This is a genomic window from Streptomyces sp. CA189 (assembly GCF_056428985.1).
This window is the reverse complement of sequence record NZ_JBWJVM010000052.1, coordinates 1-57,671: the sequence shown is the minus strand read 5'-3', so window position 1 is coordinate 57,671 and position 57,671 is coordinate 1. Positions and strand designations below refer to the sequence as shown.

General features: G+C 73.2%; 44 protein-coding genes (1 of these 44 running past the window's edge). 27 read left to right on the top strand and 17 right to left on the bottom strand.

The genetic code is table 11. The features are described from left to right. The 6 genes from AC061S_RS30205 to AC061S_RS30180 form a co-directional block, all read left to right on the top strand. Positions 1-804, top strand: the 3' portion of a protein-coding gene (locus tag AC061S_RS30205; RefSeq protein ID WP_478689063.1) for a serine/threonine-protein kinase. 1,782 nt of this gene lie to the left of the window's left edge; the window shows 804 of its 2,586 coding nt (coding positions 1,783-2,586); the start codon falls outside the window, past its left edge; the stop codon is at positions 802-804. Positions 805-921: 117 nt separating this feature from the next. Beyond that, positions 922-4,326: a protein kinase gene (locus AC061S_RS30200; protein ID WP_478689062.1), complete on the top strand. Its 3,405-nt coding sequence runs from the start codon at positions 922-924 to the stop codon at positions 4,324-4,326. Positions 4,327-4,443: 117 nt separating this feature from the next. Beyond that, complete coding sequence (locus AC061S_RS30195; RefSeq protein WP_478689061.1) at positions 4,444-6,135, top strand: serine/threonine-protein kinase; 1,692 nt, start codon at positions 4,444-4,446, stop codon at positions 6,133-6,135. A 163-nt stretch (positions 6,136-6,298) separates the two neighbouring features. Continuing rightward, complete coding sequence (locus AC061S_RS30190) at positions 6,299-7,927, top strand: succinic semialdehyde dehydrogenase (protein WP_478689060.1); 1,629 nt, start codon at positions 6,299-6,301, stop codon at positions 7,925-7,927. A 31-nt stretch (positions 7,928-7,958) separates the two neighbouring features. Then, positions 7,959-9,764, top strand: a complete 1,806-nt coding sequence (locus AC061S_RS30185; protein ID WP_478689059.1) for a GMC oxidoreductase — start codon at positions 7,959-7,961, stop codon at positions 9,762-9,764. Positions 9,765-9,981: 217 nt separating this feature from the next. Next, positions 9,982-11,643 (top strand): COG1361 family protein, encoded by a 1,662-nt coding sequence (locus AC061S_RS30180; protein ID WP_478689058.1) that lies wholly within the window; start codon positions 9,982-9,984, stop codon positions 11,641-11,643. Between the two features lie 309 nt (positions 11,644-11,952). Here the strand turns inward: AC061S_RS30180 and AC061S_RS30175 are convergent, their stop codons facing one another. Continuing rightward, positions 11,953-12,240, bottom strand: a complete 288-nt coding sequence (locus AC061S_RS30175) for a chorismate mutase (protein ID WP_478689057.1) — start codon at positions 12,238-12,240, stop codon at positions 11,953-11,955. A gap of 295 nt (positions 12,241-12,535) precedes the next feature. Here AC061S_RS30175 and guaA point away from each other — a divergent pair, with 295 nt between their 5' ends. The 4 genes from guaA (at position 12,536) to AC061S_RS30155 (ending at position 16,984) form a co-directional block, all read left to right on the top strand. Continuing rightward, complete coding sequence (gene guaA, locus AC061S_RS30170; RefSeq protein ID WP_478689056.1) at positions 12,536-14,122, top strand: glutamine-hydrolyzing GMP synthase; 1,587 nt, start codon at positions 12,536-12,538, stop codon at positions 14,120-14,122. Positions 14,123-14,266: 144 nt separating this feature from the next. Continuing rightward, positions 14,267-15,085 carry a class II aldolase/adducin family protein gene (locus AC061S_RS30165; RefSeq protein ID WP_478689055.1) on the top strand — a complete coding sequence of 273 codons (819 nt, stop codon included), beginning with the start codon at positions 14,267-14,269 and terminating at the stop codon, positions 15,083-15,085. 102 nt (positions 15,086-15,187) lie between these two features. Continuing rightward, positions 15,188-16,444 (top strand): hypothetical protein, encoded by a 1,257-nt coding sequence (locus AC061S_RS30160; protein WP_478689054.1) that lies wholly within the window; start codon positions 15,188-15,190, stop codon positions 16,442-16,444. A gap of 18 nt (positions 16,445-16,462) precedes the next feature. After that, a complete protein-coding gene (locus AC061S_RS30155) occupies positions 16,463-16,984 on the top strand; it encodes a DoxX family protein (protein WP_478689053.1) in 522 nt (173 codons plus the stop codon). On the opposite strand, the gene AC061S_RS30150 is transcribed toward AC061S_RS30155, so the two are convergent. From AC061S_RS30150 to AC061S_RS30135, 4 genes are all read right to left on the bottom strand, one after another. Then, a complete protein-coding gene (locus AC061S_RS30150) occupies positions 16,930-17,154 on the bottom strand; it encodes a hypothetical protein (RefSeq protein WP_266905352.1) in 225 nt (74 codons plus the stop codon). The two genes, AC061S_RS30155 and AC061S_RS30150, sit on opposite strands and share 55 nt — an antisense overlap. After that, positions 17,141-18,541 carry a PspC domain-containing protein gene (locus tag AC061S_RS30145; RefSeq protein ID WP_478689052.1) on the bottom strand — a complete coding sequence of 467 codons (1,401 nt, stop codon included), beginning with the start codon at positions 18,539-18,541 and terminating at the stop codon, positions 17,141-17,143. Before AC061S_RS30145 ends, AC061S_RS30150 begins: the two co-directional genes overlap by 14 nt. Before the next feature lie 132 nt (positions 18,542-18,673). Beyond that, positions 18,674-20,119: an IS607 family element RNA-guided endonuclease TnpB gene (gene tnpB / locus AC061S_RS30140; RefSeq protein ID WP_478689051.1), complete on the bottom strand. Its 1,446-nt coding sequence runs from the start codon at positions 20,117-20,119 to the stop codon at positions 18,674-18,676. Continuing rightward, positions 20,116-20,691: an IS607 family transposase gene (locus AC061S_RS30135; RefSeq protein ID WP_478689050.1), complete on the bottom strand. Its 576-nt coding sequence runs from the start codon at positions 20,689-20,691 to the stop codon at positions 20,116-20,118. The genes tnpB and AC061S_RS30135 overlap by 4 nt, the downstream gene beginning before the upstream one ends. A 128-nt stretch (positions 20,692-20,819) precedes the next feature. On the opposite strand from AC061S_RS30135, the gene AC061S_RS30130 reads away from it, so the two are divergent. Further along, the gene (locus AC061S_RS30130; protein WP_478689049.1) at positions 20,820-22,115 is read left to right on the top strand and encodes a PspC domain-containing protein; all 1,296 of its coding nucleotides are present in this window, start codon (positions 20,820-20,822) and stop codon (positions 22,113-22,115) included. Beyond that, positions 22,112-22,807, top strand: a complete 696-nt coding sequence (locus tag AC061S_RS30125; protein ID WP_243333471.1) for a LuxR C-terminal-related transcriptional regulator — start codon at positions 22,112-22,114, stop codon at positions 22,805-22,807. The genes AC061S_RS30130 and AC061S_RS30125 overlap by 4 nt, the downstream gene beginning before the upstream one ends. 56 nt (positions 22,808-22,863) lie before the next feature. Here AC061S_RS30125 and AC061S_RS30120 read toward each other — a convergent pair whose 3' ends face one another. The 5 genes from AC061S_RS30120 to AC061S_RS30100 all read right to left on the bottom strand — a co-directional run bounded on the left by AC061S_RS30120 (position 22,864) and on the right by AC061S_RS30100 (position 27,191). Continuing rightward, positions 22,864-23,943 (bottom strand): C40 family peptidase, encoded by a 1,080-nt coding sequence (locus AC061S_RS30120; RefSeq protein WP_478689048.1) that lies wholly within the window; start codon positions 23,941-23,943, stop codon positions 22,864-22,866. Positions 23,944-24,083: 140 nt separating this feature from the next. Continuing rightward, the gene (locus AC061S_RS30115; RefSeq protein ID WP_478689047.1) at positions 24,084-24,437 is read right to left on the bottom strand and encodes a hypothetical protein; all 354 of its coding nucleotides are present in this window, start codon (positions 24,435-24,437) and stop codon (positions 24,084-24,086) included. A gap of 21 nt (positions 24,438-24,458) precedes the next feature. Then, the gene (locus AC061S_RS30110; RefSeq protein ID WP_478689046.1) at positions 24,459-25,118 is read right to left on the bottom strand and encodes a class F sortase; all 660 of its coding nucleotides are present in this window, start codon (positions 25,116-25,118) and stop codon (positions 24,459-24,461) included. A gap of 98 nt (positions 25,119-25,216) precedes the next feature. After that, entirely contained in the window at positions 25,217-25,750 is a 534-nt protein-coding gene (locus AC061S_RS30105; protein ID WP_478689045.1) for a hypothetical protein, read from the bottom strand. A 376-nt stretch (positions 25,751-26,126) separates the two neighbouring features. Next, a complete protein-coding gene (locus AC061S_RS30100; protein WP_478689044.1) occupies positions 26,127-27,191 on the bottom strand; it encodes a C40 family peptidase in 1,065 nt (354 codons plus the stop codon). Between the two features lie 148 nt (positions 27,192-27,339). Between AC061S_RS30100 and pcrA the strand changes: the two genes are divergently transcribed. Then, entirely contained in the window at positions 27,340-29,883 is a 2,544-nt protein-coding gene (pcrA, locus tag AC061S_RS30095; RefSeq protein ID WP_478689043.1) for a DNA helicase PcrA, read from the top strand. Between the two features lie 63 nt (positions 29,884-29,946). Here pcrA and AC061S_RS30090 read toward each other — a convergent pair whose 3' ends face one another. Together AC061S_RS30090 and AC061S_RS30085 are read right to left on the bottom strand one after the other, a co-directional pair. Then, complete coding sequence (locus AC061S_RS30090) at positions 29,947-31,530, bottom strand: M23 family metallopeptidase (RefSeq protein ID WP_478689042.1); 1,584 nt, start codon at positions 31,528-31,530, stop codon at positions 29,947-29,949. 276 nt (positions 31,531-31,806) lie between these two features. After that, the gene (locus tag AC061S_RS30085; RefSeq protein ID WP_478689041.1) at positions 31,807-32,556 is read right to left on the bottom strand and encodes an esterase/lipase family protein; all 750 of its coding nucleotides are present in this window, start codon (positions 32,554-32,556) and stop codon (positions 31,807-31,809) included. Positions 32,557-32,742: 186 nt separating this feature from the next. Between AC061S_RS30085 and AC061S_RS30080 the strand changes: the two genes are divergently transcribed. Beyond that, positions 32,743-33,150, top strand: a complete 408-nt coding sequence (locus AC061S_RS30080; RefSeq protein ID WP_266905332.1) for a coenzyme B12-dependent isobutyryl CoA mutase small subunit — start codon at positions 32,743-32,745, stop codon at positions 33,148-33,150. A gap of 724 nt (positions 33,151-33,874) precedes the next feature. Here AC061S_RS30080 and AC061S_RS30075 read toward each other — a convergent pair. Together AC061S_RS30075 and AC061S_RS30070 are read right to left on the bottom strand one after the other, a co-directional pair. After that, positions 33,875-35,449 (bottom strand): DUF5691 domain-containing protein, encoded by a 1,575-nt coding sequence (locus tag AC061S_RS30075; protein ID WP_478689040.1) that lies wholly within the window; start codon positions 35,447-35,449, stop codon positions 33,875-33,877. 169 nt (positions 35,450-35,618) lie between these two features. Beyond that, positions 35,619-37,055, bottom strand: a complete 1,437-nt coding sequence (locus tag AC061S_RS30070) for an SWIM zinc finger family protein (protein WP_478689039.1) — start codon at positions 37,053-37,055, stop codon at positions 35,619-35,621. A gap of 134 nt (positions 37,056-37,189) precedes the next feature. Between AC061S_RS30070 and AC061S_RS30065 the strand changes: the two genes are divergently transcribed. The 5 genes from AC061S_RS30065 (at position 37,190) to sucD (ending at position 44,542) form a co-directional block, all read left to right on the top strand. Continuing rightward, on the top strand, positions 37,190-38,296 hold the full coding sequence (locus AC061S_RS30065; protein ID WP_478689038.1) for an ATP-binding protein: 1,107 nt from the start codon (positions 37,190-37,192) through the stop codon (positions 38,294-38,296). Further along, positions 38,293-40,698, top strand: coding sequence for a DUF5682 family protein (locus AC061S_RS30060; RefSeq protein ID WP_478689037.1), 2,406 nt, complete (start codon positions 38,293-38,295; stop codon positions 40,696-40,698). The genes AC061S_RS30065 and AC061S_RS30060 overlap by 4 nt, the downstream gene beginning before the upstream one ends. A gap of 297 nt (positions 40,699-40,995) precedes the next feature. Beyond that, positions 40,996-42,159 carry a VWA domain-containing protein gene (locus AC061S_RS30055; RefSeq protein ID WP_478689036.1) on the top strand — a complete coding sequence of 388 codons (1,164 nt, stop codon included), beginning with the start codon at positions 40,996-40,998 and terminating at the stop codon, positions 42,157-42,159. A 277-nt stretch (positions 42,160-42,436) separates the two neighbouring features. Continuing rightward, on the top strand, positions 42,437-43,630 hold the full coding sequence (gene sucC / locus AC061S_RS30050) for an ADP-forming succinate--CoA ligase subunit beta (protein WP_478689035.1): 1,194 nt from the start codon (positions 42,437-42,439) through the stop codon (positions 43,628-43,630). 21 nt (positions 43,631-43,651) lie between these two features. Then, positions 43,652-44,542: a succinate--CoA ligase subunit alpha gene (gene sucD / locus AC061S_RS30045; RefSeq protein WP_478689034.1), complete on the top strand. Its 891-nt coding sequence runs from the start codon at positions 43,652-43,654 to the stop codon at positions 44,540-44,542. Between the two features lie 100 nt (positions 44,543-44,642). On the opposite strand, the gene AC061S_RS30040 is transcribed toward sucD, so the two are convergent. After that, positions 44,643-46,610, bottom strand: a complete 1,968-nt coding sequence (locus AC061S_RS30040) for a helix-turn-helix domain-containing protein (RefSeq protein WP_478689033.1) — start codon at positions 46,608-46,610, stop codon at positions 44,643-44,645. Between the two features lie 119 nt (positions 46,611-46,729). Here AC061S_RS30040 and AC061S_RS30035 point away from each other — a divergent pair, with 119 nt between their 5' ends. Further along, entirely contained in the window at positions 46,730-48,457 is a 1,728-nt protein-coding gene (locus tag AC061S_RS30035; protein ID WP_478689032.1) for a cell division protein PerM, read from the top strand. On the opposite strand, the gene AC061S_RS30030 is transcribed toward AC061S_RS30035, so the two are convergent. Further along, on the bottom strand, positions 48,458-49,153 hold the full coding sequence (locus AC061S_RS30030; RefSeq protein ID WP_478689031.1) for a hypothetical protein: 696 nt from the start codon (positions 49,151-49,153) through the stop codon (positions 48,458-48,460). 262 nt (positions 49,154-49,415) lie between these two features. On the opposite strand from AC061S_RS30030, the gene purN reads away from it, so the two are divergent. Together purN and purH are read left to right on the top strand one after the other, a co-directional pair. Continuing rightward, entirely contained in the window at positions 49,416-50,039 is a 624-nt protein-coding gene (gene purN / locus AC061S_RS30025; RefSeq protein WP_478689030.1) for a phosphoribosylglycinamide formyltransferase, read from the top strand. Between the two features lie 32 nt (positions 50,040-50,071). Further along, entirely contained in the window at positions 50,072-51,667 is a 1,596-nt protein-coding gene (gene purH / locus AC061S_RS30020) for a bifunctional phosphoribosylaminoimidazolecarboxamide formyltransferase/IMP cyclohydrolase (RefSeq protein WP_478689065.1), read from the top strand. Positions 51,668-51,793: 126 nt separating this feature from the next. On the opposite strand, the gene AC061S_RS30015 is transcribed toward purH, so the two are convergent. Continuing rightward, positions 51,794-52,510, bottom strand: a complete 717-nt coding sequence (locus AC061S_RS30015; RefSeq protein WP_478689029.1) for an RDD family protein — start codon at positions 52,508-52,510, stop codon at positions 51,794-51,796. Between the two features lie 259 nt (positions 52,511-52,769). Between AC061S_RS30015 and AC061S_RS30010 the strand changes: the two genes are divergently transcribed. The 5 genes from AC061S_RS30010 (at position 52,770) to AC061S_RS29990 (ending at position 57,650) form a co-directional block, all read left to right on the top strand. After that, entirely contained in the window at positions 52,770-53,633 is an 864-nt protein-coding gene (locus AC061S_RS30010; protein WP_478689028.1) for a bifunctional methylenetetrahydrofolate dehydrogenase/methenyltetrahydrofolate cyclohydrolase, read from the top strand. Further along, positions 53,623-54,198 (top strand): DUF3017 domain-containing protein, encoded by a 576-nt coding sequence (locus AC061S_RS30005; protein WP_478689027.1) that lies wholly within the window; start codon positions 53,623-53,625, stop codon positions 54,196-54,198. Before AC061S_RS30010 ends, AC061S_RS30005 begins: the two co-directional genes overlap by 11 nt. A 218-nt stretch (positions 54,199-54,416) precedes the next feature. Further along, a complete protein-coding gene (locus AC061S_RS30000; protein ID WP_478689026.1) occupies positions 54,417-55,406 on the top strand; it encodes a malate dehydrogenase in 990 nt (329 codons plus the stop codon). A 137-nt stretch (positions 55,407-55,543) separates the two neighbouring features. After that, a complete protein-coding gene (locus AC061S_RS29995; RefSeq protein ID WP_478689025.1) occupies positions 55,544-57,250 on the top strand; it encodes a hypothetical protein in 1,707 nt (568 codons plus the stop codon). Next, the gene (locus tag AC061S_RS29990; RefSeq protein ID WP_478689024.1) at positions 57,240-57,650 is read left to right on the top strand and encodes a hypothetical protein; all 411 of its coding nucleotides are present in this window, start codon (positions 57,240-57,242) and stop codon (positions 57,648-57,650) included. Before AC061S_RS29995 ends, AC061S_RS29990 begins: the two co-directional genes overlap by 11 nt. Positions 57,651-57,671: the final 21 nt, after the last annotated feature.

Sequence of the window (57,671 nt, the reverse complement as noted above, 5' to 3'; positions counted from 1 at the left end):
GTCGCCGCCCCGCTCACCGACGTCGTGCCGCGCCGCACCATCGCGCTCGCGATAGCCGGCGTGGTCGTCGCGCTCGCCGTCATCGGCTCGCTCGTCGCATACGCCATCAGCGGCGATGACGACAACGGAGGTTCCCCGAAGGACGGCAAGGGCGGCAGCTCCGCCGCCGCGTCGAGCCCCGCGGCCGGTTCCGCGACGCCGCCCCCGGCTTCGTCCGCCCCCTCGCCCCCGCCGAAGTCCGGTGCGCCGTCCGGCGGAGGCTCCGGTTCGCCGGCCCCGGGCCAGTCGCCGGGCTCCGGTACCAACCCCGGCCAGGGAGCCACGCCCGGGGGATCCCTACCCGGGATCCCGCCGGGGTTCGCCCAGGTCGACGACCCCGGGTTCCACTTCGCGATGGTCATGCCCGAGGGCTTCAAGCAGACCGGCGTGATAGGGAACAACGACGGCGTCATCTACAGCCGCGACGGCGGTTTCCCGCGCATCCAGATCGACTTCAACAGCTCGCCGAAGGAAGACGCCCGCGCCGCCTGGCTGGCGCTGGCCCCGAGTGTGGCGAGCAGCAGCACCAACTACAAACTGCTGCGCCTCGAACCGGTCGAGTACCGCGGGTACCCGACCGTCGCGGACTGGGAGTTCGAGCGGGACCAGAAGGGCGTGCGGGTCCGGGTGCTCGACCGTGGATTCCGGATCGACGCGACGCACGGCTACGCCATCATGATCACCTGCCTCGCCGACCAGTGGGGCGCGGACGAGTGCACGAAGCTGCGCACCACGGCGTTCGACACCTTCCAGCCACGCGGCTGATACCCGCCCCGAGCGGGCTCGGGTCAGCCTCGCCAGGGCCGGGACGCGGGCGCCTCGGGCGTCGTATCGTGTCAGCGGGGTTTGGGGGACGGGCCCGCAGCTCTCGGGGGAGGCGATGTGGAGGACTACGCGGGCCGGATCCTGGCCGAGCGCTACCGTCTGCCGCTGCCGCCGTCCGACGCTTACGAACTGATCGAGACCCGGGCCTTCGACACGCGCAGCGGCCAGGAAGTCCTCGTACGGCAGGTGCCGTTGCCGGAGGTCGTCGACGCGGAGCTGCTGGACGGCCCGCGGGGCGGGCCGCCCGCGGCCGGGGGCCGGCGCGTCCCGCACGGTGAACTGCCCGCCGTGCGCAGGGCGATCGAGGCGGCGCAGGCGGCGGCGTCCGTGCCGGACCATCCGCGGCTGGACCAGGTCTTCGACGTGTTCGCGGAGGGTGGGTCGCTGTGGATCGTGAGCGAACTCGTCCCGGCCAGACCGCTGGCGGCGCTGATAGCCGACGAACCGCTGAGCCCGTACCGGGCGGCGGAGGTGGCGGCGGACGTGCTGACCGCTCTGCGGGTGCTGCACGCGCACGGGTGGACGCACCGGAACATCACCATGCGGACGGTGCTGATCTGCGAGGACGGACGGGTCGTCCTGACGGGGCTGGCGGCGGGGGCGGCGGAGGACGCCCTGTGCGGGTACGACCCGGTTCCCCCGCGGGACGGTACGGACCACTCCGGTGCGGGGTCGGCCGGGTGGGCGGTTCCGGGAGGTGCGGCTAGTGGTGGTGCGGGTGCCGTGGGGCCCGGGTTCGGCGCTGGTTCCGGTACGGGCGCCGGGTACGGCGGTGCGGATGCCGGGTACGGGTACGGGGATGGGCAGGGGTCTGGCTCCGGGGCCGGTGCGGACGGCGGGCAGGGCGGCGGGCGGTACGGCGCCGAGTACGGGGGCGGATCCGCGGATGCGGCCGGTTGGGATGCCGGGGTCGCCGGGGCCGGTGCGGGAACGGCCCCGCAGGGGGCCGGGAGTGCGGCGGAGTACGCGCCGCTGGTGGCTCCGGGGTACGACACCGGGCCGCGTTACCGGGACCACATAAGCCCCGGCACGCCCGGAACGGCGACTGCTTCTGACCCTCTCGGAGCCTCCGGCGCTCCCGGAACTCCCGGCGCTCCTGGAACCCACGGAAGCTCCGGTGCCCCGGGTGCCCCGGGTGCCCCGGGTGCCCCGGGTGCCCCAGGGGCACCCGGAGCCCCCGGCAGCTCCGGTTCCACCGCAGACCGGCCCGACCTGAAGGCCGCCGCGCGGGCCGGGGCCATCGCCGCGTACCGGGCCGGGGCCCAGGCCGCCGCGCGGATCACCGAGCAGCGGAAGACCGGGTCGGAGCCCGCGCCGGAGCAGGAGCCGGGGCCGGCGGCGGAGCCCAGGCCCGAGGGGTCGAAGCTGCCGCAGGGGTACTCGTACCCGTACGGCGGCCCGGACAGCGGCGCGGCCTGGCACGGCGCCACTCCGCGCCGCAAGGCCCTGCCCCCGGCCGAAGCGGAGCCGCAGGCCCGCGCCGCGCTGCCGGCGCAACTCGCCCTCCCCCAGGGCTACCACCAGGCGGACACCCCGGGCGGCGGCACGCCCCGGACCTCCGACGACGGCCAAGGCGCCGCCACCGCCCCGCAGCGGCCCGGGGCGCCGGGAGCTGCCGGTGCACCCAGTGGGACACAGGCACCCTCAGGCGACGGCGGCTACGGCTACGACCAGGGCGCCGGGCAGCCGACGCCGCCGGGCGGCCGGGTGCATCCGCAGGACGGCGCGGAGCGCCGGGCGGTCGCAGGACCGGGGTACGGGCCCGGCCACGGTCAGCCCTCGCCGGGACCGGGCCGCCCGGATCCGGCGGGCTCCGAGCAGGCCGGCCCGAGCAGCGGCGCCGGGTACGAGGCGGCTCCCGAGGCCGGCGGGCACGGGCAGGGCGGCGGGTACGGGCAGGGCGGCCGGCAGAGCGATCCGCAGGGCGGCGCCCGGTACCCGGCGGATACCGGGGCCCGGGAGTACGGCCAGGCCGGCCCGCAGGCCGGCCCGCAGGGCGGCGCCGGATACGAGGCGGCTCCTGAAGCCGTCGGATACGGGCAGGGTGACCCGCAGGGCGGCGCCGGGTACCCGGTGGTTCCAGGAGCCCGCGGACCCGGCCGGGCCGGCCCGCAGAGCGGCCCGGGGGCCGGTGCCGGATACGCGGCGGCTCCCGGGGCCGATGGTTACGGCCTGGCCGGTCCGCAGGGCGGCGGGTACGGCCAGGCCGGTCCGCGGGGCGGCGCCGGGTGGGGGAGCGGTCCGCGGAGCGGGCTGGACGCCGAGCGGGCTCGGCAGACGCGGATGGCCGTGGTCGGGGCCGTTACCGAGCGGTGGGCTCCCGAGCAGGCGCAGGCCGTGCACGGGCCGTGGCAGTTGGCCGCGCCGGTCGGGCCGGCCACCGACCTGTGGGGGCTCGGAGCGCTGCTGTACCGGGCCGTACAGGGCCATGCCCCGTACCCCGAGGACAGCGTCGCCGAGCTCGTGGAGATGGTCTGCGCCGAGCCGCCCGCCTTCGCCGAGGAGTGCGGCCCGCTGCGCCCGGTCGTGGAGTCCCTGCTGCGCCAGGACCCGACCGAGCGGCCCGACTTCGAGGAGCTCCGCGGCTGGCTGCGCTCCCTCGTGCGGTCCGCCCCGGAGCCCGACGGCGGCTTCGCCATGCTGCCGCCGGTGGCGGAGGATCCGGCCAGGCTGCCCGTCGTACGGCGGCGGGCCGATCTGCACGGCCGGCACCGCAGCGCCGAACACCCCCGAAAGCCGCGCTCGCTGGGGCGTTCCCTGGTGCTCGGGATCCTCGTCCTGCTCTCGGGAGCCGTGGCCTACGCCCTGTTCTTCATGCCCCGAGCCGCCGATCCGCAGGGCGGCGGGCAGAAGGCCGCCGGAATGAGGCCGCCCGCCGCGACCCAGTCGCAGAGCCCGGGCCGCAGCCCCGGCCAGAGCCCGAGCCCGAAGCCGAGCGGGTCCGGCCAGGCCCCGAGCCCTTCCGCGAACCCGCCCGAGTCCCGGCCGGCGCCGCAGACCAACGCCCCCGCTCCGCCCGGGTACACCGCCCAGCAGGACGCGGAGCACTTCTCGATCAACGTCCCGAACGGCTGGGAGCGTCGCGGAATGAACGAGTCCGGGCAGGTCCGCTACACGGAGGGGGACTTCGTCCTGACCGTCGTCCCCGGCCGGGACAAGGTCGAGGGCAACCCCGACCCGGCCACCTACCAGAAGGACAAGGAGCCCGAACTGGCTCCGTACCGCTCCTCCACCTGGTCCAGCGTCAGCGACATCAAGTCCACCAAGGTCGGCAACCAGCTCCGCGTCACCGGGCGGTACACCTGGATCGACGGCAACGGCCGTTCCGTCGTGGCCCGCAACTTCGTGGTCGCGCTCGGAGGTTCCTACCACGTGGTCATGGTGACCGGCCCGCAGGACCAGGAGGGCAAGGTCACCGAGACCTTCGAGCAGGCGACGGCCAGCTACAAGAGCGGCGGCTGACGAGGTATCAGTACGGCGATTGCGTCACAGTGCGGCCCAACCGCCTCCGAGTGGTTCCGCCGCCGCCCGCGATCTCCGTAGTCTGACCGGAAGTGCACAGAGCGGCGGCGGGGATTCGTGGAACAGCAGACAGGTGCGGGTGCGGTGCTCGCGGGCCGGTACCGGCTCGTGGAGCCCATCGGCAGGGGCGGCATGGGCAAGGTGTGGCGCGCACACGATGAGCTGCTGCACAGGACGGTCGCCGTCAAGGAACTGACGGCTGGGCTGTACGTGGCCCAGGCCGACCGGGACGTCCTGCACGCCCGGACGCAGAAGGAGGCCCGGGCCGCGGCCCGGATCCAGCATCCGGCGGTCGTCACCGTCCACGACGTACTGGAACACGACGACCGGCCCTGGATCGTCATGGAGTACATCGACGGCCCCTCACTCGCGGACGCGGCGAAGACGGCCGGCCGGATCGAGCCCCGCGAGGCGGCCCGGATCGGGCTGCACGTGCTCGGTGCGCTGCGCGCCGCGCACGCGGTCGGCGTATTGCACCGGGACGTGAAACCGGGCAACGTGATGCTCGCCAAGGACGGCCGGGTGATGCTCGCCGACTTCGGCATCGCCGCGATCGAGGGCGACTCCTCCATCACGCGCACCGGCGAACTCGTCGGCTCCATCGACTACCTGGCCCCCGAACGGGTCACCGGCGGGGCCCCGGACCCGGCCTCCGACCTGTGGTCGCTCGGCGCGACGCTGTACACGGCCGTCGAGGCCCGCTCACCGTTCCGCCGCACCTCGCCCATCTCCAGCCTCCAGGCCGTGGTGAACGAAGAGCCGTCCGCCCCGACCCACGCGGGCGCGCTGGCCCCGGTCATCACGGCGCTGCTGCGCAAGGACCCGGCGCAGCGGCCGTCGGCCGACGAGGCCGAGCAGATGCTGCTGCAGGCGATGGAGGGCCGGGAGCCGAAGGCGGCGCAGGCGTACGTACCCACGCGCGCGATGGGCTCCGAGGAGCTGGGCGCAGCCCGGAACGAGCCGGCGGACACGGCCGCGCTGCCCGCGGAAGAGGGGCGGGGCGCCGGGGTGGAGCCGGGTTCGGGCCCGGAGCCGGCGCTCGTCGCGCGGTCCGAGGCCGGACCGGCCGGACCGGGTCGCCGGGACACCGGAGCCGTCGGCCGGATCAGGCGCGCGGCGGTCGTCGCCGTGGTGGCGGCGCTGGTCGGCGGCGGCGGGGTGTTCTGGATCCTGAAGTACACCAGCGACACGAACGCGCACGGCGGGGTTCAGGGCCGGACGTCCGCTGCGCCGGAGTCGCCCGGCGCCTCGCCCGGCGCCGGGGATGCCAAGGGGCAGGCGGAGGAGGCTCCGCCGGCGGGCTGGGCGAAGGTGGTCGACAAGGCGGGCTTCTCGCTCTTCGTCCCGGACGGCTGGAAGCGCCGGGAGGACGGGTCGCAGATCGACTACACCGGGGACGGCGGCAAGCACTTCATCCGGATCGCGATGGACCGCAAGCCGACGTTCAAGGACCCGTACGCGCATCTGCTGGACCTGGAGAAGCAGGTCGCGATGCGCTCCGACTACGTGCAGCAGACCCTGCACCCGAACACCTTCCGGGGGCAGGTCAAGGCCGCCCTGTGGGAGTTCACCTGGACGGAGAAGTCCGGGGCGTTCACCGGGCCCCGGCGGGCCATCGAGCAGATGTACTACGCGCCGGACGGCACCGAGTACGCGGTGTACATGTCGGGTCCGGTCGCGGACTGGGACACGACCCGGGCGCAGTTCGACATCGTGCTCAGCGGCTGGCAGCCGGCCCCGGCCCGCTGAAACCCCGGCCCGCCGGACCGCGGCCTGCCGTGGCCCCGGCTCGCTGAAACCCGGCCCCCGGTGCCCGGATTCCGCCATCCTGCCAGCGATCACTGGCGGAAATGGCAAAATCCGGTTACCGGCGGGTACCCAAAGCACCCCCGGGCGCAATACGCTCACGGCCATGACGGACACGCAGGCCCCGGCCCCCCTCCACAGCGCCCCGCAGCCCACCAATCCCGTCGCCCCCGCCCCGGCCGGCGCCCGGCGCGCCGCCGACGTGGTGACCCCCGAACTGGTCGCCCGGCTGACCCGCGGAGTGGCCGGCTCCGGCCGCACGGCCAACCACACCCCCTTCACCGGGGACCGGCTCGCGGAGCTCCCCGAGGCCACCCCCGAGGACGTGGCGAACGCCTTCGCCGCGGCCCGCGCCGCGCAGCCCGCCTGGGCCGCCGTGCCCGTCCGCGCGCGGGCCGCCGTACTGCTGCGCTTCCACGACCTGGTCCTGGACCGGCAGGCCGAGGTGCTCGACCTGATCCAGCTGGAGACCGGCAAGGCCCGCCTGCACGCCCACGAGGAGGTCCAGGCCGTCTCGATCGCCGCCCGGCACTACGGGCGCAAGGCGCCCTCGTACCTGCGCCCCAAGGGCCACACGGGCGCCATGCCCACCCTCACCAAGGTCACCGAGCTGCGCCAGCCGCGCGGGGTCATCGGCCAGATCGCCCCCTGGAACTACCCCCTCGAACTGTCCATCGGCGACGCCCTGCCCGCCTTCGTCGCGGGCAACGCCGTCGTGATGAAGCCCGACACCGAGACCGCGCTCACCGCGCTGTGGGCCCGCGACCTGATGATCGAGGCGGGCCTGCCGGCCGAGGTGTTCCAGATCGTCCTCGGCGAGGGCCCGGTCGTCGGCCCCGAGGTGGTCCGGCACGCCGACTACGTCTCGTTCACCGGCTCCACGCGCACCGGCCGCGAGGTGGCCCAGGGCGCGGCCGCCCGCCTGGTCGGGGCCTCACTCGAACTCGGCGGCAAGAACGCCATGCTCGTCCTGCGCGACGCCGACGTGGAGAAGGCCGCCGCCGGCGCCGTCCGCGCCTGCTTCTCCTCCGCGGGCCAGCTCTGCATCTCCATCGAGCGGCTGTACGTCCACGCCTCGATCGCCGACGAGTTCGTCGACCGGTTCGCCGCCCGGACGAAGGCCATGCGCCTCGGCTCCTCCCTCGCCTACGGCGCAGACATGGGCTCGCTGGCCGGCGAACGCCAGCTCGAGGCCGTGCAGCGGCACGTGGACGACGCCGTGGCCAAGGGCGCCACGCTCGTCACCGGCGGCGTCGCCCGCCCCGACATCGGCCCGCTCTTCTACGAGCCGACCATCCTCGACGGCGTCGAGGCCGCGATGGCGGTGTGCGGGGAGGAGACCTTCGGCCCGGTCGTCTCCATCTACCGCTTCACCGACGAGGACGAGGTCATCAAAGAGGCCAACGGCACCTCGTACGGCCTGAACTCCAGCGTGTGGACGAAGGACGCCCGCCGCGGCCACGCCGTCTCGGCCCGCCTGCGCACCGGCACCGTCAACATCAACGAGGGGTACGCCCCGGCCTACGGCAGCGCCCAGGCGCCCATGGGCGGCATGAAGGAATCCGGCCTCGGCCGCCGCCACGGCTCCGAGGGCATCCTCAAGTACACCGAGGCCCAGACCGTCGCCCACCAGCGGCTGCTGCCGATGGCGCCCTCGTTCGGGATGGACGACGAGAAGTACGCGGCGTTCATGACCCGCAGCCTCAAGGTCATGAAGGCGTTCCGGCTCCGCTAGTCCGTTCAGTTCCGTTCGGGGAGGCACCGCAGTGTCGTACGACTACGACGTCATCGTCATCGGATCGGGTTTCGGGGGGGCGGTCTCGGCACTGCGGCTCACCGAGAAGGGGTACCGGGTCGGCGTCCTGGAGGCAGGACGCCGGTTCACCCGGGAGACCCTGCCGAAGAACAGCTGGGACCTGCGCGGCTACCTGTGGGCCCCGGCCCTGGGGCTGTACGGGATCCAGCGCATCCACCTCCTCGGCAACGTGATGGTCCTCGCGGGCGCCGGGGTCGGCGGCGGCTCGCTCAACTACGCCAACACCCTCTACGTGCCGCCCACCGCGTTCTTCGAGGACCGGCAGTGGGCGTCCATCACGGACTGGCAGGACGAGCTCGCCCCCTACTACGACCAGGCCAAGCGGATGCTGGGGGTCCGGCTCAACCCGACCACGACCCCCTCCGACGTCCACCTCAAGGCGGCCGCCGCCAAGATGGGCGTCGCCGACTCCTTCCACATGGCCCCGGTCGGCGTCTTCTTCGGGGACGGCGACGATGCCCCGGGCCAGGGCAAGGTGCGCCCCGGTGACGAGGTCGCGGACCCGTACTTCGGCGGCGCCGGCCCCTCCCGCAAGGCCTGCACCGAGTGCGGCGAGTGCATGACCGGCTGCCGGCACGGCGCGAAGAACACCCTCAACGAGAACTACCTGCACCTCGCGGAGCGGGCCGGCGCCGTCATCCACGCCATGACCACGGTCACCGCCCTCGCCGAGCACCCCGACGGCGGCTACCGCGTCCGCACCGTCCCCACCGAGGGCCGCCGCCGCGCCGAGCCCACGGTGCTGCGCGCCCGCCACGTGGTCGTCGCGGCGGGCACGTACGGCACCCAGACCCTCCTGCACACGATGAAGGACCTCGGCGAGCTGCCCCGCCTCTCGGACCGGCTCGGGGAGCTGACCCGGACCAACTCCGAAGGCCTCGTAGGAGCGCAGACCGATGACCGCCGCTACCGCAAGCGGCACGGCAAGGACAAGCGGGCCGACTTCACGCGGGGCGTGGCCATCACCTCTTCGGTGCACCCCAACGCCGACACGCACATCGAGCCGGTGCGCTACGGCAAGGGCTCCAACGCGATGGGGTTCATGACGATCCTCCAGGTGCCGTACTCCGGCCACCGGGTCCGCGCCTGGTTCGGGCGCACCGCCCGGCACCCCGTGCAGCTGCTGCGCTCGCTGTCCAACCGGCGCTGGTCGGAGCGGACCATCATCGGCCTGGTCATGCAGTCCCTCGACAACTCCCTGACCACCTACCGCAAGCCCGGCGGCGTGGGGAAGGGCCTGCTCACCGCCCGCCAGGGCCACGGGGCGCCCAACCCCGTACAGATCGCCGAGGCCACGCGGGCGGCGACCCTGCTGGCCGAGGAGATCAACGGGTTCCCGGGCAGCAACATCGGCGAGCTGATGGGCACCCCGCTGACGGCGCACTTCCTCGGCGGCTGCCCCATCGGAGCCTCGCCCGAGGAGGGCGTGGTCGACCCGTACCACCGGCTCTACGGGTACCCGGGCATCTCGGTGGTGGACGGCTCGGCGGTCTCCGCGAACCTCGGGGTCAACCCGTCGCTGACGATCACCGCGCAAGCGGAACGGGCGATGTCCTACTGGCCGAACAACGGCGAGCACGACCCGCGCCCGGAGCAGGGAGCGGCGTACACCCGCCTGGCGGCCGTGGAACCGGCCCGCCCGGCGGTGCCGAAGGAGGCCTTCGGGGCGCTGCGCCTGCCGTTCCTGGCGGTACCGGAGGTCCCGCCGCGCTCGGCGTCCCCCGCCGAACCGCCGAGCAGCCGAGCAGCCGGATAGTCGCGCAGCCGGATAGCCGGGCAGCCGGATGGTCTAACAGCCGCCGAAATGACTTCGGCGGGCACCGCACTCCCCCTCCGAGCGCGGTACCCGCCGAACTACATGGAAGACAGCTGCTCGGCCCCGATGGTTGTAGCCGAATCCGGCGACGGAGGTGTGGTGTCCGTCACAAGGCGGGGAGGGCAACCGGGGAGGTCCTTCGCGGGTCAGGACCGGCATGAGAAAGCGCATCTCCCTGCTGGCGGCAGCCGGCCTGGTGGCCGTGGGTCTGGCCGCCACCCCCGCGAACGCCGCTGATCCGGTGTTCACGCTGACCAGCCCGTCGGAGATCGGTCTGCACCCGCACCCCGGGCGGGACGGCCGGCCGCAGACGGCCACGCTCGACTTCCGCGTCGAGAACGGGACCGGGAAGCCCTTCGACCGGCCGACCACCTACACGATCGACCTGAGCCCCCTCAAGGGCGTCGCCGACGTGGCGCTCACCGAGGAGCGGTCCTCCGGCTGCACCCTCGCCGCGACGACGGTCACCTGCAAGGACTGGGCGGTCTGGACGCACGGAAGCGGCGTGGTGTCCCTGGACCTCGCCGCCGCCGAGGGCAGCAAGACCGGCGCGGCCGCCGACCTGACGGTGACCGGCACGGCGGAGGGCGCCACCTTCGAGCCCGCCACCACGAAGGTCAGGATCGGCGGCCCGGACCTGGTGATGGAGAAGGCCGCCCTCAAGGCGAAGCTGTCCCCGGGGCAGGAGCAGCCGCTCCCGATCGTCTTCGGCAACACGGGCACCGAGTCCGTCGACGGCGTGGCGCTGGAACTGAACACCACGCACGGCATGGGCCTGGTCGAGCAGTACGACAACTGCTCCTACAGCGAGGACGACAGCGCCGGCCAGCCCTGGAACGTGGGCTGGGCCACGACGGTCTGCACCTTCGACAACGTGGTCAAGCCGGGCGAGGTCTACGAGATCGCGGGCGCGCTGACGCTCAAGGCCGCTCCGCACGCCTTCATCGAGGGCCTGCTCTACGGGGTGCACCAGGCGGGCTCCGAGCCGAAGTCCACGCAGAAGTTCAACACGCCCCGCACGGGCAAGAAGCTGGGCATCAAGGTCCGCTCGGCCAAGGCCGCACCGCGCGCGGCGGACCTGGACCCGTGGAACAACCGGCACGAGTTCGACTTCTCGGTGAAGAACACCGCAGACCTGGTGGCCGCCGCCACCTCCCTGACGGGCAAGGCGGGCGAGACGGTCAAGGCCGAGCTCGGCTTCCGCAACGACGGCCCGGCGTGGATCGCCCACCTCCGCTCGGGCGAGGACGTGGCCATGGCGGACATCGTGATCCCGGCCGGTGCGAAGGTCACCAAGGTGCCCGAGCCCTGCCAGGCCGTCACGGCCTCGGGGGACTACCGCGAGGAGCAGTTGGGCGCCCCGCGCTACCTCTGCCCGACCTCGCACGTCATCGGGGAGAAGGAGGCGTTCGGCTTCCCGTTCGAGCTGAAGATCGAGAAGGCGGTCGCTGACGCCACGGGCTCCGTGACGGTCGGCGGCTGGTCCCCCGTGGGCGCGGTGCCGCCGAGCTGGGACCCGAACCAGGCCAACAACAAGGCCGCCTTCGTGATCAACGGCAAGGGCACCGGCCCCGCGCCGACCACGGCCCCGACCACCGCCGGCCCGACGCCGACGGCTCCCACGACCCCGGGGGCCACACCGGGTACGAGCACCACTCCGAGCCCGGGGACCAGTACCGGTACGGGCAAGACGCCGAACGGCGGCCTCGCCGACACGGGCTCCGCCGCCGGGCCGGTCCTGATGGCCGGTGCGGCACTCGTGGCCGCCGGTGGCGCGGTGTTCCTGGCGCTCCGCCGACGGGACACCGGCCGCGCGTGACGGCGTAAACGGGGGGACAGCAGGGGAACCGACGGGGGAAGCAGAAGAACGGCCGGTCCGGGGCGTCCCCCGGGCCGGCCGTCCTTGTGTGGTGACCGGGCTGCTGTCCCCTGCCGTCCGGTCACATGAAGGAGCGAGGTCCCACGACGCACGCCCCGCAGGGGGTGCGTCTCATCGCTCCAGCGGAGCCACGCGTGGTGCTGCGGTCCCGCACCTGGCTGGCACGGTCATCCGCATCAACGAAGGGCCGTGGGGGCGGTCACGGTCCGGACGGGTGACGAACAGGCGTCACGGGCGTCGCCGCCGGTCTCACACCCGGCCCCGGCACAGCTCCAGCAAGGTCATCGCGAGCGTGGTGCCGGGCTTGCCGAGGGCGTCGCTCCAGTGGGTCAGGACCTCCATCTCCCGCGAAAGGTGTACCCGGCGCCCGCCCGAGCGGATCCGGGCCTCCTGGATCACGGTCGAGACGGCCATCCGCTCCTGGATCAGGCCGATGATCCGGTCGTCGAGGGCGTCGATCCGCTCGCGGGATCCGGCGATCAGCTGCTCGGGGGTGGTCGTGATCGCGGTCGTGGTCGTGCTCATGGTCGTGCTCATGGTCGTTCTCCTGTCGGTGGGGTCCGACCGGAGCGGGAACGCCAGAGCGCCCCGGTCCTGTCGGACCGGGGCGCTCTGGGAAGTCAGTGGCTCAAGCGAGCATCACGATGACCCATGGCGACCGGACCGGCCGGTGCCATAGGTAAAGAGGAAGCTCAGCTGCTTGCGCATGGAGGGATTATGACCCTCTGTACCGCTCCGCGCCAAGCCGGTTCGGACACTGAGACGAAGAGGGGTATCCGTCCCCCGTTAGAATCGACAAAACAACCCCCTCTTCCGCCGGAAGGCCTGCCCCGTGCCAGAAGCCACCTTCGCCACCCACGACAGCGCCCCGGACACGGTTCTCGTCGTCGACTTCGGCGCCCAGTACGCGCAGCTGATCGCCCGCCGCGTCCGCGAGGCACGGGTCTACTCCGAGGTCGTGCCCAGCACGATGCCCGTGGCCGAGATGCTCGCCAAGAACCCGAAGGCGATCATCCTGTCCGGCGGCCCGTCCTCCGTGTACGAGGAGGGCGCCCCCCAGCTCGACGGCGCGATCTTCGAGGCCGGCGTCCCCGTCTTCGGCATGTGCTACGGCTTCCAGCTCATGGCGGTCACCCTCGGCGGCACCGTCGACAACACCGGCTCGCGCGAGTACGGCCGTACCCCGCTGGCCGTCTCCAAGGCCGGATCCACCCTCTTCGAGGGCACCCCCGAGAGCCAGTCGGTGTGGATGTCCCACGGCGATGCCTGCTCCGCCGCTCCCGAGGGCTTCACCGTCACCGCGTCGACCGACGTCGTCCCGGTCGCGGCCTTCGAGAACGACGAGAAGAAGCTCTACGGCGTGCAGTACCACCCCGAGGTGATGCACTCCACGCACGGCCAGCAGATCCTGGAGCACTTCCTCTACCGCGGCGCCGGCCTGAAGCCCACCTGGACCCCCGGCAACATCGTCGAGGAGCAGGTCGCCCTCATCCGCGAGCAGGTCGGCGACAAGCGCGCCATCTGCGGCCTGTCCGGCGGCGTGGACTCCGCGGTCGCCGCGGCCCTCGTGCAGAAGGCCATCGGCTCCCAGCTCACCTGCGTGTACGTGGACCACGGTCTGATGCGCAAGGGCGAGACCGAGCAGGTCGAGAAGGACTTCGTCGCCGCCACCGGCGTGCAGCTGAAGGTCGTCGACGCGCAGGAGCGCTTCCTGAACGCGCTGGCCGGGGTCTCCGACCCGGAGACCAAGCGCAAGATCATCGGCCGCGAGTTCATCCGCGTCTTCGAGCAGGCCCAGCTGGAGATCCTCCAGGAGGACGGCCCGGCGGTGGCCTTCCTGGTCCAGGGCACCCTGTACCCGGACGTCGTCGAGTCCGGCGGCGGCACCGGCACCGCCAACATCAAGTCCCACCACAACGTGGGCGGGCTCCCCGAGGACATCGAGTTCGAGCTCGTCGAGCCGCTGCGCCAGCTGTTCAAGGACGAGGTCCGGATGGTCGGCCAGGAGCTCGGCCTGCCCGCCGAGATCGTCCAGCGCCAGCCGTTCCCCGGCCCCGGCCTCGGCATCCGCATCGTCGGCGAGGTCACCAAGGAGCGCCTGGACCTGCTCCGCGAGGCCGACGCCATCGCCCGCCACGAGCTCACGGCGGCCGGCCTGGACCGCGAGATCTGGCAGTGCCCGGTCGTCCTGCTGGCCGATGTCCGCAGCGTCGGCGTCCAGGGTGACGGCCGCACGTACGGCCACCCGATCGTGCTGCGCCCCGTCTCCTCCGAGGACGCGATGACCGCGGACTGGACGCGCATGCCGTACGAGGTGCTCGCGCGGATCTCCACCCGCATCACCAACGAGGTGCCGGACGTCAACCGCGTGGTCCTGGACTGCACGAGCAAGCCCCCGGGCACCATCGAGTGGGAGTAGTCCCCGCCCGCCCACCGGGTCGCAGTCGTACGTGACGAGGCCGCCGCTCCCACCCGGGAGCGGCGGCCTCGCCGCGTGTATGGCCTCTTCGGCCGGTCGCCGGTACTTTGCGCCGCGACCTTGCGCGACCTTGAAGGAGGGGCCATGACTGAGCGACCCGCACGCGCGCTCGCACCCGCACCCGTGCCCGTCGAGCGGCTGGGCTTCGAGATGCCGCCGGTGTTCGCCACCGCCGGGGAGGAGCGGGCGCACCGCAAGGAACGGCTCGCCGGGGTGCTGCGGCTGCTGGGGCGGCTCGGGTACGAGGACGGGGTGGGCGGGCACGTCACCGCCCGGGACCCGGAGTTCGAGGACTGCTACTGGGTGAACCCCTTCGGCCGGGCCTTCGCCGCGATCGGCCCCGACGACCTGCTGCTGGTCGACGGGGAGGGGCGGGTCCGCCAGGGGGAGCGCAGGGTCAACCAGCTGGCCTTCGCCGTGCACGCGGCCGTCCACCGGGCCCGGCCCGCCGTGGTGGCCGTCGTCCGCACGCAGGCCCCGTACGGCAGGGCGCTCGCCGCGCTCGGCGAACTGCTCGCCCCCGTCACCCAGGAGGCCTGCGCCTTCTACGAGGACCACGCGCTGCTCGACGAGTTTTTGGGCGGCGGGGCCTTGGGCGGCGGGGCCGCGGGCGACGGGGACGCCGAGCGGATCGCGAGTGCGCTGGGCCCCTACAAGGCGCTGGTCCTGCGGAACCTGGGGCTGCTGACGGTCGGTGATTCGGTGGAGGCCGCCGCCTGGTGGTTCATCGCGGCGGAACGGGCCGCGCAGGTGCAGCTGATCGCGCGGGCGGCCGGGAAGGCGGTGCTCATCAGCCACCACGGCGCGCTCGCGACCCGGGAGCGGTTCGGGTCCGATCTGGCGGCCTGGGTGAACTGCCAGCCGCTGCTGGAGGCCGCGGATGCGGGTGCGTCAACATCATGAACGGTTAATCACCTGCTCTGACATCGTGCGCAATCCGGAACACTGCCCCAGTGGTGCACAATTCGCTGGCATCGCACCGGAGTTCAGAGAGGCGGCACGTTCGTGGCTGTCCAAGAGATGTCCAGAAGCACCCATACCGCGGCCTGCGCCTGCGAGGACTGCACACGAGAGGGGCACCGCCGCGCGGTCGCAGCGTTCCTGGAGAAGCGCGACGAGTTCGCCTCGGGGCAGGGGGTCCCGGCCGCCGTGGCCCACTCCCTCGGAGCCTCCCGACAGTGGGTTTCCGACGAGCTGACCCTGTCGGCCCGGACGGTCGCCGACCGGGGCCGGGAGGCGGGGAACTCCTGGCTCTACCTGTTCTCCCGGCGGGCGGTCCTCGCCGTGTGGATCGCCGCGGGGGTGCTGCTCCTGGTCCAGGTCGGCACCGCGCTGGGCACCGGCTGGTCCACGGCGCGCACCGCCGGGCTGCTGGCCGCGCTCGTGCTGGCCGCCCTGCTGACGGTGGCGGCCCGCGCGCAGACGCTCCGGGGCGGACTGCTGGCCCCGCTGGTCGGCGAGGACAACCGGCTGTCCACCTCGAAGGCGGTGCCGAGCGCCTGGCTGGTGCTCACCGCCTTCGCGACACTGCTGCCCGCGCTGCGGCTCGCGGCCTCCTCGCCGGGACCTGAGCGCCAGGCGCTGTACGAGGGGTTCGCGCTCGACCGGGCGCTGCCGCTGCTGGCGGTGCTCGGACTGACCTCGGGGGTCGCGGTGCTGGTGCGCCGGGTGGTCTCCGTACGGATCATGGGGCAGCGGCTGCAGAAGCTGCCGGCGGACCGCCCGACCGGGGCGGACCTGCTGACGGACGACGCGGGCCGGGGCTCCTTCCCGGACGCCCAGTACGTGCTGGTCTCCACGGTGGTGCTGGCCTTCGCGGCGGTCTCGCTGGCCCGGTTCCCGGACCGGCTGCCGGCGCTGCCGTGGGCGCTGGCGCTGCTGGTGGCGCTGTCGGCGGCCGTGTACCTGGCGGCGAAGTACGCGGAGGGCAGCCGCCCGCTGGTCCTGTCGGTGGTGCGCAGACGCGAGCCCGGGGATCTGGACGCGGCCATCCGCCCCGGGGACGACATCGAGATCCGCGGAGTGGGCTTCGTCCCGCCGGGGGCGCAGACGCCGGAGATGCTGGCCCGGCTGGTGGTCCGGGTGGGTGCGGTCCATGTGCACGTACCGCTGGTCCCGGTGGCGGGCGGCTTCACCAACCCCTCGGACGCCGTACTGACCGTGCCCGTCCCGGCGGAAGTGGAGCCGGGGCGGATCGAGATCCAGGTCGTCACCGCCGCGGGGGTGGAATCCAACCGGTGCACCATCGACGTGGCGGAGTGAAGCGGGTACACATAGCGCGTGACCCGAACTGACGTCCCCTCCGGCGCCCCTGACGCTCCTACCGGACCGAGCGGCCTGCGCGAGCTCGCCGCCCGCCACGCGCTCCTGCCCCTGCGCATCTTCCTCGGCGTGACCTTCGTCTACGCCGGCCTGGACAAGCTGACCGACTCCGCGTTCCTGTCCGCCACGGGCAGCGGCTCCATCGGCGAGCTGATGCGCGGGGTGCGCGACACCTCGGCGGTCCCGGCCCTGGTGGACCTGGCCCTGAAGGCGCCCGTCGGCTTCGCCGTCGCCCTGGCCATCGGCGAAATCCTGGTCGGCCTGGGGGTCCTGGCCGGCCTGCTGACCCGGATCGCCTCCGTCGGCGGCGCCCTGATCTCGCTCAGCCTGTGGCTCACCGTGTCCTGGGCGGTGACCCCGTACTACTACGGCAACGACCTGATCTACCTGATGGCCTGGACCCCGCTGGTCCTCGCCGGGGCCCCCTACCTCTCGCTGGACTCGCTGATCCGCTCGCGCCGGTCGCGGCGCACGGCGTAGGTCACCAGGCCGGCGACGGCGGCGAAGGCGAGACCGCCCGCGGTCATCATGAGGACGAAGAACCAGGGGGGATCGGCCTCGCCCGCCGCGCCGAGGAGATAGAGCACCCCGGCCGCCATCAGGACCAGTCCCGCGATCAGCCGTCCCGGCTGGAACTCATGACGCCGCACGGGCCACCTCCACCTGTCCCACACCCGCGCTGAGGTGCAATTCGATCGTGCCGCCGGCCGTCGTGCCCGAGGTGGGGGGCAGGGTTGCCGTCCGGGTCTCGGTGCGGTTGCGTATCCGTACGTCCTCGCCGGTGTCGCCGGGCATCTGGATGTCGCCCAGCCTGATCGTCGCCACCGTCTTCGCGGTGACCTCCCTCGGCAGGATCACCCGCAGCCGGCCCGCGTCGATGGAGGCGCGGACGGGCACGGTGGTGCCCTTGGGCACGTCCACGTGGCTGAGGTCCAAGGTGGCGAGCCCGGTACCCGCCTCGTACACCGGCGCCACCTCGGCCACCGCGGTCGGATGCCAGTCCACGACGCGCCAGTCCGTACTGATGTCCTTGGGCAGCGCGACCGACCCGGCCAGCAGGACGGCCGTGATCATCGAGAGCAGCACGGTGCCGAAGCCGGTGCGGCCCTTGAGCGAACTCACCGCGAGCCCGAGGCCGAAGACGGCGAGGGCGGCGGCGAAGCCGACCTGCAGGGCGTGGCTCAGGGTGCTGCCCTCCCAGACCGCGGCGGTGGCGATGCTCCCGGCCAGCGCGGCCAGTACGAACACCCGGCCGCCGATGCCGCCGCGGGGCTCCCAGGGGACGCGCTCCCCGGACGGCGGAGCCGTGGCCGGGCCGCTGCCGGGGATGACCTCGACCGAGTCCTCGGGGCCCCACAGGTACCCGGTGGAGCCGACCGGCCCCGTGGTGCCGTCCTTGACCAGCGGATCCCGCCACCAGGACGGGCCGCCGGGCGCGGGCGGCGCCTGGGTCTCGGGCGGCGCCGGGCTGTGCGCGGTGCGGTGCCCGGTGCGGGTGGCCGCCGGGTACACGAACTCGGCGCCCGGCGCGGGCTTCTCGTCCTCTCCCGGCTGGAGCCGTCCGCCGGGACCGCTCCGCCGCCGCTGCGACCAGTACGCGGCGGCGCCCAGTGCCAGGACGGCCAGGACGGAGAAGACCGCCAGCCCGCCGTTGTCCAGCATCGACAGGAACAGGGCGCAGCCCACCAGCGCAGCGAAGACCGCCGCCAGCGTCGAGCCCTCGACCCGGCCGGTCAGCAGCTTCTTCGCCTCGCTGTCCTCGTCGCCCTCCTGGGGCAGCAGCAGCCACGCGAAGCCGTAGAAGATCAGACCGACGCCGCCGGTGACGGCGAGGACGCCGAGCACGATCCGGAAGATCACCGGGTCGAGGTCGAAGTACCGGCCCAGGCCGCCGCACACGCCCGCGAGCACCTTGTCCCGCTTGCCGCGGCGCAGGGGAGGGCGCTCGGCGAGCGGCGAAGCGGAGCCGGCGCTCGGGCCGGCCGCACTCCTGCCGGCTCCTGCGTCCGGCGGCGGGGAATCGTGTACTTCGGTCATGCGTACATGGTGACGGTCCGCCGCCGCCGCGGGCATCCGGATCTACCCTGGCGCAACCCTGATATCCGTTGCTCTGATCCTTAAGGGATCTCGGCAATCCCGGTCTTTCGGCCAGGAAGGTTCGTAACGGTGTCACCACAGCGTGAGGGCTTCGGTGTCCTGATGACGATCTCTCGTTTCCGTCCGCTGGTGCGGGGTTGCGCCACCTGCCCGCCCACCCACGGCCTTGTGGCTGCGGGTGGTGGCGCGGGTCTTCTGGTCGGCTCCACGAGGTTTCGGCGCTTGCGCGCCCAGGTCTCCGGCCACTCCGGTACCTGTCATGCAGTTGGCCGCGAGGGCGGCGAGGTTACGTGCGGCGTTCTCGTCCCGGTCCATGACCAGGGGGCATTCGTCGCAGGCGAAGACTCGGGCGTGCAATGGCAGTTTGGCTTTCACCGCGCCGCAGTCCGAGCAGGTTTTCGAAGACGGGTACCAGCGGTTTGCGACCACCGTGCGGCATCCGTTGCGCTGGCCCTTATAGGTGAGCTGACGCCGGATCTCCCCGAACCCGGCGTCAGCGATCTTGCGGGCCAGGCGCCGGTTCTGCAGCATTCCGGCGACGTTCAAATCTTCGACCACGACGGTGCCGTACTCGGCGCGGATCGTGGTGGTCAGCTTGTGCAGGGCATCAGCGCGGAGGTTCGCCACGCGGTGATGCACCCGGTTGCGTTGCTCGTTGGCCTTCAACCAGCGGCGGGACGGTTTCTGTCCGGTGCGCCGGTCCGGACCCTGCCGGCGGGAGACACGGCGGGACAGCCGCTTGAGCGTTCCCATCGCCTCGTCGTAGTGCTTCGGGTTGGGGACGTACCGGATCTCGCCCAGCGAGTCCGCGAGAACCGCAAGGACTTTCACGCCCAGGTCCACACCCACCGCGACATCCGGGCGCGCGACGCGGGCGATCTCGCGTTTGATCTCGACCTGGAAGGAGACGAACCAGCGGCCCCGTTCGAAGCGGACGGTCGCGGACAGGATGCGGGCCGTTCCGTTCGCGATACGGCGCTCAAGCTTCCGCGTGGACTCATGGGTGCGGACCGTGCCCAGCCGGGGCAGCGTCACATGCCGGCGGTCGGTTTCGACGCGGATGGTGCCGGTGGTGAACCTGCACGCCAGACGCGCACGGTGCTTGGACTTCCTCTGGGGCATCCCCACCCGTTTGCCCTTGCGCTTGCCGCGCTTGGACTTGGAGTAGTTGTCGAACGCCGCCGCTGCATTGGCCAGACCGGTGTTGTACGCCTCCTTGGAGTTCTCCTCCCACCACGAGGCGAAACGCGGGTCCGTCTTCTTCACCTCGTTGAATGCCTTGCGAAGCGAGGGCAGCGACCACGGCCGCCAATCCGTCAGCTCCTCCTCGGGAATGCCGTACGTCGCCTCGGCCTTGCGCTGCCACCACGACGCCGACACCCACGTCACCGCCCAGTTGCAGGCGGCCCGAGCCGCGCCGCAATGCGAACGCAGCTGGTGCTCACCTTCGGCGTTCGGGTCCAAGGCGAACCGGTACGCCTGCACGACGAAATCCGGCCGCGGCTGGAACTTCTTCACTCGGCGGACTCGCCGGTGGCGACGGCGACCGCGCGTGCGGCCCGGTTCTTCCCCGTGCGCTGCCCGTACAGGCGTGCGCACATTGACGTCAGGGCCTCGGTGATGTCCCGTACCAGGTCGCTGGTGGTCTCCTCTGGTTCGAGGACCACCAGACGCCGCCCGGACGCCGACAGGACGGCTTCGAGATGTTCGACGCCGAACCGGGCCAGCCGGTCGCGGTGCTCGACCACGATCGTTGTGGCCTTCGGGTCGGACAACACCCGGTGCAGCTTCCGGCGATGACCGTTCAGCCCGGACCCGACTTCGGTCACCACCTCGGCAACCGGCAGACCGATCTTCGTCGCGGCCTGCACGACACGGGAAACCTGCCGGTCGAGATCCGCTTTCTGGTCCGCAGAGGAAACCCGGCAGTACGCCACCACCCGGCCGGATGTTTCCGGGATGGGCTCAGTGACGAGCCACGTACCAGACGGCGTCTGGAAGACCGGGACCGGCATACGGCCCTCTTTCGCCCACGTCCACGCGGTCTGATAGTGCACGCCATTGCGCGCCGCCCACTCGGAAAGCTTCACACGGCCACGATACATCCAGAGAGAGGCTGAGATTCACTGATGAATAGCGCAGTAGTTGTTACCCCTGAGAGAGGACTGGGGGGTTACCCTGATGCCCCGGGCACCGCGAGCGTGTGACCATCGGTGACATGCCCGTAGCAGCCGCCACCCGCCCGCCGTACGCACCGGACTCCGACGAGACGCCGCAGCGCAAGCTCTACCGCAGCGCCGACGGCCGGATGCTCGGCGGCGTCGCGCGCGGCCTCGCCGGGCACCTGGGCCTGCCCGTCGTCTGGGTCCGGCTCACCTTCCTCGGCCTGCTCATGTGGGGCGACGGCCTCGGCGTGCTGCTCTATGCCGCGTTCTGGGTCTTCGTACCGCTCGGCGTCGGCGGTCGCAGCGGCCACCGCTCCTACTTCGACACCCTCCCCGACGGCACCCGGCGGCTGCGCAAGCCCGAGCGGGGCCAGATCATCGCGCTGATCGCCCTGTGCGTCGGCGCGGGCATCTTCGTCTCCCAGGTCCAGGTCGGCGGCAGCTCCGGACGGTACGTATGGCCGACCCTGCTCGTCGGAGCCGGCGTGGTCCTCGTCTGGCGCCAGGCCGACAACGCCCGCCGCGCCCACTGGAACGCCGCCGCCGGCCGGCACGCCCGGCTGCTGCAGGCCGCCCGCGCACTCGCGGGCGTCGCCCTGGTCGGGGTGGGCCTCACCGTCTTCATCGTGGTCCGCGGCTCCGCCGCCCAGCTGGGCAACGTACTGACCGCCACCCTTGCGGTCCTCGTCGGCGTCGCACTCCTCGCCGGTCCCTGGCTGATCCGGATGACCCAGGACCTCTCCGAGGAGCGCCTGATGCGCATCCGCGCCCAGGAGCGCGCCGAGGTGGCCGCCCACGTCCACGACTCCGTGCTGCACACCCTCACCCTGATCCAGCGCAACGCCGAGGACGTCGGGGAGGTGCGCCGGCTCGCCCGGGCCCAGGAGCGGGAGCTGCGCAACTGGCTGTACAAGCCGGAGGGCACCGGCAAGGACGAGGGCGAGGAGCCGACGACGCTCGCCGAGGCCGTGAAGAAGACCGCCGCCGAGGTGGAGGACCACCACGGGGTCCAGATCGAGGTGGTCGTCGTCGGCGACTGCCCCCTCGACGAGAAGCTGGCCGCACAGATGCAGGCCGCACGCGAGGCGATGGTCAACGCCGCCAAGTACGGTGGCGACGGCGGCCCCGTCCAGGTGTACGCCGAGGTGGAGGGCCAGACGGTGTTCGTGTCCGTACGGGACCGCGGACCCGGCTTCGACATCGACGCGGTACCGGACGACCGGATGGGCGTACGAGAATCGATCATCGGCCGGATGCAGCGCAACGGCGGGACCGCGCGACTGCGGTCCGCGCCCGACGGCGGCACGGAAGTCGAGCTGGAGATGGAGAGGGCGGCGAAGGCAGCATGACCGAGGACAGCGCGAGCACCGGCGGCGTGACCAGGAGGGTCCGGGTGGTGCTCGTCGACGACCACCGGATGTTCCGCACCGGGGTGCAGGCCGAGATCGGCGAGACCGAGCGGACCGGGGTCGAGGTCGTCGGCGAGGCCGCCGACGTGGACCAGGCCGTCACCGTCATCACCGCCACCCGCCCCGAGGTGGTGCTCCTCGACGTGCACCTGCCCGGTGGTGGCGGCGTAGAGGTGCTGCGCCGCTGCGCCCCGCTGATGGGCGCCGTCGAGGACCCGGTACGGTTCCTGGCCCTGTCGGTGTCGGACGCCGCCGAGGACGTCATCGGGGTCATCCGGGGCGGCGCCCGCGGCTACGTCACCAAGACGATCACCGGGACCGACCTGGTGGACTCGGTCTTCCGCGTCCAGGACGGGGACGCGGTGTTCTCGCCGCGGCTGGCGGGCTTCGTGCTCGACGCCTTCGCCTCGACGGACGCCCCGCCGGTCGACGAGGACCTGGACCGCCTCACCCAGCGCGAGCGCGAGGTGCTGCGGCTGATCGCGCGCGGGTACGCGTACAAGGAGATCGCCAAGCAGCTCTTCATCTCGGTCAAGACGGTGGAATCCCACGTCTCGGCGGTGCTGCGCAAGCTCCAGCTCTCCAACCGCCACGAGCTGACCCGCTGGGCGACGGCCCGCCGGCTGATCTGACCCGGGCCGGGGCCCCGCCCGGGGTCCGCCCCGGGTCCGCCCGGGCCCCGTCCGGCTCAGGCGGGCCGCGAGGCTCCGGCCCAGGGCATCGAGTCGATCGGTGCGACGCGGACCGTGGAGCCGGGGCGCGGGGCGTGGATCATCTGGCCGTTGCCGATGTACATGCCGACGTGCGTGATCCCGGAGTAGAAGAACACCAGGTCGCCGGGGGCCAGCCGGTCGCGGGAGATCCGCTGTCCCGCGTTGATCTGCGTGTAGGTGGTGCGCGGCAGCGACACCCCGGCCGCCCGCCAGGCCGCCTGGGTCAGACCGGAGCAGTCGAACGAACCCGGGCCCGTCGCGCCCCACACGTACGGCTTGCCGATCGCCCCGTGCGCGAACGCCACCGCGCGGGCCGCGCGGGAGCCTCCCCCAGCTACCGCTGGGAGGTGCCCCCAGGAGGGCGGCGGAGCCTGGGGGGCGGGGCCGCTCGGGGCGGGGCCGGCCGAGCGGGCCTCGTAGGCCGACCGCTCCTCGGCCGTCAGCTTGGCCAGCAGCCGCTGCGCGGCGGTCAGCTTCTCCTCGATCCGGGCCTTGTGGCCCGCGAGTTCGCCCTGCCGGGCCCGCAGGTCGGAGAGGCGCCCGGCGGCCTGTTCCTTGAGCTGCCCGACCTCGTCGAGCCCCCGCCGCACGGCCGAGATCTCGGCCGCGTTGAGGTTCCCGGCGCGGGTGATGAGGGCGGCCCGGTTCAGGTACTCCTGCGGATCGTCGGACATCGCCAGCTGTACGGCGGCGCCCAGGGTGCCGCTGCGGTACTGGGTGGCGGCCAGCGAACCGAGCGCGCTGCGGGCCGTGTTGAGCCGGTCGGTCTTGCGGGCCGTCTCGTCCCGCAGCCCGTCGAGCGCGCGCTGCGCCTCGTCGGCCTTCTCCTTCGCCCCGTTGTACTGGTCCGTCGCGGCCTCGGCCTCCTCGTAGAGCCGGTCCATCTCCGCTTTGACCTGTGAAGGCGTCGGCTGCGGATCGGCGTGGGAGGTGCCTTCGAACGCGGTGGCGGTGGCAGCGCCCGCGAGGGCGAGGGTGGCGGCGGTGGTGCGTGCGGTGCTCCGTGCCGTGCCGCCGGTGAGCGGGCGCTGCCTGGGCTTTCGATGACTGGCCACGAGGGCCTCACGTCCTTCCTCCATCGGTGCTTGGAGGAGGACGCTAGACCCGAAGGTAACGGGCAGATGACGAGATGATCGAAAGTGGCCGTACGTGACCGGAGTCGGCCGGTCGGACGGCACTCTCTGGCCGTGGGGTGTCAGCGCCAGAGAACGGCGATGAAGATATTGACCACCGTCAGTCCGCCGACCGCGCCGAACAGCGCCTTCTCCACCCGCTCCTCGTCGCGCTTGACGTAGACGATCGCCAGGATCACGAACAGGATCGCGAGCTTCACGCCGATCTTGATGTTGTTGACGGCGGCGCCGTCCATCTCGCGGAACCCGACCAGCAGAACGCCGGTGACCAGCATGGTCAGCGCGCCGTGCAGCATCGCGGGCACGAAGCGGGCGGTCCCGGCGCTCATCGCCTTCATCTGGGTCAGGAAGCCGCCGAGGAGCGAGGCGATCCCGATGATGTGCAGGCCGAGGACGATGTTGATGAGAACGTTCATGGCGACGAGCGTAGGCGGCGGCTATCCGCGGATCTCCGTCAGGCGGGCGAAGACGACCACGTTGCCGTCGTAGCCCCCCTTCTTCGAGAAGCCGCCGCCGCAGGTGATCACGCGGAGCTCCGGAGCGCCCTTGGGGCCGTAGACCCGAGCCGCCGGAAAATCGTTCTTGCCGACGACCTCGATGCCGTACACCGTGAACACGGCGGTACGGCCGTCCTGTCGGTCCACCTCGATGTGCCGGCCCCGCTCGAGCGAGCCGAGCGCGTAGAAGACGGCCGGACCCAGCTCGTTGTCCACGTGGCCGTCGATCACCGCCGTGCCCTGGGCCCCCGGCGCGGGGGAGCCCCCGTACCAGCCGGCCAGGTTCCCGTCCTCCGGCGGCGGGGCGTCCACCCAGCCCTCGGAGTCGAGTCCGACGCGGGTGACGGGGGCGTCGACCCGTACGGCGGGAATCCGGATCCGGGTCGGCGGGGAGGGCTTCAGCGGCTGCGGGGCCGGCGGGAGGCGGCGGGCGGCCTCGTCGTGGGCCGGGTCGCTGACCAGCGCGGCGGCTTGCGCGGGCTGCGGCGGACCGCCGTTCAGGTCGAGCCCGTTGGAGAGGAGGAAGGTGCCGCTGAGGGCGACCACGGCAACGACGCCCCAGCCGCCGCGAGGCTTCGTACGCTCCTGGGGGCGGGGCATGACGCGCGCTCCTTCCGTGGTGCTGAGGGGGTACTGGACCGGGCCCGTCCGGCCGCCAGGGGCGGGTCGGACGGGCCCGGCGGTCAGGGGGCCGGCGGTCAGGCGTTGTCGCCCGCTCGCCGGCGCATCAGGAACACGCCGCCGCCGAGCGCACCGGCCAGCAGCGCGGAACCGGCCGCGATCTCGGTGCCGTTCAGGCCCGCGGCGCCGCCGCCGAGGCCGGCCTTGACGCCCTTGGAGGGGGCGGAGGGAGTGGTCGTGCCGGTGCCCGTGCCGGTCGAGTGGCCCGCGACCGTGAGGGTGGTCGTGCCCTTCTCGCCCTTGCAGTCGAAGGTGACCTCGTACTGGGCACCCGGCTTGGCGTCCACGTCCACCGTGGCGGTGGCGGGCTTGCCCTCGTTGAGCTCGACCGCGTCGAAGATCCCGGAGGAGGCCTTGACCAGCGGTTCCTGGCACCCGGTGGCGTTCAGGGTGACGATGCCGCCCGCGGCGACGGTGGTGGGGGAGACGGTGAAACCGAAGGACGTGACGTTGGGCGTGGTCCCGCCGTCATTGGCCGAGGCCATCGGCGCGGCGAGCGCGAAGGCCGCGGTGGACAGCAGGGCTACGGACGCGACACGTTTGGAACGCATGGTGAATCCTCCGGGTCCCCGAGGCGCAGCCTCGAACAGTTTGTCCGCAAAAGGCAGGAAATGCTCCTCGATGTGCTAGACGCTAGGTCCGGTTGGCGGAACCTGCGAATCGAACGGCCCGAACGGAACAACAGCGGGAGTGAGTTGGCGGGCGCCGCGCCAACTCGTCTGATACGGACGGTGAGCGCCACGCCGGAGGTCCTGCCGCACGGTGGCGCTGAGTGACGGACACGCCGAGGGGGCGGCCAACGGACGCCGATGGACTGACCCGTGGGCGTCGACGCGTCGGAGCGCGGGCGCCGACGGACCGGAGCGCGGGAGCCGACGGGCCGGAGCGAGGGCGCCGACGGACCGGAGCGCGGCCGCCCCGGCGCGTTCACCCCGGCCGGACGCTCCCGTAGATCGGCTGGTAGTACACCGAGTCCTCGCGGACGGACGTCCCCGGCCGCGGGGCGTGGATCATGCGGCCGCCGCCGATGTAGATCCCGACGTGGCTGATGTCCGCGTAGAAGAAGACCAGGTCCCCCGGGCGCAGCTCCGACGCCCCGATCCGCGGAGCCGCCTTCACCTGGTCCCAGGTGGTGCGCGGGAGCGTGATCCCCGCCGCCCGCCAGGCCGCCTGGGTCAGCCCGGAACAGTCGTACGAGCGTGGACCCGTCGCGCCCCAGACGTACGGTTTTCCCAGCTGGGCCCGGGCGAAGGCCACCGCCTTGGCGCCGGACGCCGACGCGGCGGCGTCCGCGGGCAGCGGTCCCGGGGCGGCCGGGGCGCGGGGGGCCAGGGCCCGCGCCCGCTCCGGCGCGGTGAGCCGCGCCAGCAGGGTGTTCGCCTCCGCGAGCCGGGTCTGCACCTCCTGCTTGCGCCCGCGCAGATCCTCCTGCGCCCGCTCCAGTTCCGTGACCACCACGGCCGCCTCCCGGCGCTTGGCGGCCGTCTCTGCCCTGGCCCGGGTGTACTGGGCGAGCAGTGCGTCCTCGCGGCCGCCGAGCCGGTTCAGCAGGTGCGTCTGCGCGAAGAAGGCCTGCGGATCGTCGCTGAGCAGCAGGGTCGCGGTCCCGCCGAGGCCGCCGGCGCCGCGGTACCGGTCGGCGGCGTAGCTGCCGAGCAGCCGCCGGGCCTCGTTCAGCTTCTGGGTGGTGCCGGCCACCTGGTCCATGAGCGCCGAGAGCAGGGCCCGCTGCTCCGCGGTCCGCCCGGCCGCCGCGTCGTAGGCCTGGGTGGCCGTGCCCGCCTGCCGGTGCAGCTCGTCCACGCGGGTCCGTACCTCCTCCACCGAGGGGCGGGGCGCGGGCGCCGCCGCGGCCTGGTGGGGGAGGAGCAGGCCTAAGGAGGACAGGGCCGCGGTCGTGACGACCGCGGTGGGGGCGTTCGGATGTCTTCGGGTGCGCGGCTTGCGGTGGTGGGGGGAGGGGTGGGACGAGGGGAATCCGTACGTGTACACGGGCCGGCACCTCCTTCCGGTTGGCGGAGCACGCTAGCGGCGGAGGGGGCGCCTCGGAAGGGGGCGGGAGGGGTCCGCAGGGCATATGCCGCCGAATTTTCCGGGGGCGGGACCGTGTGTCGGTCCCGCCCCCTAAACTCGGAAGGCGATGAGCAGCCTCTTTGACGACAGCTTCCTGGCCGACCTCTCCCCCGCGGAAGAGGTCCCCCCGCCGCCCGAAGACCACGCCGCCCCCGAGACGGACGCGGACGATCTCTTCGGGGGCCGGTTCGACGCGCCCATGACGGGGGACGCGTACTACCGGGACGGTGCCCCCAGGCCCGTCATCGACCCGGCGGCGCTCCTGGAGGGGCTGAACGCGGAGCAGCGCGCCGCCGTGGTGCACGCGGGCTCCCCGCTGCTCATCGTGGCCGGCGCCGGCTCCGGCAAGACGCGCGTGCTGACGCACCGCATCGGCCACCTGCTGGGCGCGCGCGGGGTCCACCCCGGCCAGATCCTGGCGATCACCTTCACCAACAAGGCCGCCGGTGAGATGAAGGAGCGCGTCGAGGGCCTGGTCGGCCCGCGCGCGAACGCGATGTGGGTCTCCACCTTCCACAGCGCGTGCGTCCGCATCCTGCGCCGCGAGTCCAAGCGGCTCGGTTTCACCTCGTCCTTCTCGATCTACGACGCGGCCGACTCGAAGCGCCTGATGGCGCTCGTCTGCCGCGACCTGGACCTGGACCCGAAGAAGTTCCCGCCGAAGGCCTTCAGCGCCAAGATCTCGAACCTGAAGAACGAGCTCATCGACGAGGACGCCTTCGCCGGGCAGGCCGTCGACGGTTTCGAGAAGACCCTCGCCCAGGCGTACGCGATGTACCAGGGGCGGCTGCGCGAGGCCAACGCCCTCGACTTCGACGACATCATCATGACCACGGTCCACCTGCTCCAGGCCTTCCCGGACGTCGCGGAGCACTACCGGCGCCGCTTCCGGCACGTCCTGGTCGACGAGTACCAGGACACCAACCACGCCCAGTACACGCTCGTGCGCGAGCTGGTCGGCACCGGCTACCCGGACCTGCCGCCCGCCGAGCTGTGCGTCGTGGGCGACGCCGACCAGTCGATCTACGCCTTCCGCGGCGCGACCATCCGCAACATCCTCCAGTTCGAAGAGGACTACGCGGACGCGACCACGATCCTGCTGGAGCAGAACTACCGCTCCACCCAGACGATCCTGTCCGCCGCCAACGCGGTCATCGAGCGCAACGAGAACCGCCGCGCGAAGAACCTGTGGACCGAGGCCGGCAGCGGCGCCGTCATCACCGGCTACGTCGCGGACACCGAGCACGACGAGGCCCAGTTCATCGCCGACGAGATCGACCGGCTGACGGACGCGGGCGACGCGAAGGCCGGCGACGTCGCGATCTTCTACCGGACCAACGCGCAGTCCCGCGTGTTCGAGGAGATCTTCATCCGCGTCGGACTGCCCTACAAGGTCGTCGGCGGCGTCCGGTTCTACGAGCGCAAGGAGGTCCGCGACGTCCTCGCGTACCTGCGCGTCCTGTCGAATCCCGAGGACAACGTCCCGCTCCGCCGGATCCTGAACGTGCCCAAGCGCGGCATCGGCGAGCGTGCCGAGGCGATGATCGACGCCCTCGCGATGCGCGAGAAGATCACCTTCCCGCAGGCGCTGCGCCGCGTCGACGAGGCCTTCGGCATGGCCGCCCGCTCGACCAACGCCGTCAAGCGCTTCAACGTGCTGATGGAAGAGCTCCGTACGATCGTCGACTCGGGCGCCGGCCCGGCGGTGGTCCTGGAAGCGGTCCTGGAGCGTACGGGCTACCTCGCCGAACTCCAGGCCTCGACCGACCCGCAGGACGAGACGCGCATCGAGAACCTCCAGGAACTCGCCGCGGTGGCACTCGAATTCGAGCAGGCGCGGGAAGCGGCGGCGGCCGAGGCCGCCGAGAACGGCGCCCCGCCGGTGGGCCCCGGCACCCTCTCCGAGTTCCTGGAGCAGGTAGCGCTGGTCGCCGACTCCGACCAGATCCCGGACGAGGACACCGACGGCAACGGGGTCATCACCCTGATGACCCTGCACACCGCCAAGGGCCTCGAGTTCCCGGTGGTCTTCCTGACAGGCATGGAGGACGGGGTCTTCCCGCACATGCGCGCGCTGGGCCAGACCAAGGAACTGGAGGAGGAGCGCCGCCTCGCCTACGTCGGCATCACGCGGGCGCGCGAGCGGCTGTACCTGACGCGGTCCTCGATGCGCAGCGCCTGGGGCACGCCCTCCTACAACCCGCCCTCGCGGTTCCTGGAGGAGATCCCGGCCGAGTACCTGCAGTGGAAGCGCACGGGCGCGGCGCAGAAGCCGGCGGGCCCCATGCGGAGCTCGGGCTCGGGCTACGGGTCTTCCGGTTACGGGTCTTCGGGCTCGGGCGGGTCGAAGGCCTCGTTCGGCACCTCGCCGGAGTCGTTCCTGTCCTCGTCGCGTACGAAGTCGGGCCCGTCGGGGTTCGCGACGCGGCGGGCCGCCGACAAGCCGGTCATCGCGCTGGTGGTCGGGGACCGGGTCACGCACGACCAGTTCGGGCTGGGCACGGTCATGGAGGTCAGGGGTGCGGGCGCGGACGCGCAGGCCACCATCGACTTCGGGGACGAGAAGCCGAAGCGGCTCCTGCTGCGGTACGCGCCGGTGCAGAAGCTCTAACGGGCACGAACGCGGAACGGCCCGCCCCTCAGGGGGCGGGCCGTTCCGCGTTCGTGCCCGGTCCTAGTTCGGGTTCAGGCCCTTGGCGCGCAGCCACGACTGCGGGTCGACCGGGGAGCCGCCGCCCGGCCGTACCTCGAAGTGCAGGTGCGGGCCGGTGGAGTTGCCGGAGTTGCCGGAGTACGCGATCACGTCGCCGGCCTTGACCTTGCCGGAGCGGATCTTGGCGCTGCTGAGGTGGCAGTACCAGGTCTCGGTGCCGTCGGGCGCGGTGAGTATCACCATGTTGCCGTAGGCGGGGTTCCACTGGCTGCGCACGGTGCCGTCGGTGGCGGCCATGACCGAACTCCCGTAGGACACCGGGAAGTCGATGCCGGTGTGCACGGACATCCAGTTGACGCCCGCCTGGCCGAAGCCGGCGCTGAGGCCGTGCCGCGCGACGGGGAGGGCGAACTTGGGGCGGGCCGCTTCCTTGGCCGCCGCCTCCTCCGCCTTCTGCTTCTTCTCCTCGTCCTGGCGCAGGCGCAGGTCGATGCGCTCCTGGGTGCGGCTCGCACGGTCCGCGAAGTCGCCGGCGTCGGCGCTGAGGGCGGTGAGCTGCGTGTCGAGCTTGCTGTTCGCCGCGACCGGCTTGATGGAGGCCGGGTCGGGCGCGGCCAGGGTCGTGGTCTCCTCGGACGGCTTCTCCGTACCGGTGAGCCCGCCCACGGAGGCGGCGGCGACACCCGCGACGCCCATCACGCAGGCCGAGGGCACGGCCACGGTCAGCAGCGCGGAACGCTTGGCCGGGGTGCGACGGCGGTTGCCTGCACCGGCCTTGGCGGTGCTCGCCTTGGCGACGGGCTTGGCGACGGGCTTGGCGGCGGGCTTGGAGCCCGGCTTGGAGCCGGCGCGGCGCGAGGGCCGCGGCTCGGCGGGGGCGGCCGGGGTGACGGGCATGGCCTGGGTGGGGAGCTCGTGGACCGCGGCGTCGGCGGCGTCGGCCGCATCGGCGGGGAGGAACTCGAAGACGGCGGTCTCGGTGTAGGCGGCCTCGACGGCGGTCTCCGCGTAGACCGGCTCGGGCGAGGTCGCCGCGTAGGCCGGCTCGGGGGAGGTCGCGGCGTACGTCTCGTACCCGTAGTCGTAGGCGTACTGCTGATCGGGGGCCTGCTCGTGGGCCTGGGCCTGGGCGTAGGCCGGGGCCTGGGATTGGCCCTGCTCCTGCGCCGGCTCCGGGACTTGCTGCTGCTCGTAACCGGCGTACCCGTAGGTCTGCTCGGAGGCAGTGTTCCAGGCGGTGGCGTCGTAGGCGCCGGTCTCGGCCCCGTAGCCGGGGGCCGACCATTGGCCGGTCTGCTCGGCGGAGGCGTCGTAGCCGAAGGCGGTGGACTGGTAGTCCATGGAGCCGCCGCCCTGGGCGGGGACGGTCGAGAGGTAGCCGTCGTAGCCGCCGACGGGCTGCTGCGGGTAGCCGTTCTGGGGGACGGTCCAGGCCGTGGTGTCGTACGAGCCGGTGTCGTAAGAACCGTAGGTGGCGCCGTAGTTGTAGCCCTGGCCCTGCGTTTCATAGGACGTAAACGCTGAATCGCCAGCGAAAGTGGTGGTGGAAAGGCCGTCATACCCAAAATCGGGGTACTGGCCCGACGAGGGGCGGTCGTTCACCAACTTCTCTTTCGCCTCGGCAGCGGGGGGCCTGGGTGGCCGAGGAATGTGGGGTCCTCGGAGGAGAGCAGTGGCGTGACTGTACCCGGCGGTTACTCGCAACGACAATCTTCGGCGGGGTTTGTGCCCGGCGGAACCGGGCATTCGGCCGCCTTTCGGTCGCTGGAAGACCCACCCTTGGCCTTGAGTTCGAAAAGTGTTCGAGTGTGGGGTCGGTTTTCGCTCCAACGGTCGACCCGGCGGTCGACGCGGCGGTCGACGCCGAAGCGGGACGGCCCGTCAGGCGACGGAGGCGGCGCCGGGGTGCGGCAGGGCGACCGGCCTGGGTCCGTCGAGCGTCCGCCGGACCGCCGCGATGACGGTGGGGTGCGCGGGCAGGGCGAGATGTCCGATGCCGGTGACCTGAACGTTTTCCACGAGCAGGTCCGGGTGCTCGATACGGGCCGTCTCGGTCGGGTCCATCAGCTCGTCGAACTCGCTCCAGAACGCCACGCACCGGGTCCGGCAGCCCGGCGCGGGCGCGCGCAGTTCGGTGAGCACCTCGGAATCCGGGCGCATCTGCCGGACCAGGGGGTGCGCGTCCATGAAGGGCGCCACGCGGGTGCCGGAATGCGGGGTGCCGAGCGTGACGAGCGTGCGGACGCGCGCGTCGCCGCCGAGGCGCTGGACGTAGTACCGCCCGACCAGCCCGCCGAGACTGTGCCCCACCAGGTCCACCCGGTCCTGCCCGGTGCGTTCGCACAGCTCCTCGACGCGGCGGGCGAGATGCCGGGCGGTGACGCGCAGGTCGCGGGTGAAGGGGGAGTAGTTGTACGCCTCCACCTGCCGCCGGCCGCCGGCCCCGAGGGCGCGGCGCAGCAGGACGAAGACGGAGCGGTTGTCGGTGAACCCGTGGAGCAGCAGCACCGGCGGGCGCTCGTGGGTGGCGGCGGCGGGTCGCTCCGGCAGGACTCCGGTGGGATACAGCAGGATGTGCCCGCCGAGCACGATCGCTTCCAGTACGCCGGCACGCAGCGCGGCTCCGGACATGGTCAGCCCCATAGACGGCCCCCCTAGCGTCTCGGGACCGGGGCGTCCGACCGCTCCGTGCCGTGCGGCTGTCGGCGCGGAGCGGTGGTACGCCATCCCATGTGTGATTTCCCCCTCGTGGTTGACCGCGAAACGGGGGTGTGCGCGATGCTGTACTTAACGTTCGTTCACTCGGGAGGCAGTGCGATGGGTGTGACCGGTCCGATCCGTGTGGTGGTGGCCAAGCCGGGCCTCGACGGCCACGACCGAGGCGCCAAGGTGATCGCGCGGGCCCTGCGGGACGCGGGCATGGAGGTCATCTACACCGGCCTCCACCAGACCCCCGAACAGATCGTCGACACCGCGATCCAGGAGGACGCCGACGCGATCGGTCTGTCCATCCTGTCGGGCGCGCACAACACGCTGTTCGCGCGGGTACTGGAACTCCTCGCGGAGCGTGACGCGGAGGACATCAAGGTGTTCGGCGGCGGTATCATCCCGGAAGCGGACATCGCTCCGCTGAAGGAGAAGGGCGTGGCCGAGATCTTCACCCCGGGCGCGACGACGACGGCGATCGTCGACTGGGTCCGCGCCCACGTCCGCCAGCCGGTATAGCCCCACACCCCGCGCGGCGCCGTTGCCGGGGACCAGTCCCCGGGCCCCTGCGCCTCAAACGCCGGCGGGGCTGGGGTGTGGTCGGTGTCTGTATGGCTGCGGGGGTGGGCCGGTGCCGGGGGCGGGGTGGGGTGTCGGCCTGGACTGCATGATTTAGGCGCCCTGTGCGCAGCTTCGACAGCGTCGGGCTTCCTTGTGCGCCACAAATCACGCTTTACGTCCCGGCCAACACCCCACCCCGCCCCCGTCCCCGTCCCGGGCTGCACCCTCCAGCCCCGCCGGAGGGTGGGTCTCTTCAGCCGCCGGGTTTGGCATTTCAGCCGTCCGGCGTTTGAGGACCGGGTCTGGGCGCAGCCCGGGACCCCTTCCCGGCCCGTCCGGCGTTTGAGCGCGGGTGTGGGCAGGGCCCGGTGGCATTCCCAGCCTCGCCGGCGTTTGAGGCGCGGGTCCGGGCGGAGCCCGGCGAACGGTGGAAGGGCGGGTAGGGGACGGCCCCGCAGGGCTCCTCCCCGCACGCTGCCGACGGCGACACGCACGTCGGGGCTCGGCACCCCGGGGGCGGGCTCGGCACCCCGGGGCGGGATCGGCATCCCAGGCCGGGGCCAGCCCCCCCGGCCGGGGCCGCCCCCCTCAGGCCGGGGCCAGCCCCCCCCAGGACCGGGCCAGCCCCCAGGGCCGGGGCGGTATCCCGGGTCTGGGCGCCGCGCCCAGGTGGGACCAGTGCTCAGCGTGGCGGGGACAGTTCCGCGTGTAGGGCGGCCCGTAGGCGCAGGGTGGCGACCAGTCGCTGGAAGGCTTCCGACCAGTACGCCGCCGCACCCCCCTCCTCCACCGGCTCCGCCGCCAACGCATCGAGCCGCCCCGCCTCCGCAGGATCAAGGCACCGCTCCGCCAGCCCCATGACCCCGCTGAAGCTCCACGGGTAGCCCCCCGCGTCCCGCGCGGAGTCCAGCGCCTCGATCACCGCCCTCCCCAGCGCCCCCGCCCACGGCACCACGCACACCCCGAGCAGTTGGAACGCCTCCGACAGCCCGTGTGCGCGTATGAACTCCGCGACCCACGCCGCCCGTTCCTCCTCCCCGAGGGTCGACAGGAGCTTCGCCCGCTCCGCCAGCGATGCCGTCGCCGGTCCCGCCGCGGGCGGCGCGGACGCCGGGCCGAGCAGGGCCTGCGACCACGCGGGGTCGCCCTGTCGCACCGCGGCCCGGCACCACGCCGCGTGCAGTTCCTCCGCCCAGCCCTCGGCCACCGGCAGCGCCACGATCTCCGCCGGGCCGAGCCCCCCGAACCGGTCCCGCCAGCACGACAGCGGCGCGGAGTCCACCAACTGGCCCAGCCACCAGGCCCGCTCCCCGCGCCCGGCCGGCGGCCGCTTGACCACGCCGTCGCGCAGCATGCCCGCATCGCACTCGGCCGGTGGCGTCACCCCCTCCGGGCCCACGCAGGCCAGCGCCCGCTCCGCCATCCGCCCGGCCAGCGCCGAGGTCGGCAGCGCGGAGAGCAGCTCGGCGGCGGTCGCGCGGACATTGCGGCTGCGGTCGCCCAATGCGGCCTCCAGGAAGGGCTCGTCACCCGCCGACAGCCCCACCCGCAGGGAGTCGAGGAACATCAGCCGGTCCTCGGCCCGCTCGGTGCTCCACGTGGTCGCCAGCAGCCGCGGCCCGGCGGCCGCCTCGTGGGCCCGTACGAGGCCGAGCAGCGCGACCCGCTCCGCGAACAGCCCCTCCTGCCACAGCCGTTCCACCCCCGCAGCGTCCTTCGCGTCGGGCAGTTCACCGGCGCCCCCGGATCCCCCGCGCAGCGCGAACCGCCAGTCCGGATTGAGCCGGGCCAGCCACAGGCCGCGCGTACCGGCCAGGGCCAGCGCCTGCGGCCGGAGGTCGCTGCGGGCCCGCGCGACGTCCAGCAGGGCGGGCACGAGCGAGTCCGGTGCCCGGTACCCGTGCTGTCCGGCGGCGGCCAGCCACTGCGGCAGCAGCTCCGTCAGGTCCGGGGCGGCCCCCCGCCGCCCGCTGCCGCTGCCCGCACCGGCCCGGCCCGCCAACAGCTGCGCGAGCCGCCTCCGGGCCGCCTCCGGGGGTTCCGGACGCGGGTCGCGCGGCGCGGGCTCGGGCCGGGGACCCGCCTCGGCGGGTCTCAGCCCGGCCCGGCGCCGTACCGTCTGCACGGCCGCGGCCCCGAGCAGTGCCTCGGGACTGCCCCGGCGCCGCTCGGTACCCAGCAGTGCGGCGGCCACCAGCTCGTCCCAGCCCCCGTCCCCGTAGGCCGAGTCCGTCGTCGTGTCCGTGGTCGTGTTCACCGGATCCCCTCCCTCTTTCCCTCGTGCTCCGGTCCCGCCCCCTCCGCGGGACCGGAGCAGCCCGATTTACTGCCTCAACTGGCGTGGTTGTCGTCCACGAAAGCCCCCCGGCTCACTCGTTTCGAATACGTCGGCGCCCCCGCGCCGCCGCCTTCCCCCTACCGCCCGCTCAGCCCAGCACCACCGGCTCCGGTGAGTCCGGCTGCCAGGCCGTCAGCGGGGTGAATCCGCGGTGTCCGCATTCGCCGAACACCGTCAACGGGCCGCCCCCCGAGAGCGCGGCCAACTGCCACAGCCCCGTCCCGGGCCGGCTCCCGGCCCCGGTCGAGGGCACGGGCAGCGCGGACGTCCCCTCCGCGTCCGCCAATTGCCAGGCTGTTGAGCTCTGTTGCTCCCCTCGCGGTTCCCCCTGTCTTCCCCCTTGTTGCGCTCCCTGTTGTCCTCCCGGTATCGGAACCACCGGGCCGAGCACCACCGGCCAGGACTCCAGCCAGGGGTCCTCGCGCAGTGCCGCGCCGTACGCCTCCAGCGCCGCGCCCGTGCTCACGCCGGTCGGCGCGGCCCGGCACGGGACGGCCGGCGCGAACCTCTCCCCGAGGTCCGCGCGCAGCCCCGCCGAGCCGGGCCGGAAGCGGGCTTCCGCCTCCAGCACCAAGCCGACGGGCAGCGCCAGCCCCGGCGGTCGCCCGGGCGGGCCGAAGTCCAGGACCAGGGCCGGCCGCCCGCTCGCCAGCCCGCGCAGCCATATCCGGCGGGTGGTGAGACGGCCGTCCGGTGACGCCGTGTCGTACTGGGCCAGCACGAGCCAGTGGTCCCGTACGGCCTCGCCGTCCGTCTGGGGCTGCAGTCCCAGACGGCTGCGGACCGTCGCGGCCAGCGGCTCCGGCAACCCGGAAACCCCCAGCCAGGCCCGGTCCAGCAGGTGCAGCAGCGCGGCCTCCTCCAGCATCCGGGCGGGCCAGCCGGTGCCGCAACTGGGTATCGTCCCCAACTCCCGCACCCGGGCGGCCAGTCCGGGCGCCTGGGCGTCGACCATCCGGGCGGCGGTCTCCTCCCAGGCCGCGTATCCCGCCCGCTCCTGACCGGCGAGGCCGCCGCGCACCAGGTCCGCGAGCCGCTGTTCCAGCTCGGTGACGCCGGCGCCGATCCGGGCCGCCCGCCGCTCGGCCCGCTTGCGGGCCCCCTCCGCGTCCGCCGGTCCGGTCCGGCCGGAGCGGTCGGCGGCGGGCCGGGCGGCCTTCGCCGCCCGCTCCGCGAGCCACTCGCCCGCCCAGTCCGGAGCCCCGGCCGGATCGCCGGCCGGGTCGCCGGCCGGGGCGTCCAGCCCCTCCGCGGCCCGGAGCAGCAGCAGGCCCAGCGCGTGCTTGCACGGGAACTTCCGGCTCGGGCAGGAGCACTTGTACGCCGGCCCGGACAGGTCGACGACCGTCCGGTACGGCTTGCTGCCGCTGCCCTTGCACAACCCCCACACCGCACCGGAAGCGGAACCTCCGGTCTGTGACCACGGCCCCGCCCCGCCGAGTCTGGCCCCCGCCTTGCGTGAGGCGTCGTCAGGAGCCAGAGCCAGTACCTGTTCCGCTGTCCAGCGGACCCCCTGCTCAGTCATGTGTTCCACCGTAGAGACCCCCACTGACAATCCCTCTGACCTGCAACGACGCATCCTCCGGGGCCCGTTGTCAGTGGTCGGGTGCATCGTGGTTCCAGCAGTCGGAAGCGGCTGCGGAGCATTGGAGGGGGACCATGGCCACGACCGGGAACGAGACCACCGCAGAGGCGCTGCGACCGCACGCCGAAGACGCCTTCGCGCACGAACTGAAAGCCCTGGCGGCCGCCGACGACCGGCCCCGCCCGGCCCGCTGGAAACTCTCCCCGTGGGCGGTGGCGACGTACCTGCAGGGCGGCACGCTCGAAGACGGCACCGTCATCACACCCAAGTACGTCGGCCCGCGCCGGATCGTCGAAGTCGCCGTCACCACCCTCGCCACCGACCGGGCCCTACTGCTCCTCGGCGTGCCCGGCACCGCCAAGACCTGGGTGTCCGAGCACCTCGCCGCCGCCGTCAGCGGAGACTCCACGCTCCTCGTCCAGGGCACCGCCGGCACCCCCGAGGAGGCCATCCGGTACGGCTGGAACTACGCCCGACTCCTCGCCCACGGCCCGAGCCGCGAAGCGCTCGTACCGAGCCCGGTCATGCGGGCCATGGCCGAGGGCATGACCGCCCGCGTCGAGGAGCTCACCCGGATCCCCGCCGACGTCCAGGACACCCTCATCACCGTCCTGTCCGAGAAGACGCTCCCGATACCTGAGCTCGGCCAGGAGGTGCAGGCCGTGCGCGGCTTCAACCTCATCGCCACCGCCAACGACCGCGACCGCGGGGTCAACGAGCTCTCCAGCGCGCTGCGCCGGCGCTTCAACACCGTCGTCCTGCCGCTGCCCGCCACCGCCGACGCCGAGGTCGACATCGTCGCCCGCCGCGTCGACCAGCTGGGCCGCGCCCTCGACCTGCCCGCCGCCCCGGAGGGCCTGGAAGAGATCCGCCGCGTCGTCACCGTCTTCCGGGAGCTGCGCGGCGGAGTCACCGCCGACGGTCGCACGAAGGTCAAATCGCCCAGCGGCACCCTGTCCACCGCGGAAGCCATCTCGGTGGTCACGGGCGGCCTCGCGCTGGCCGCCCACTTCGGGGACGGCGTCCTGCGCCCCTCCGACGTGGCCGCGGGGATCCTCGGGGCCGTCGTCCGGGACCCGGCGGCCGACCAGGTCGTCTGGCAGGAGTACCTGGAGGCCGTGGTCCGCGAGCGCGACGGCTGGAAGGACTTCTACCGGGCCTGCCGGGAGGTGACGGCATGAGCCCGGGGACCACGGGCCCGGACGGCGGCGGCCCGTACGCCACGGGCCCGCTGCTGCTGGGCGTACGGCACCACGGGCCCGGCTCCGCCCGCGCGGTGCGGGCCGCCCTGGACGCGGCGCGGCCGGCGGCGGTGCTGATCGAGGGGCCGCCGGAGGGGGACGCCCTGCTGCCGCTGGCCGCGGACCCGGGGATGCGGCCCCCCGTCGCCCTGCTCGCCCACGCGGCCGACGACCCCGGCCGGGCCGCGTTCTGGCCGCTGGCCGGCTTCTCCCCGGAATGGGCGGCCATCCGGTGGGCGCAGGAGCGGGAGGTCCCGGTCCGGTTCATCGACCTCCCGGCCGCGCACTCGCTGGCCGCGCCGGAGAGCGGGGAGGGAGAGGGAGAGGGAGAGGGAGCCGAGGACGCGGTCGAGGAGGGGCGCGGGGAAGGGAGCGGGGAAGGGAGCGGCGCGGCGCGCGGCTCCGTACGACTGGATCCGCTGGCCGTGCTGGCCGAGACCGCCGGGTACGAGGACCCCGAGCGGTGGTGGGAGGACGTGGTCGAGCACCGCGGCGGGGCCGGACCGGCCGCCGACCCGCTGGCCGCGTTCGAGGCGCTCGGGGAGGCCATGGGCGCCCTGCGCGAGGAGTACGGAGCGGGCGGCCACCACCGGGACCTGGTGCGCGAGGCGTACATGCGGCAGCGGATGCGGGCCGCACGCCGGGAGTTCGGCGACGCCTACGCCGTCGTCTGCGGGGCCTGGCACGTCCCGGCCCTGCGGGCGAAGACCACCGCGGCCGCCGACAAGGCGCTCCTCACCGGACTGCCCAAGGTCAAGGTGGAGACCACCTGGGTGCCCTGGACCCACCGGCGCCTCGCCCGGGCCGGAGGGTACGGCGCGGGCATCACCTCGCCCGGCTGGTACGCCCACCTCTTCGAGGCCCGGGACCGGCCCGTCGAGCGCTGGCTGACCAAGGTCGCGGGCCTGCTCCGCGAGGAGGACCGGCAGGTGTCCCCGGCCCACGTCATCGAAGCGGTCCGGCTCGCCGACACCCTGGCCGCGATGCGGGGCCGGCCGGTGCCGGGGCTGACGGAAACCCTGGAAGCGGTCCGGGCGGTGATGTGCGACGGCTCCGACATACCGCTCGCGCTGATCGAGGACCGGCTCGTCGTCGGCGACGTGCTCGGTGAAGTCCCCGACGCGGCGCCCGTCGTACCGCTCCAGCGCGACCTCACCCGGCAGCAGCGCTCGCTGCGGCTCAAGCCCGAGGCGCAGGACCGGGAGCTGGAGCTCGACCTGCGCAAGGACACCGACGCGGCCAAGTCCCTGCTGCTGCACCGGCTGCGGCTGCTCGGCATCGACTGGGGCGTCCCGACGGCCTCCCGGGGGAGCACGGGCACCTTCCGCGAGACCTGGCGGCTGAGATGGGAGCCGGAGCTCGCGGTGCGGGTGGCCGAAGCCGGCATCTGGGGGACCACGGTCCTCGGGGCGGCCACCGCCAGGGCCGAGGCCGACGCGGCGGGCGCCGGGGAGCTGGGCGAGGTCACCGCCCTGGCGGAGCGGTGCCTGCTGGCCGGGCTCTCCGCGGCCCTGCCCGCCGTACTGCGCGCCCTCGCCGACCGGGCGGCGCTGGACACCGACGTGGCGGGCCTGGCCAAGGCGCTGCCCGCACTGGCCCGTTCGCTGCGCTACGGGGACGTACGGGGCACCGACGCGGCGGCGCTGGGGACGGTGGCGGCCGGGCTCGCGGAGCGGATATGCGTGGCGCTGCCGCCCGCCTGCGCGGCGGGGCTGGACGCCGACGCGGCGGAGGAGCTGCGGGGGCACGTGGACGGCGTACACCGGGCGGTCGGGCTGCTGGAGGGGCCGCTGAAGGGTCCGCTGGAAGGGCCGGCCCCGGACGGCCTGCGGGAGCGCTGGGCGGCGGTGCTGCGGACGCTGGCCGGGCGGGACACCGTCCCCGGGCTGATACGCGGGCGGGCGGCGCGGCTGCTGCTCGACGACGGGCGGCTCCCGCCCGAGGAGACCGCGCGGCTGATGGGGCTCGCGCTGTCCCCGGCGTGCGCGCCGGCCGACGCGGCGGGCTGGATCGAGGGGTTCGCGGGCGGGGGCTCGGGCGGCGGCACGCTGCTGGTGCACGACGAGCGGCTGCTGGGGCTGATCGACGGCTGGCTGGTGTCGGTGCCGGAGCGGGCGTTCGTCGACGTACTGCCGCTGCTGCGGAGGACCTTCGGGGCGTACGAGGTGGGGGTTCGGCGGACGCTGGGAGAGCTGGTCCGCCGTGGGCCGGCCGGGGTGGGGCCGTCCGCCGGGCCGGGATCCGGTGCGGCCCCGGCCGGCTTCGGTGCGGAGCTGGACCCGGTCCGGGCGGACGCGGAGGTGGACCTGGTCCGGCTGCTGCTGGCGGGGGCGCCGGGGTGAGGCCGGGGCCGCGGCGGCCCGGGCCCGGTGGGCGGGCTGCGGGGGGCCGCGGGGCGGGGGGGTTCCCCGGGCTCCGCCCGGACCCCGCGCCTCACACGCCGGCGAGGCTGAAAGGGCGCTCCGCGCCATCCAGCCCGCCCCGGCCGAATCCAGCCCCTCCGGCGTTTGAGGAGCGGGGTCCGGGCGGAGCCCGGGGAACGGTGGAAGGGCGGGTAGGGGACTCCGCCCCGCGCAGCGGCACCGGTCGGCGGGCGGCCCGTGGTGGTTGGTATTGCTTCGAGAGCGGGAGGTAGGCAGATGGCTGGTGCGGGAGCGGACGGCGGCGGCGCGGAGCGGCTGCGGCGGTGGCGGATGGTGCTCGGTGGGGGAGAGGGGGAGGGGACCGGGTGTGCGTTGAGCGGGGCGGACGCCGGGATGGATGCCGCGCTCGGGGCGCTCTACGGGTCCCAGGGCGGCGGCGGCCGCAAGCGGGCCGGGGAGCGGTCGGCCGGGCTCGGCGGGTCCGCGCCCAACGTGGCGCGCTGGCTCGGGGACATCCGTACGTACTTCCCCACCTCCGTCGTGCAGGTCATGCAGCGGGACGCGATCCAGCGGCTCGGGCTGTCCGCCCTGCTGCTGGAGCCCGAGATGCTGGAGGCGGTGGAGCCGGACGTGCACCTCGTCGGCACCCTGCTCTCCCTCAACAAGGCCATGCCCGAGACCACCCGGGAGACCGCCCGCGCCGTGGTCCGCAAGGTGGTCGAGGAGCTGGAGAAACGGCTCGCGAGCCGGACGCGGGCCACGCTGACGGGTGCGCTCGACCGATCCGCCCGGATCAGCCGGCCCCGGCACGCGGACATCGACTGGGACCGGACCATCCGGGCGAACCTGAAGAACTACCTGCCCGAGTACCGGACCGTCGTCCCGGAGCGGCTGGTCGGCTACGGCCGCGCCGCGCGGGCCGTGAAGAAGGAGGTGATCCTCTGCATCGACCAGTCGGGCTCCATGGCGGCCTCGGTCGTCTACGCCTCCGTCTTCGGGGCGGTGCTGGCCTCGATGCGTTCGATCGCGACCAGGCTGGTCGTCTTCGACACGGCCGTGGTGGACCTGACCGACCAGCTCGACGATCCGGTCGACGTGCTCTTCGGCACCCAGCTCGGTGGCGGCACCGACATCAACCGCGCGCTCGCCTACTGCCAGTCGAAGATCACCCGCCCCGCCGACACCGTCGTCGCCCTCATCAGCGATCTCTACGAGGGCGGCATACGCGACGAGATGCTCAAGCGGGTCGCGGCGATGAAGGCGGCGGGGGTGGAGTTCGTGACGCTGCTCGCGCTGTCCGACGAGGGCGCGCCCGCCTACGACCGGGACCACGCCGCCGCCCTCGCCGCGCTCGGCGCCCCGGCCTTCGCCTGCACCCCCGACCTGTTCCCGGAGGTGATGGCCGCGGCGCTGGAGAAGCGGCCCCTGCCCGTCCCGTGAGGACCCCTCGCGGCGGCCGGCCATCGGCAGATCGCACGAAGATGCAGTTCAACCGTGAGGCGATCTGTGACAGGTATCACCGCTCAGGTGTGATCTGTGATTTAGGGACCTACGTCCCACGGGGATAACCTGCGGGACGGACATGCCGCGTCCACGGTCACCGTGTGCGCCTTCCTTGTGACAGCGCCGTCACGTTGCCCTCCGCGGCACGCCCACGCAGATAGCAGACAACCGCGAATCACTGCGAATCTTTAAAAAAGACAAGGGACGGACGCGCGTGGACCTGTTCGAGTACCAGGCGAGGGACCTCTTCGCCAAGCACGGTGTACCGGTGCTGGCCGGTGAAGTCATCGACACGCCTGAGGCAGCCCGCGAGGCCACCGAGCGCATGGGTGGCAAGTCGGTCGTCAAGGCGCAGGTGAAGGTCGGCGGCCGAGGCAAGGCCGGCGGCGTGAAGCTCGCCGCCACCCCGGACGAGGCCGTCGCCCGGGCGACGGACATCCTCGGGATGGACATCAAGGGCCACACGGTCCACAAGGTGATGATCGCCGAGACCGCTCCGGAGATCCTGGAGGAGTACTACGTCTCGTACCTCCTCGACCGCACCAACCGCACCTTCCTGGCCATGGCCTCGGTCGCGGGCGGCATGGACATCGAGCAGGTCGCCGAGGAGACCCCGGAGAAGCTCGCCAAGGTCCCGGTGAACGCCAACGAGGGCGTGACCATCGAGAAGGCCCGCGAGATCGTCGCGCTGGCGCAGTTCCCGGCCGAGGTCGCCGAGAAGGTCGCCGAGGTCCTCGTGACCCTGTGGGCGACCTTCATCGCCGAGGACGCGCTCCTCGTCGAGGTCAACCCGCTCGCGAAGGTCGCCAACGGCGACGTCATCGCGCTCGACGGCAAGGTCTCGCTCGACGAGAACGCCGAGTTCCGCCAGCCGGGCCACGAGGAGTTCGTGGACCACGCTGCCGCGAACCCGCTCGAGGCCGCCGCCAAGGCGAAGAACCTCAACTACGTGAAGCTCGACGGCGAGGTCGGCATCATCGGCAACGGCGCGGGTCTCGTCATGAGCACCCTCGACGTCGTCGCGTACGCCGGCGAGGCGTACACGTCGGTGAATGGCGGCGGCGTCAAGCCCGCCAACTTCCTGGACATCGGCGGTGGCGCCTCCGCCGCCGTCATGGCCAACGGTCTCGAGATCATCCTCGGCGACCCGGACGTCAAGTCCGTCTTCGTCAACGTCTTCGGTGGCATCACCGCCTGTGACGAGGTCGCCAACGGCATCGTCCAGGCGCTGCAGCTGCTCGAGGACAAGGGCGAGGCGGTCACCAAGCCGCTGGTCGTCCGCCTCGACGGCAACAACGCCGAGCTGGGTCGCAAGATCCTCTCGGACGCCAACCACCCGCTGGTTCAGCGCGTGGACACCATGGACGGCGCGGCCGACAAGGCCGCCGAGCTCGCGGCTGCGAAGTAAGGGCAGAGGTCACAGACTCACATGGCTATCTTCCTCAACAAGGACAGCAAGGTCATCGTCCAGGGCATGACCGGTGCCACGGGCATGAAGCACACCAAGCTGATGCTGGCTGACGGCACCAACATCGTCGGCGGCGTGAACCCGCGCAAGGCCGGCACGACCGTCGACTTCGACGGCACCGAGGTCCCGGTCTTCGGCTCCGTCGCCGAGGCGATGGAGAAGACGGGCGCCAACGTCTCCGTCCTCTTCGTCCCGCCGGCGTTCGCCAAGTCCGCCGTGGTCGAGGCGATCGACGCCGAGATCCCGCTGGCCGTCGTCATCACCGAGGGCATCGCGGTGCACGACTCCGCCGCCTTCTGGTCGTACGCGACGTCCAAGGGCAACAAGACGCGGATCATCGGCCCGAACTGCCCGGGTCTGATCACCCCCGGCGAGTCCAACGCCGGCATCATCCCGGGCGACATCACCAAGCCCGGCCGCATCGGTCTCGTGTCCAAGTCGGGCACGCTGACCTACCAGATGATGTACGAGCTCCGTGACATCGGCTTCTCCTCCGCCGTCGGCATCGGTGGCGACCCGGTCATCGGCACCACGCACATCGACGCCCTGGAGGCGTTCGAGGCGGACCCCGACACCGACCTGATCGTCATGATCGGCGAGATCGGCGGCGACGCCGAGGAGCGGGCGGCGGACTTCATCGCGAAGAACGTCACCAAGCCGGTCGTCGGCTACGTCGCGGGCTTCACCGCCCCCGAGGGCAAGACCATGGGCCACGCGGGCGCCATCGTCTCCGGCTCTTCTGGCACCGCACAGGCCAAGAAGGAAGCCCTGGAGGCCGCGGGCGTGAAGGTCGGCAAGACGCCGACCGAGACCGCGAAGCTGGCGCGCGAGATCCTGAACGCCGCGCAGTAGACGCCGCGCGGTAGCGGGCGTGGCCCGCACCCTGTGAGGGGTGCGGGCCACGCCCGTTTCCGTTTTCCGTTTCCGTACGCGGGGAACGCCGGCCGTACGGCTATTCGAGGCTCGGCGTGATCCGGGAGGGGCCCGCCGACGGATCGGACAGCAGCTTGTCGTGGAGCTGCCGGCCCTCGTCCGTGAGCTGCTGAGGGCCGCTGTGCGGGGGCACGCCCGACACGCTCGCGCCGGGGGCGCGCGGCGGCTCGTACTCGGTCGGCGCGGTCACCGCGGTGTAGGTCGTCGCCGCGGCGATGACCGCCGTCACGCCCACCACCGCACGCGTCCACAGCCGGGTGCGGTGCTCGCCGGCCACCCGTACGACGGCTGCCGCGCGCGGTTCCAGCCGGACGGCCGGCGTCAGCGTGCCGAGCCGCTCGCGCAGCACGGCGGACTGCTTCTCGGGTGCTACGTCGGCCAGTTCGGGGAGCTGGTCGGCGAGGTCGGCGTGCGCGTTGACGAGCCGGCTGCCGGCGGTCGGCGTGGACGCCTCGGTCTCGGCGGCGGTGTCGGGGAGGTCCAGGCCGACACCGTCGTAGAGCAGCACGGTGCGGCGGTGGGCCGGGGGCAGCCCGAGCATCGCGTCCAGGAGCACGCGGTCCGCGGGGTCGGCCGGGGGCTCGTCGGGGTGCCGGTGGGAACGCCGGAACTGGTGCCAGGGGGAGAGCGCGTACTCGTACGTCGCCGCGCGCAGCCAGCCGACCGGATCGGGGTCGGTGGCGACCTCGGGCCAGCGCTCCCACGCCTGCTGGAAGGCGCGCTCCACGGCCTCGCAGGCGAGGGCGTGGCGGCCGGTGAGGAGGTAGGCCTGACGGGACAGGGCGGGGGCCGTGCGGTCGTAGAGGGCGTCGAAGGCGGCGGTCGCCGTCTCCGTCGCGGGGTCCTCGCCGGGGGCGTCCTGGGGGGCCGTACGGGCCTCCACGGCCGGGCCGCCCGCCGGGCCGGCGGCTCCCCCGGGGGCGTCCGCCGGAACGGTGGCCTCGGCGCCCGAGGCGGCGCCCGACGCGGTATCCGGCCCGGCGCCCGAAGCGGCTGCCGACTCGGAGCCCGGCCCGGCGGGCTTCCCGGCGCCCCGCCCGGTGCTCGGCGCGGCTGCCTTCCCGGAGCGGGGCGCGGAGTCGGGCCCGCCGCCCGAGCCGCTGGCAGGGGCCGTGCCCGTACCGCTACCCGTACCGCTGCCCGGGGGGAGCGGGCCGCCGGGGCGGAGGGTGGCGGGGCCGCCGCCGTTGCCGCCGCCCGTGGCGGCTCCGGCCCTGACCGGGGACTTGGCCTCGTGCCGGGGCACCCCGACGGGGGGCTTCGCGGCGCGTTTGGCGGCGGCCTTGGGCCGGGTCTGGGCCCCGGCGGGCCGGGTGAGTCCGCGCATCATGCGCAGCCCGAACCGGCCCTCGGGGGCCTCGGCGGCTGACGCCGTGTCTGCGTCCGCGGGGGCGGTGCCGGTTGCCGCCTCGGCGCGCTCCGTACCGCTGTCGGCCCGGTCGGCGGGCGCGGTGTCCGCGGCTGACGCCCCGTCCGTGTCCGCCGCGGCGGGGCCGGTTGCGTCGGACGCGCCGACGGCAGACGTGGCGGACGCGGCGGACGCGGCCTGCGGTGTGCCGGCCCGCGGTGTGGCGGTGCCGTTGGCCCAGGCGGGTCGGACGGGCGTACCGGCGGCGGTTGGGGCAGCGGAACCCGCGGCAGGGCCGTCCGGGGAAGCCGAGCCGTCGGTGCGCCCCGTGGGGCCGGACGGGCCAGAGGGGGCAGAGGGGGCAGAGGGGGCAGAGGCGCCAGAGGAGCCAGAGGAGCCAGAGGAGCCAGAGGGGGCGGAGTCGACCCCCTGGTCCGTGGACAGGCGGCTCAGGAGCTTGGAGTAGGCCTCCAGCTTGCGGCCCCTGGGGTGGGTGCGGCCGGTCTCCCAGGAGCGGACCGTGTTCGAGGTGACCCCCACCGCCGCCGCGACCTCTTCGTGCGTCAGGTCGGCCGCTTCGCGCAGGCGTCGGCGTTCCTTCGGGGTGGGGAGGCCCAGCTCCGTGACGCTTTGTGTCATGCCACACTCCCCGCGACCCGGACGCCCTGAGCGAAAAAGTACATAAACGTATATTGAGCGACACCACGGTCATTCGCCTGTTACCCGCCCATAGCGCGTGTCGTTGGCACCATGGCGGGGTGACCCAAGTGACCGAACGCGGGACCTCGTTGCCCATGCCCCCCAGGGCCCCCGCACGGCGCCGTTCACCGGCGGCCGCCGCGTGTGTCGTGGGTGGCGCCGTCGCCGCAGTACTGGGGCTCGGCTTCCTCGCCGTGCTCGTCATCGTGCTGTGGATCAGCTCCCCCTACCCGGACAGCGGCCCCGGCGGCGCGCTGCACCTCGCCGCGGGCCTCTGGCTGCTCGCCCACGGGACCGATCTCGTCCGCTACGACACCCTCTCCGGGGTGCCCGCCCCCATCGGCCTGACCCCGCTGCTGCTCGTGGCCCTGCCCGCGCTGCTCATCCGGCGTGCCGCCCGGCTCGGCAGCGCCGCGCAGGAGGACCGGGGCGCGGAGCCGCTGCCCGCGAGCGTGGTGTTCGCCGCCGTGCTCTGCGGCTACCTCGGGGTCGGCGCCCTGGCCGTCGTGTACGCAGCCGCCGGGCCGATGCCCGCGGACCCGCTCAGCGCGGCCTGGCACCTCCCGATCGTCGCCGCCCTCGCCGCCGCCGGCGGGGTCTGGGAGGCCCGGGGGAGACCGCTCGGGCAGCTTCCCGGCCGGCTCGCCCGGCCCCGCTACGCCCTCGCGCTGCGGGCCGGCATCGGCGGGCTGCTGGTGCTCCTCGGCGGCGGAGCCCTGCTGGTCGGGGCCTCACTGGCCTGGCACGGGGCGGAGGTGCAGGGTTCCTTCGCGGCGCTGACCGGGGTCTGGTCGGGCCGCTTCGCGGTGCTGCTGCTCGCCCTCGTGCTGATCCCGAACGCCGTCGTCTGGGGCGCCGCCTATGCCCTCGGCCCCGGCTTCGCGCTGGGCACCGGAGCCGCCGCGACCCCGCTCGGCTTCGGCGGCTCGCCCGCGATGCCGCGCTTCCCGCTGCTCGCGGCGCTGCCCGCGGAGGGTCCCGGCACGCCGCTGACCTGGGCCGTCGGCGCGGTGCCGGTGGTGGCCGGGCTGGCGGTGGGCTGGTTCGCGGTACGCCGGGCACGCGATGTCTCGTACGGGGAGACCGCGCTCACGGCCGCGCTGGGCTCGCTGGTGTGCGGCCTGGCCACGGCCGCCCTCGCCGCGGCTTCGGCGGGGCCGGTCGGCTCCCGGGAGCTGGCCGCCTTCGGTCCCGTGTGGTGGCAGGCGGGCGGGGCGGCCCTGGGCTGGACCCTGGTCCTCGCGGTCCCGCTGGCCGTCGCCGTGCACGCCTGGCGGAACCGGCCCGCGAGGGGCCTGGCCGGCGCGGGCTCCGAGGACGGCTGGCACGACAGCGGCGTGCGCGAGGTCCGCTGGGCGGCCCTGCGCCGTGCGGCGGGCACCTTGGTCCCGGACTTCTCCAGCACCCCGGCGGAGGGCGACGGGCCGCCCCCGGCCCGGGTTCCGCAGGAGGCGCCCCGGCCGGTGTCCGCACCGCCGAAGCGTCCCGTGCTGGTCATGCCCGGCCTCAAGCTGGACCTGACCCCGATCCCGATCCCCGCGCTGCCCGCGGAGCCGCCCCCGGCGATCGCCGGGACGCCCGGCCCCGCGCCGGAGCCCGCACCCGCGCCCGGGGCACTCGTACCGCCCCCGGCCCCGCTCGTCCCGCCGGTGACCGGATCCCGCGTACTGACCCGCCGGAAGCCGGAATCGGCGACGGCGACGAACGCGGACCCGGTCCAGGCCGAACAGGCCCAACAGGCCGAACAGGCCGCACAGCCCGATCCGGAGGCCGCCCGGATCGACTAGCTACCGCTGGACCTCGAGCATCTTGCCGATGAAGTTGTCCGGCAGCAGGTCGTTGCACTGCAGCTCGGCCGGCTTGGTGAGGGCGTCCTGCTTGCAGACGTAGAAGTCCTTGTACGTGAGCTGCACCGCGTACGAGGACAGCGCCAGCAGGATCGCCAGCGAAGCGGTCACCAGGCCGCTCGCCGCCGCCGTCCGCTGGGGCCGGGCGGCGGCACCCAGCGCCGCCAGCCCGCCCCGGGCCGCACCCGCACCCGTGGCAGCACCGGCACCCGCATCCGGGGCGGCACCCCTGCCCATCCCCGTACCCACGTCCGCCGCCGAGGCGCCGGTACGGCCCGAGGCGCCCTGCGCACCGTCCCCGGACGCCTTCGCCGGGGCCCCGCGCAGCGCGCTGATCCCCCAGTACAGCGCGAGCGCGCCCAGCAGCAGCCCCATCGACGGGATGCCGAAGACCCCGAAGAAGAAGCCCCACATGCCGGCCAGCAGCGCGTACCGGGCCCGCCGCTGGATCGGGTCCGTGGGGTCCCAGCGCGCCGGTCCCGACCCGGGATCCGTGCCCGGTCCCGACCCGGGGTTCTGCTTGTCGCCGCCGTCGCCGCCGGCGCGCGGCTCCCAGAGCTGGTCGGGCCGGCCTTCCGGGGGCGCCGCGAAGGGATTGTCGTCGGTGGAGCGGTCGGGCTGGGGGCGGTCCGGCATCGGGTGTGTTTCATCCCCTGTGTCGTGGACGCCGCTGGGACGTCCGAGGCCTGTTTACGGCGTGTACGCCAGACGCTACCGCCCACCCGTCCCCCCGTCCCTCGGGGGCCGTCCGGTGTGCCGGTATCGTTGCAGGCGGTCGGTGGCTTCGTATGGTCCCCCGTATCTCAGGGACCCGAGTTTTCATACGATCGCACAAGACGAACGACGCGCCCCCGGTTCACGCCGGGAGGCGCCCCCGCTCGACGAGAAAGGGCCTCCCATGGCCGCCTCCCGCCTGGTCGTGCTGGTCTCCGGATCCGGCACCAACCTCCAGGCCCTGCTCGACGCCATCGACGCCCACCCCGGCGGACCCGAGGGCTTCGGCGCCGAAGTCGTCGCCGTGGGAGCCGACCGCGAGAACATCGCCGGCCTGGAGCGCGCCGAGAAGGCCGGGATCCCCACCTTCGTGTGCCCGGTCAAGGCGTACGCGAGCCGTGCGGAGTGGGACGCCGCCCTGACCGGGGCCACGGACGCGCACGCGCCCGACCTGGTGGTCTCGGCGGGTTTCATGAAGATCGTCGGGCCGGAGTTCATCGGCCGCTTCGGCGGCCGGTTCGTCAACACCCACCCCGCCCTCCTCCCTGCCTTCCCGGGTGCCCACGGTGTACGGGACGCCCTCGCCTACGGCGCGAAGGTCACCGGCTGCACCGTCCACTTCGTGGACGCCGGCGTGGACACCGGTCCGATCATCGCCCAGGGTGTGGTCGAGGTCAGGGACGAAGAGGACGAAGCCGCTCTCCATGAGCGGATCAAGGAAGTCGAGCGCGAGCTGCTCGTCGACGTCGTGGGGCGCCTGGCCCGGCACGGCTACCGCATCGAGGGACGAAAGGTAACAATCCAGTGACCGCCGCAGAGGCCGCAGGGACCGCAGAGACCGTGACCGCAGAGGGCGAGGACCTCGCCGCGTCGAAGCGCCCGATCCGGCGCGCGCTCATCAGCGTCTACGACAAGACGGGACTGGAAGAGCTGGCCCGCGGCCTGCACGAGGCCGGTGTCGCGCTGGTCTCGACCGGCTCCACCGCCTCGAAGATCGCCGCCGCCGGGGTGCCCGTCACCAAGGTCGAGGAGCTGACCGGCTTCCCCGAGTGCCTGGACGGCCGCGTCAAGACCCTGCACCCGCGCGTGCACGCCGGCATCCTCGCCGACCTGCGCCTGGAGGACCACCGCAACCAGCTCGCCGAGCTGGGCGTCGAGCCCTTCGACCTGGTGATCGTCAACCTCTACCCCTTCCTCGCGACCGTCCAGTCGGGCGCGACCCCGGACGAGTGCGTGGAGCAGATCGACATCGGCGGCCCCTCGATGGTCCGCGCCGCCGCCAAGAACCACCCCTCGGTGGCCGTGGTCACCAGCCCGGCGCGCTACGACGCCGTGCTCGCCGCCGCCCAGGGCGGCGGCTTCGACCTCACCGCCCGCAAGCGGCTCGCGGCCGAGGCCTTCCAGCACACCGCCGCGTACGACGTCGCCGTGGCCTCCTGGTTCACGAACGCGTACGCCCCGGAGCCGGAAGCCGTGCTGCCCGAGTTCCTGGCCGGCGCCTGGGAGCGCAAGTCCACCCTCCGCTACGGCGAGAACCCCCACCAGGCCGCCGCCCTCTACACGGACGGTCAGCCGGGCGGGCTCGCCAACGCCGAGCAGCTCCACGGCAAGGAGATGTCCTACAACAACTACGTGGACACCGACGCGGCCCGCCGCGCCGCCTACGACCACGAAGAGCCCTGCGTCGCGATCATCAAGCACGCCAACCCGTGCGGCATCGCGGTGGGCAAGGACGTCGCCGAGGCCCACCGCAAGGCGCACGCCTGCGACACGGCCTCCGCCTTCGGCGGGGTCATCGCCGTCAACCGCCCGGTGAGCGTCGAGCTCGCCGAGCAGGTCGCGGAGATCTTCACCGAGGTCATCGTGGCCCCCGACTTCGAGCCGGGCGCCGTCGAGGTCCTCGCGAAGAAGAAGAACATCCGCGTCCTGAAGGTCGAGGGCCACCCGCACCAGCCGGCCGAGCTCAAGCCCATCTCCGGCGGGGTGCTGCTCCAGCAGTCGGACACGTTCGGAAAGGGAGGGGGCCAGGCCGAGGGCGACGACCCGGCCAACTGGACCCTCGCCACCGGCGAGGCCCTCTCCGCCGACGAGCTCGCCGACCTCGCCTTCGCGTGGAAGGCCTGCCGGGCCGTCAAGTCCAACGCGATCCTGCTCGCCAAGGACGGCGCCTCGGTCGGCGTCGGCATGGGCCAGGTCAACCGCGTCGACTCCGCGAAGCTGGCCGTCGAGCGGGCGGGCGCCGAGCGCGCGCAGGGCTCGTACGCCGCCTCCGACGCCTTCTTCCCCTTCGCGGACGGGCTGGAGATCCTGACGGCCGCCGGCATCAAGGCCGTGGTCCAGCCGGGCGGTTCGATGCGCGACGAGCTGGTCGTCGAGGCCGCGAAGAAGGCCGGCGTGACGATGTACTTCACCGGCACGCGCCACTTCTTCCACTGACCGGCACCGGGCCGCCCGATGCGCCCGGACGAACGAAGGCCGCGTCCCGCAGTGCGGGACGCGGCCTTCGCCGTGGAGCGGTCACCCGACCAACGGGTGCTCGGTGGTGCTCAGGATGTCAAGGAGTCACTTCTTGACGACGATCGTGCCGGCGGCGCGGTCGTGCCAGCCCTGCAGCTTGCCCGAGTTGTCGAAGAACGGGGACAAGTACACGAGCAGCTGGCCGATGCCGCAGAGCAGCGAGCCGACCATCGGGATGATCCAGCGGATGAAGCCACCGCCGATGCCCGGGACCTGACCCGTGTTCTCCTTGACGACCTTCAGACCGAGCGCCAGCTTGCCGACGGTCGCGCCCAGGAAGGCGATCATCAGCCATTCGTAGAGGAGAGTGGCGACGAAGAAGATGAGCAGGAAGCCCAGGAACGCGGCGATGATGCCGCCGGCCGCCTCGGCCGAGTTGTTGACGCAGGTCTCGTAGGCGGGGGTCAGCGGGTCCATGCCCGTGCAGTCCTCGATGCCCGAGGAGGCGCCGAAGATACCCGCCATGCCGACCGCGCTCAGCACGAAGTACAGGACACCGATGACGAGGCCGTCGATGACGCGCGCGCCGAAGCGGCGGCCCATCGTGGCGACCGCGACGGTGCCGAGACCGGCGACGTTGATGAAGCCGTTGTTGGCCTGGATGGTGCCGGGCTGCTGGCCGCCGAAGGGGGTACCCGGCTGCGGGTAGCCGTAGCCGCCCTGCGGCGGGACGCCCTGCGGGGCCTGCTGGCCGTAGCCCGGCTGGCCCTGCGGGGGCTGGGGCTGCTGTCCGTAGGGGTTGTTGGGGTCGCCGAAGCTCATCTTTGGGTGTTCCTCCGTGGAAGTGCGGGGACGCACGGCAAGCGCGGAGGATTAACTGCAAGTCGTGCGGCCCGCCCCCCGGCACTGCCTGCGGCACTCTTTCCCCGCATCGTCGTCCGGCCGGGGTGGACTTGTCCAGCCGCTCCGGGGTCGGCCGGTCACTTGTTGTGCAAGTGCAACGAAAACGGAGACGAAGACGGACCGGCCTCACGGCGGCCGCGACTGGATCCGTGACCGCTCCATCCGGGAGGATGGGGCCATGACCGCCCAGATTCTCGACGGCAAGGCCACCGCAGCCGCGATCAAGTCCGAACTGACCGCCCGCGTGGCGGCGCTCAAGGCCCGGGGCATCACCCCGGGCCTCGGCACCCTGCTGGTCGGCGACGACCCGGGCAGCCGCTGGTACGTCAACGGCAAGCACAAGGACTGCGCCGAGGTCGGCATCGCCTCCCTCCAGCGCGAACTGCCCGCGACGGCCTCCCAGGAGGACATCGAGGAGGTCGTGCGGGAGCTGAACGCCAACCCGGAGTGCACCGGCTACATCGTGCAACTCCCGCTCCCCAAGGGCATCGACACCAACCGGGTCCTGGAGCTCATGGACCCGGCTAAGGACGCCGACGGCCTGCACCCGATGTCACTCGGCAGGCTGGTCCTGAACGAGCCGGGCCCGCTGCCGTGCACCCCGTACGGGATCGTCCGGCTGCTGCGCCACCACGGCGTCGAGATCAACGGCGCGCACGTGGTGCTCCTCGGCCGCGGAATCACGGTCGGGCGTTCCATGGGCCTGCTGCTCACCCGCAAGTCGGAGAACGCCACGGTGACGCTGTGCCACACCGGCACTCGGGACCTGGCCGCCCAGCTGCGGCAGGCCGACATCATCGTCGCGGCGGCCGGTGTGCCGCACCTGGTCAAGCCGGAGGACGTGAAGCCGGGCGCGGCCGTGCTCGACGTCGGCGTCAGCCGCGACGAGAACGGCAAGATCGTCGGGGACGTGCACCCCGGCGTCGCGGACGTGGCCGGCTGGATCTCCCCGAACCCGGGCGGCGTCGGCCCGATGACCCGGGCGCAACTGCTCGTCAACGTGGTCGAGGCCGCCGAGCGGGCGGTTCCCCGTGCCGGCTGAGCGCGAGCCGGAGCCCGGCGCCACCCCCGAGCCCGCTCGCGCCCCGGCGGCCGCCCCGGCCCCCGCGGCCTCGCGGCCGGTTCCGAGCTGGGCCGCGAAAGACGAGGGCGGCGGGCCGACCGCGGAGCCCGCCGGCGGGCGGACTCCGATTCCCGCGGCCGCCGAGGACACCGAAGGGGCCAGGTCCAGGCGGTTCCCCTCCGTCACCCGGGACACCGCGCGTCCCGAGGGCGGCGGCCGGGCCGCGCCCGGTGACGCTCCGGCACCGGCCCGGCAGTGGCCGATGCTGGCCGTCCTCGCCGCGACGGCGGTCGGACTGCTGCTCACCGCCCTGGGCTACCCGCGCCGCGGGTGCCTGCTGATCGGCATCGCGCTGATCGCGGGCTCGGTGATGCGCCGCCTGCTGCCCTCCGTGGGCATGCTCGCGGTGCGCTCCCGCTTCACGGACATGGTCACGTACGGCCTGCTGGGCCTGGCGATCACGCTGCTCGCGCTGGTCATGGAGCCCAACCCGTGGCTGGACGTGCCCTTCCTGGAGACCGCGGTCCGCTTCACGGTCCGCTGAGCCCACGGAGCCCACGGAGCCCGCGGAGCCCCCGGGGCGCGCCCGGAGGACGCCCCGTGTGCCCCGCGCCACACGGGGCGGGGGATTGGGGTGGTCCAGGGTCGGATAGCCTGACGGCGGATGTCTCTTCACGTCAAGATTTACTGGGCCACGGAGCGGCGTCCTCCCAGCACATGGGGCAGGGACGCCCCACCGCCAGCTGTCTAACGGAGAAGGCCATGACCCGCACTCCCGTGAATGTCACCGTCACCGGCGCCGCCGGCCAGATCGGCTACGCGCTGCTCTTCCGCATCGCCTCCGGCCACCTGCTCGGCGCGGACGTGCCGGTCAGGCTCCGTCTTCTGGAGATCCCTCAGGGCATGAAGGCCGCCGAGGGCACCGCCATGGAGCTCGACGACTGCGCCTTCCCGCTGCTCGCCGGCATCGACATCTTCGACGACCCGAACAAGGGCTTCGAGGGTGCCAACGTCGCGCTGCTGGTCGGCGCCCGCCCGCGTACCAAGGGCATGGAGCGCGGTGACCTGCTCTCCGCCAACGGCGGCATCTTCAAGCCGCAGGGCGCCGCGATCAACGCGAACGCCGCGGACGACATCAAGGTCCTGGTCGTGGGCAACCCGGCCAACACCAACGCGCTCATCGCGCAGGCCGCCGCCCCGGACGTACCGGCCGAGCGCTTCACCGCGATGACCCGCCTGGACCACAACCGCGCGATCTCGCAGCTGGCCGCCAAGACCGGCGCCGCCGTCTCCGACATCAAGCGCCTGACCATCTGGGGCAACCACTCGGCGACCCAGTACCCGGACATCTTCCACGCGGAGATCGCCGGCAAGAACGCCGCCGAGCTGGTCAACGACCAGGCCTGGCTGTCCGACACGTTCATCCCGACCGTCGCCAAGCGCGGCGCGGCGATCATCGAGGCCCGCGGCGCGTCCTCGGCCGCCTCGGCCGCCAACGCCGCCATCGACCACGTCCACACGTGGGTCAACGGCACCGCGGCGGGCGACTGGACCTCCATGGGCATCCCGTCGGACGGCTCCTACGGCGTCCCGGAGGGCATCATCTCGTCCTTCCCGGTCACCACCAAGGACGGCCGCTACGAGATCGTCCAGGGCCTGGACGTCAACGAGTTCTCCCGCGCGCGCATCGACGCGTCCGTGGCGGAGCTCGTCGAGGAGCGCGACGCGGTGCGCGAGCTCGGCCTGATCTGATCGTCCTCGTACGGCCGGGCCGCGCTGGCCCCCGTACGAATCAGGTGTGATCACCCCAACGCCCCGGCCAAACCTGGCCGGGGCGTTTGGCGTGAATCGTTCTGTCGCCCGATGTAGGGGAACCCTAAGGTCGGTCGGTGACCGAGATCCCGATTCCCCCTCAGCCCGGCGGCAGTTGGGCTGATCCCTCCGCGGGCCGCCCCCCAGTGCACCCCTCCCTCAGCGAGGCCGGCCGCTTCCTGTGCGCGGGCACGTACCTCGACGCCGGGTACCGCGACCGGGTCATCGACGAGCTGTACGTCCACGAGGAACGGATCGTCGCCCCCTCCTACGGCTACGACGCCTCCCGGGTCCTCGCCCACGCGCTGCGCGCCCGCCGCGCCGAACTCGGCTGGGCCGCCGGAGTCCTCGGGGCCTGGTTCGTCGGCTCCCTGCTCACGGGCGGCGCCCTCGCCGCGCTGATCCTGCCCTTCCTGCTGCTGAGCCTGGCCGACTGGCTGCGCGCCCGGAACGTCCCGGTGCTGCGGGTGCTGTCCGTGATCCTGCGGATCTACGTCTGGTGGACGCTGGCCGCCGTCCTGCTCGTCCTCGTCTTCGGCGGGTTCTCGGTGCTCAGCGTCCTGGACGAGGTGGGCGGGGGCGGCTTCCTGCCGTTCGCCCCGACCGGCGGGAACCTCGCCGCCGCCGTCGGCTTCTGGTGGGTGCCGGTGGTCTTCGCCGGGGTGGTCGCCGTCGTGGGGCTCCAGCGCGGACACGTCTTCCGGACCATCGCCACCGACCTCGCCGAGCGCCGTTACGCCGACCACGCGAACGACCCGGCCGAAGCCGCCGAGGGGGCCCGCTTCCAGCGGGTCCGCCAGCGCATCCGGGCCGAACAGCACACGCCGATGATCATGTACGACGTCAACGACCCGTTCTGCGGGGCGGGTGATCCCTTCCGGCCCTGGCAGCTCTCCGTGGAACTGCGCCCGCGCGAGGACCTCGGCCCCGAGCGCAAGCCGGTCCCGGTCACCAACGCCCACATCCTGGCGCGGATCGTGCCGCTGCTGGAGCGCCTGCGGGTGCCCTCCCCGCACGGTTCCCCGGCGCAGGCCGCCGCCGTGGGCGACCGGATGCGCGAACTGGTCCTGGACGAGTGCGTGTTCCTGCCCGCGGGCGGGCTGCCGCACCGGGACACCGCGCAGGTCGTGCACGGGCAGTTCGGCGAGCAGCGGGCCGCCGCCATCGAGGAGGGCGGGGAGCGCCGCCGGCACTTCCTGCGCGTGCGGGTGGGCGGCTGGGACGAGAACCTCGTCGTCACCGTCTTCGTACGGGTCCACACGCAGGGCGGGATGATGATGCTGGAGGTGGCGCCGCACGTGCTGCTGCCCGTCCGGACCGACTTCCACAACGCGGACGCGGACGCCCAGCGCTACCGCAACAACAACGGCTTCGGCAAGGCCGTCTGGGCCCTGCGCCACACCCCCGGCTCCCTCGCGGCCTCCGCGGCCACGCTGGGCCGCGGCCTGGCGAGCTGGTGGCGGATCGCCACCGGCGGCCACGGCGGGGCCCGGCCCGAGGGGCCGCGGGTGTCGGTGCGCGACCTGGCCTCCGAGGACAACGGCTCGCTGTTCCACCTGATGGACCTCGACCGCTTCCTGAAGACCATTCAGGACCGGGTCGTCGGGGGCGTCGTCGTCGCGCTGCACGAGGCGGGCTGGCACACGGAGGAGTTCGCGCAGCGCGCGGTCAACGTCGCCGAGGGCGGGGTGTTCATCCAGTCGATGAACCACAGCGCCTTCAGCGTGGGCGGCAGCAACAACACCAACAGCATCAAGGGCAAGGGGAGTACCGGTGGCAACTGAAGACGGCGTTACGGGTACGGGTACGGGTGCCGGCGCGGCCGGGCGGGACCCCGCGGTCCGCATCGGCGAGGTCACGGCCAGCGCGTTCAGCATCGGCGGCAGCAACAACACCAACACCGTGCACCACGGGGGCGCGGAGGCGGACACCGTCGGGCCGCAGGCCCTCCTCGACGCCGTACTGGAGCTGCGCGCGGCCCTCGTACGGCTGCCGCGCGGCGAGGACAGGGCGGCGCTCGACGCCGAACTGGACGGGGTCGCGGAGGGACTGGAAGGGGCCTCGGAGATCCGGCCCGGCCTGGTCCCCCGGCTCCGCGGGGCCCTGGAACGGTGGGCTCCGCTGGTGGACTCGGTCAGCGCCGCCACCGCCCTGGCCGGGCTCCTGACCACCCTGGGAGGCTGACCGTGCCCCCGCATGACACCC

What these genes read in the sequence shown, in the direction of transcription:
- AC061S_RS30000 (WP_478689026.1), top strand. Translation starts at nt 54,417, where the DNA reads ATGACCCGCACTCCCGTGAATGTCACCGTCACCGGCGCCGCCGGCCAG.
- purN (WP_478689030.1), top strand. Translation starts at nt 49,416, where the DNA reads ATGGCCGCCTCCCGCCTGGTCGTGCTGGTCTCCGGATCCGGCACCAAC.
- AC061S_RS30180 (WP_478689058.1), top strand. Translation starts at nt 9,982, where the DNA reads ATGAGAAAGCGCATCTCCCTGCTGGCGGCAGCCGGCCTGGTGGCCGTG.
- AC061S_RS30165 (WP_478689055.1), top strand. Translation starts at nt 14,267, where the DNA reads ATGACTGAGCGACCCGCACGCGCGCTCGCACCCGCACCCGTGCCCGTC.
- AC061S_RS30055 (WP_478689036.1), top strand. Translation starts at nt 40,996, where the DNA reads ATGGCTGGTGCGGGAGCGGACGGCGGCGGCGCGGAGCGGCTGCGGCGG.
- AC061S_RS30110 (WP_478689046.1), bottom strand. Translation starts at nt 25,118, where the DNA reads ATGCCCCGCCCCCAGGAGCGTACGAAGCCTCGCGGCGGCTGGGGCGTC.
- AC061S_RS30040 (WP_478689033.1), bottom strand. Translation starts at nt 46,610, where the DNA reads ATGACACAAAGCGTCACGGAGCTGGGCCTCCCCACCCCGAAGGAACGC.
- AC061S_RS30085 (WP_478689041.1), bottom strand. Translation starts at nt 32,556, where the DNA reads ATGTCCGGAGCCGCGCTGCGTGCCGGCGTACTGGAAGCGATCGTGCTC.
- AC061S_RS30190 (WP_478689060.1), top strand. Translation starts at nt 6,299, where the DNA reads ATGACGGACACGCAGGCCCCGGCCCCCCTCCACAGCGCCCCGCAGCCC.
- AC061S_RS30105 (WP_478689045.1), bottom strand. Translation starts at nt 25,750, where the DNA reads ATGCGTTCCAAACGTGTCGCGTCCGTAGCCCTGCTGTCCACCGCGGCC.
- pcrA (WP_478689043.1), top strand. Translation starts at nt 27,340, where the DNA reads ATGAGCAGCCTCTTTGACGACAGCTTCCTGGCCGACCTCTCCCCCGCG.
- AC061S_RS30130 (WP_478689049.1), top strand. Translation starts at nt 20,820, where the DNA reads ATGCCCGTAGCAGCCGCCACCCGCCCGCCGTACGCACCGGACTCCGAC.
- AC061S_RS30060 (WP_478689037.1), top strand. Translation starts at nt 38,293, where the DNA reads ATGAGCCCGGGGACCACGGGCCCGGACGGCGGCGGCCCGTACGCCACG.
- AC061S_RS30175 (WP_478689057.1), bottom strand. Translation starts at nt 12,240, where the DNA reads ATGAGCACGACCATGAGCACGACCACGACCGCGATCACGACCACCCCC.
- AC061S_RS30115 (WP_478689047.1), bottom strand. Translation starts at nt 24,437, where the DNA reads ATGAACGTTCTCATCAACATCGTCCTCGGCCTGCACATCATCGGGATC.
- sucD (WP_478689034.1), top strand. Translation starts at nt 43,652, where the DNA reads ATGGCTATCTTCCTCAACAAGGACAGCAAGGTCATCGTCCAGGGCATG.
- AC061S_RS30080 (WP_266905332.1), top strand. Translation starts at nt 32,743, where the DNA reads ATGGGTGTGACCGGTCCGATCCGTGTGGTGGTGGCCAAGCCGGGCCTC.
- AC061S_RS30030 (WP_478689031.1), bottom strand. Translation starts at nt 49,153, where the DNA reads ATGCCGGACCGCCCCCAGCCCGACCGCTCCACCGACGACAATCCCTTC.
- AC061S_RS30010 (WP_478689028.1), top strand. Translation starts at nt 52,770, where the DNA reads ATGACCGCCCAGATTCTCGACGGCAAGGCCACCGCAGCCGCGATCAAG.
- AC061S_RS30015 (WP_478689029.1), bottom strand. Translation starts at nt 52,510, where the DNA reads ATGAGCTTCGGCGACCCCAACAACCCCTACGGACAGCAGCCCCAGCCC.
- AC061S_RS30145 (WP_478689052.1), bottom strand. Translation starts at nt 18,541, where the DNA reads ATGACCGAAGTACACGATTCCCCGCCGCCGGACGCAGGAGCCGGCAGG.
- AC061S_RS30070 (WP_478689039.1), bottom strand. Translation starts at nt 37,055, where the DNA reads ATGACTGAGCAGGGGGTCCGCTGGACAGCGGAACAGGTACTGGCTCTG.
- AC061S_RS30125 (WP_243333471.1), top strand. Translation starts at nt 22,112, where the DNA reads ATGACCGAGGACAGCGCGAGCACCGGCGGCGTGACCAGGAGGGTCCGG.
- AC061S_RS30065 (WP_478689038.1), top strand. Translation starts at nt 37,190, where the DNA reads ATGGCCACGACCGGGAACGAGACCACCGCAGAGGCGCTGCGACCGCAC.